The organism is Clostridioides sp. ZZV14-6153 (genome assembly GCF_020657855.1).
Taxonomy (GTDB): domain Bacteria; phylum Bacillota; class Clostridia; order Peptostreptococcales; family Peptostreptococcaceae; genus Clostridioides.
Window position 1 is genome coordinate 173014 of record NZ_JAGWCZ010000002.1, and the last position, 57671, is coordinate 230684.

45 protein-coding genes, 1 pseudogene and 1 other annotated feature (2 of these 47 only partly in view) are annotated in these 57671 nt (G+C 28.0%); of the genes and pseudogenes, 34 read left to right on the plus strand and 12 right to left on the minus strand.

What is annotated here, in order from left to right; translation table 11 throughout:
• From KGF46_RS03600 to KGF46_RS03640, 9 genes are all read left to right on the plus strand, one after another.
• Positions 1-1108 carry the 3' portion of an ABC transporter substrate-binding protein gene (locus KGF46_RS03600; protein ID WP_227828135.1) on the plus strand. The gene continues 209 nt to the left of window position 1, outside the view, so 1108 of the gene's 1317 nt are visible here — the last part of the coding sequence; the start codon falls outside the window, past its left edge; it ends in the stop codon at positions 1106-1108.
• A 98-nt stretch (positions 1109-1206) separates the two neighbouring features.
• Positions 1207-2124 carry a carbohydrate ABC transporter permease gene (locus KGF46_RS03605; RefSeq protein ID WP_227828136.1) on the plus strand — a complete coding sequence of 306 codons (918 nt, stop codon included), beginning with the start codon at positions 1207-1209 and terminating at the stop codon, positions 2122-2124.
• Positions 2125-2139: 15 nt separating this feature from the next.
• Positions 2140-2949 (plus strand): carbohydrate ABC transporter permease, encoded by an 810-nt coding sequence (locus KGF46_RS03610; RefSeq protein WP_227828137.1) that lies wholly within the window; start codon positions 2140-2142, stop codon positions 2947-2949.
• 55 nt (positions 2950-3004) lie between these two features.
• Complete coding sequence (locus tag KGF46_RS03615; RefSeq protein WP_227828138.1) at positions 3005-4753, plus strand: DUF4091 domain-containing protein; 1749 nt, start codon at positions 3005-3007, stop codon at positions 4751-4753.
• Between the two features lie 387 nt (positions 4754-5140).
• Positions 5141-5986, plus strand: a complete 846-nt coding sequence (locus tag KGF46_RS03620; protein WP_227854506.1) for a glycoside hydrolase family 5 protein — start codon at positions 5141-5143, stop codon at positions 5984-5986.
• Between the two features lie 4 nt (positions 5987-5990).
• Positions 5991-8294: a glycosyltransferase gene (locus KGF46_RS03625; RefSeq protein ID WP_227828140.1), complete on the plus strand. Its 2304-nt coding sequence runs from the start codon at positions 5991-5993 to the stop codon at positions 8292-8294.
• 10 nt (positions 8295-8304) lie between these two features.
• Positions 8305-9381, plus strand: a complete 1077-nt coding sequence (locus tag KGF46_RS03630; protein WP_227828141.1) for a hypothetical protein — start codon at positions 8305-8307, stop codon at positions 9379-9381.
• A 16-nt stretch (positions 9382-9397) separates the two neighbouring features.
• Positions 9398-10816 (plus strand): MBOAT family O-acyltransferase, encoded by a 1419-nt coding sequence (locus KGF46_RS03635; protein ID WP_227828142.1) that lies wholly within the window; start codon positions 9398-9400, stop codon positions 10814-10816.
• A 15-nt stretch (positions 10817-10831) separates the two neighbouring features.
• Positions 10832-12040 (plus strand): alginate O-acetyltransferase AlgX-related protein, encoded by a 1209-nt coding sequence (locus tag KGF46_RS03640; protein ID WP_227828143.1) that lies wholly within the window; start codon positions 10832-10834, stop codon positions 12038-12040.
• A gap of 59 nt (positions 12041-12099) precedes the next feature.
• On the opposite strand, the gene KGF46_RS03645 is transcribed toward KGF46_RS03640, so the two are convergent.
• Positions 12100-13488: a cation:dicarboxylate symporter family transporter gene (locus KGF46_RS03645; RefSeq protein ID WP_227828144.1), complete on the minus strand. Its 1389-nt coding sequence runs from the start codon at positions 13486-13488 to the stop codon at positions 12100-12102.
• A 339-nt stretch (positions 13489-13827) separates the two neighbouring features.
• Here KGF46_RS03645 and KGF46_RS03650 point away from each other — a divergent pair, with 339 nt between their 5' ends.
• Positions 13828-15162 carry a CoA-disulfide reductase gene (locus tag KGF46_RS03650; protein WP_227842098.1) on the plus strand — a complete coding sequence of 445 codons (1335 nt, stop codon included), beginning with the start codon at positions 13828-13830 and terminating at the stop codon, positions 15160-15162.
• 140 nt (positions 15163-15302) lie between these two features.
• Here the strand turns inward: KGF46_RS03650 and KGF46_RS03655 are convergent, their stop codons facing one another.
• Positions 15303-16220 carry a ribonuclease Z gene (locus KGF46_RS03655; RefSeq protein ID WP_227828146.1) on the minus strand — a complete coding sequence of 306 codons (918 nt, stop codon included), beginning with the start codon at positions 16218-16220 and terminating at the stop codon, positions 15303-15305.
• Positions 16221-16426: 206 nt separating this feature from the next.
• Here KGF46_RS03655 and KGF46_RS03660 point away from each other — a divergent pair, with 206 nt between their 5' ends.
• From KGF46_RS03660 to KGF46_RS03705, 10 genes are all read left to right on the plus strand, one after another.
• Positions 16427-17311 (plus strand): DUF4846 domain-containing protein, encoded by an 885-nt coding sequence (locus KGF46_RS03660; protein WP_227842099.1) that lies wholly within the window; start codon positions 16427-16429, stop codon positions 17309-17311.
• Between the two features lie 210 nt (positions 17312-17521).
• Positions 17522-19366, plus strand: coding sequence for a bifunctional metallophosphatase/5'-nucleotidase (locus KGF46_RS03665; RefSeq protein WP_227850115.1), 1845 nt, complete (start codon positions 17522-17524; stop codon positions 19364-19366).
• A gap of 327 nt (positions 19367-19693) precedes the next feature.
• Positions 19694-20401: a response regulator transcription factor gene (locus KGF46_RS03670; RefSeq protein WP_227828149.1), complete on the plus strand. Its 708-nt coding sequence runs from the start codon at positions 19694-19696 to the stop codon at positions 20399-20401.
• On the plus strand, positions 20395-21705 hold the full coding sequence (locus tag KGF46_RS03675) for a sensor histidine kinase (protein WP_227828150.1): 1311 nt from the start codon (positions 20395-20397) through the stop codon (positions 21703-21705). The genes KGF46_RS03670 and KGF46_RS03675 overlap by 7 nt, the downstream gene beginning before the upstream one ends.
• Positions 21706-21820: 115 nt before the next feature.
• Complete coding sequence (locus tag KGF46_RS03680; protein WP_227828151.1) at positions 21821-22504, plus strand: ABC transporter ATP-binding protein; 684 nt, start codon at positions 21821-21823, stop codon at positions 22502-22504.
• Complete coding sequence (locus KGF46_RS03685) at positions 22497-24881, plus strand: FtsX-like permease family protein (RefSeq protein WP_227861801.1); 2385 nt, start codon at positions 22497-22499, stop codon at positions 24879-24881. The genes KGF46_RS03680 and KGF46_RS03685 overlap by 8 nt, the downstream gene beginning before the upstream one ends.
• 386 nt (positions 24882-25267) lie before the next feature.
• Positions 25268-26410 (plus strand): pyridoxal-phosphate-dependent aminotransferase family protein, encoded by a 1143-nt coding sequence (locus tag KGF46_RS03690; RefSeq protein ID WP_227854511.1) that lies wholly within the window; start codon positions 25268-25270, stop codon positions 26408-26410.
• A 25-nt stretch (positions 26411-26435) separates the two neighbouring features.
• Complete coding sequence (locus KGF46_RS03695) at positions 26436-26960, plus strand: ECF transporter S component (protein ID WP_227828154.1); 525 nt, start codon at positions 26436-26438, stop codon at positions 26958-26960.
• Between the two features lie 99 nt (positions 26961-27059).
• Positions 27060-27878, plus strand: coding sequence for a helix-turn-helix domain-containing protein (locus tag KGF46_RS03700; protein ID WP_227861802.1), 819 nt, complete (start codon positions 27060-27062; stop codon positions 27876-27878).
• A gap of 78 nt (positions 27879-27956) precedes the next feature.
• Entirely contained in the window at positions 27957-28268 is a 312-nt protein-coding gene (locus KGF46_RS03705; RefSeq protein WP_227828156.1) for an antibiotic biosynthesis monooxygenase, read from the plus strand.
• Between the two features lie 101 nt (positions 28269-28369).
• Here KGF46_RS03705 and KGF46_RS03710 read toward each other — a convergent pair whose 3' ends face one another.
• The 4 genes and pseudogenes from KGF46_RS03710 to KGF46_RS03725 form a co-directional block, all read right to left on the minus strand.
• A complete protein-coding gene (locus tag KGF46_RS03710; protein ID WP_227828157.1) occupies positions 28370-30373 on the minus strand; it encodes an alpha-amylase family glycosyl hydrolase in 2004 nt (667 codons plus the stop codon).
• Between the two features lie 162 nt (positions 30374-30535).
• Positions 30536-31174 carry a recombination regulator RecX gene (gene recX / locus KGF46_RS03715; RefSeq protein WP_227432519.1) on the minus strand — a complete coding sequence of 213 codons (639 nt, stop codon included), beginning with the start codon at positions 31172-31174 and terminating at the stop codon, positions 30536-30538.
• A 182-nt stretch (positions 31175-31356) separates the two neighbouring features.
• Positions 31357-32520, minus strand: coding sequence for a transposase (locus KGF46_RS03720; RefSeq protein ID WP_227861838.1), 1164 nt, complete (start codon positions 32518-32520; stop codon positions 31357-31359).
• Positions 32492-33121: pseudogene (locus tag KGF46_RS03725) on the minus strand (IS607 family transposase). The gene KGF46_RS03720 and the pseudogene KGF46_RS03725 overlap by 29 nt, the downstream one beginning before the upstream one ends.
• A gap of 341 nt (positions 33122-33462) precedes the next feature.
• Between KGF46_RS03725 and nadD the strand changes: the two are divergent.
• The 4 genes from nadD to leuS all read left to right on the plus strand — a co-directional run bounded on the left by nadD (position 33463) and on the right by leuS (position 37963).
• Positions 33463-34152 (plus strand): nicotinate-nucleotide adenylyltransferase, encoded by a 690-nt coding sequence (gene nadD / locus KGF46_RS03730; protein WP_227828158.1) that lies wholly within the window; start codon positions 33463-33465, stop codon positions 34150-34152.
• Positions 34153-34725 (plus strand): bis(5'-nucleosyl)-tetraphosphatase (symmetrical) YqeK, encoded by a 573-nt coding sequence (gene yqeK, locus KGF46_RS03735; RefSeq protein ID WP_227432521.1) that lies wholly within the window; start codon positions 34153-34155, stop codon positions 34723-34725.
• Between the two features lie 116 nt (positions 34726-34841).
• The gene (gene rsfS, locus KGF46_RS03740; protein ID WP_227828159.1) at positions 34842-35192 is read left to right on the plus strand and encodes a ribosome silencing factor; all 351 of its coding nucleotides are present in this window, start codon (positions 34842-34844) and stop codon (positions 35190-35192) included.
• Positions 35193-35542: 350 nt separating this feature from the next.
• Positions 35543-37963, plus strand: coding sequence for a leucine--tRNA ligase (gene leuS / locus KGF46_RS03745; protein WP_227842120.1), 2421 nt, complete (start codon positions 35543-35545; stop codon positions 37961-37963).
• 146 nt (positions 37964-38109) lie between these two features.
• Here the strand turns inward: leuS and KGF46_RS03750 are convergent, their stop codons facing one another.
• A complete protein-coding gene (locus KGF46_RS03750) occupies positions 38110-39105 on the minus strand; it encodes an asparaginase (RefSeq protein WP_227828161.1) in 996 nt (331 codons plus the stop codon).
• A 120-nt stretch (positions 39106-39225) separates the two neighbouring features.
• A complete protein-coding gene (gene aspD / locus KGF46_RS03755; protein WP_227828162.1) occupies positions 39226-40854 on the minus strand; it encodes an aspartate 4-decarboxylase in 1629 nt (542 codons plus the stop codon).
• A 656-nt stretch (positions 40855-41510) separates the two neighbouring features.
• Between aspD and ilvA the strand changes: the two genes are divergently transcribed.
• Together ilvA and KGF46_RS03765 are read left to right on the plus strand one after the other, a co-directional pair.
• A complete protein-coding gene (gene ilvA / locus KGF46_RS03760; RefSeq protein WP_227828163.1) occupies positions 41511-42728 on the plus strand; it encodes a threonine ammonia-lyase in 1218 nt (405 codons plus the stop codon).
• Positions 42729-42822: 94 nt separating this feature from the next.
• On the plus strand, positions 42823-43203 hold the full coding sequence (locus KGF46_RS03765; protein WP_227432527.1) for a RidA family protein: 381 nt from the start codon (positions 42823-42825) through the stop codon (positions 43201-43203).
• A 158-nt stretch (positions 43204-43361) separates the two neighbouring features.
• On the opposite strand, the gene KGF46_RS03770 is transcribed toward KGF46_RS03765, so the two are convergent.
• Complete coding sequence (locus KGF46_RS03770) at positions 43362-44771, minus strand: MDR family MFS transporter (protein ID WP_227828164.1); 1410 nt, start codon at positions 44769-44771, stop codon at positions 43362-43364.
• Positions 44772-44774: 3 nt separating this feature from the next.
• Positions 44775-45665, minus strand: coding sequence for a TetR/AcrR family transcriptional regulator (locus KGF46_RS03775; RefSeq protein WP_227841078.1), 891 nt, complete (start codon positions 45663-45665; stop codon positions 44775-44777).
• 279 nt (positions 45666-45944) lie between these two features.
• On the opposite strand from KGF46_RS03775, the gene KGF46_RS03780 reads away from it, so the two are divergent.
• Both KGF46_RS03780 and KGF46_RS03785 read left to right on the plus strand, forming a co-directional pair.
• A complete protein-coding gene (locus tag KGF46_RS03780; protein ID WP_227828166.1) occupies positions 45945-46592 on the plus strand; it encodes a D-alanyl-D-alanine carboxypeptidase family protein in 648 nt (215 codons plus the stop codon).
• Positions 46593-46917: 325 nt separating this feature from the next.
• A complete protein-coding gene (locus KGF46_RS03785; RefSeq protein ID WP_227828167.1) occupies positions 46918-49557 on the plus strand; it encodes a cation-translocating P-type ATPase in 2640 nt (879 codons plus the stop codon).
• Between the two features lie 62 nt (positions 49558-49619).
• On the opposite strand, the gene KGF46_RS03790 is transcribed toward KGF46_RS03785, so the two are convergent.
• Positions 49620-50723 (minus strand): pyridoxal phosphate-dependent aminotransferase, encoded by a 1104-nt coding sequence (locus KGF46_RS03790; RefSeq protein ID WP_227828168.1) that lies wholly within the window; start codon positions 50721-50723, stop codon positions 49620-49622.
• 360 nt (positions 50724-51083) lie between these two features.
• Between KGF46_RS03790 and KGF46_RS03795 the strand changes: the two genes are divergently transcribed.
• The 6 genes from KGF46_RS03795 to panC all read left to right on the plus strand — a co-directional run bounded on the left by KGF46_RS03795 (position 51084) and on the right by panC (position 57257).
• Positions 51084-51905: a Cof-type HAD-IIB family hydrolase gene (locus tag KGF46_RS03795; protein ID WP_227828169.1), complete on the plus strand. Its 822-nt coding sequence runs from the start codon at positions 51084-51086 to the stop codon at positions 51903-51905.
• A gap of 78 nt (positions 51906-51983) precedes the next feature.
• Positions 51984-52194 (plus strand) — a binding site (T-box leader).
• Between the two features lie 87 nt (positions 52195-52281).
• Positions 52282-53598: an argininosuccinate lyase gene (argH, locus tag KGF46_RS03800; protein WP_227828170.1), complete on the plus strand. Its 1317-nt coding sequence runs from the start codon at positions 52282-52284 to the stop codon at positions 53596-53598.
• A 283-nt stretch (positions 53599-53881) separates the two neighbouring features.
• A complete protein-coding gene (locus KGF46_RS03805; RefSeq protein ID WP_021385441.1) occupies positions 53882-54220 on the plus strand; it encodes a DUF2325 domain-containing protein in 339 nt (112 codons plus the stop codon).
• A 429-nt stretch (positions 54221-54649) separates the two neighbouring features.
• Positions 54650-55588, plus strand: coding sequence for a DUF2520 domain-containing protein (locus KGF46_RS03810; protein ID WP_227850128.1), 939 nt, complete (start codon positions 54650-54652; stop codon positions 55586-55588).
• Positions 55563-56390, plus strand: a complete 828-nt coding sequence (panB, locus tag KGF46_RS03815; RefSeq protein ID WP_227828171.1) for a 3-methyl-2-oxobutanoate hydroxymethyltransferase — start codon at positions 55563-55565, stop codon at positions 56388-56390. The genes KGF46_RS03810 and panB overlap by 26 nt, the downstream gene beginning before the upstream one ends.
• Before the next feature lie 18 nt (positions 56391-56408).
• The gene (gene panC, locus KGF46_RS03820; RefSeq protein WP_227850111.1) at positions 56409-57257 is read left to right on the plus strand and encodes a pantoate--beta-alanine ligase; all 849 of its coding nucleotides are present in this window, start codon (positions 56409-56411) and stop codon (positions 57255-57257) included.
• Between the two features lie 306 nt (positions 57258-57563).
• Here the strand turns inward: panC and KGF46_RS03825 are convergent, their stop codons facing one another.
• Positions 57564-57671, minus strand: partial view of a D-alanyl-D-alanine carboxypeptidase family protein gene (locus KGF46_RS03825; RefSeq protein ID WP_227828173.1) — the end only. It continues 1182 nt past the right edge of the window; only the last 108 of its 1290 coding nucleotides appear in the window; its start codon lies beyond the right edge, outside the window — the gene reads right to left on this strand; its stop codon occupies positions 57564-57566.

Consider the following 57671-nt stretch of genomic DNA (forward strand, 5'->3'; position numbering starts at 1 on the left):
CCCTATTTTAGATAAATTTGAGGAAAAAAATAACTGTGAAGTAGATTTACAGATAATTCCTTGGGAAAATTATTCAGAAAAATTTGCAACAGCCATAAGTGCTGATGAAGGCCCTGATGTTGGGTATATGTATGCAGAAATGTATCCTCAGTTTATACAAAGTGGAGCAGTAGAAGATTTAACTAACTATGCAACTAAAGAAGATAAAGAACAATCTATTTACATAAAAACATCTGAAATGATGGGTGGAATGTATGGAATGCCATTCCAAGCAGCAAATCCAGGTGTATTATACTATAACAAAGATATTCTAGATAAGATAGGAGAAAAACCTCCTAAAACATGGGAAGATTTTAAAAGAATCTGCCAAAAAGCAACAAAGGATACTGATGGCGATGGAAAAGTAGACCAATGGGGATTAGCTCAAGGATGGGGAGCTAAAACTTTTGGTAACATGAACTGGAACTGGTATCCATATTTATGGCAAGCTGGTGGAGACATATTTAATGACGATTTAAAATCAGTTAAATTTAATGATAAGAGTGGTTTAGACGCGGCTAATTTCTTAAAAGAATTACAAGCATATGTACCTGAAGATTCTTTATCTAAAGATAGTAATGAAATGATAGAAAGTGTATTTGGACCAGGAAAAGCAGCATTTACTATAATGTTGTCTTCTGCTGCAACAAGTGTATTTGATAAGTCATTTCCAGATTTAAATTGGGGATTTGTAACTGGTTTAGAAGATAAGAAAGCTGCAACTTTTGGAGCAGTAGACCATTTATCTTTAATGTCATCAGCAAAAGATAAAAAACTTGCATATAAATTAATACAACATATGTTAAGTGTTGAATCAATGACAGAATTCCATAAAGCAATACCAAGAGCACCAATAACAAAAGGTGAACCATATCAAGGTGATGAAAGATTTAAAGAAATGGTTGAAAATGATAAGGATGTATATAGACCATTAGTAGTAGGACCACATGGTGTTGAAATATATGAATATTTATGGAAAGAACTTCAAACTATGATTTCAGGAGATAAAACTCCAAAACAAGCATTAGATGATGCTGCAAAATATTCAAATGATTTATTAGCACAATAAAAGTTTAAGGCTGTAAGATGTTATAAAATACTTTACAGATTAAAATTAGCATTGTATTTATAAGTACAATGCTAATATTTATATTGGAGAGGATAAAAATGAATAACTTAGTTAGAGAGTTTGAAGAAAATTCAACAAGAAAAAAATTAAAACTAAATATTAAACCATATATATACATATTACCATTGGGCATAATTTTAGTGACATTTTATGTATTACCAATAATAATGTCAATATACTTTAGTTTTACAAAGTACAATATTATTAGTCCAGCAACATTTATAGGTTTAGAAAATTATAAAAAATTATTCACAGATGAAACATTAAAAGTATCTATTATAAATACAATTAAATTTGCTGTTGTAGTAGTACCTTGCCAGACTATTTTATCATTGATTTTGGCAGTTTGGATTACAGGAAAAGGAAATAGTAAAATAGCTTCATTTGCTAAAGGAGCTATATTTATACCTGTATTATCATCTATGGTTTTGATTGGTATGGTATGGAGAGCTTTATTAAATGGAGAAGGTTCAATTATATATCAATTATTAGGTGCTTTTGGAATAGAATCATCTAAACTTTTGGGTGATAGTAAGACAGCACTTCCTACACTTATGTTTATATCTATGTGGAAAAACATAGGATATTTTATGGTAATTTATATTTCAGCTATAATGAATTTACCAAAACATTGTTATGAGGTGGCAAAGGTTGATGGAGCTACAAAACTTCAAGAATTTATGAAAATAACAGTTCCATTACTAAAGCCAACTACAATAATGGTTGTGTTTTTAGGAACAATATGGTCGTTACAAGTGTTTGACTTGGTTTATACTGTGACAGGTGGAGGTCCAGGTATATCTACTATGAGTATAGTTATGCACGCATTTAACTTAAACTTTAAAAATTTCAATTCTGGATATGCAATGACTGTAGCAAATGTATTATTTTTGTTGATAGCAGTAGTTTCAATTTTACAAAATAAGCTTGTAAAACGAGACAGTTCAGATTTTTAGAAAGGTAGGTATAATATGAAAACAACAAAGAGATTATTGAGTGATGGGTTGCTGTTATTTATAGCATGTGCAAGCTTAGTACCATTTATATATATGTTGATAATATCATTAAAGGTAACATATAATTCGTACAATTTGGATATATCTTTTTCAACAGTAACACTTCAAAACTATATAGATATATTTACCAAAAAAGGATTTATGCAATATTTTTTAAACACAACTATAGTATCTTTTTCAGGAGTACTGTTAAATTTAGTATTTAGTACATTAGCAGGGTATTCTTTTGCGAAGATGGATTTTAAAGGTAGTGATAAGTTATTTTTATTTATGATAATGACTTTAATTATACCATCTCAAGTTACAATGATACCACTTTATATAATAATGAAACACTTAGGATGGATAAATAGTTATTTGGCTCTTATTATGCCAATACCAACTGCATTTGGTGTATTTATAATGAGACAAGCTATTTTAGGAGTACCAAAAGAACTCTTAGAATCAGCAAAAATAGATGGTTGTTCAGACCTTAGAATTTTAGTACAAATAGTGTTACCTCTAATCAAACCAGCATTAATTACACTAGCTATATTTACTTTTATGGGAGCATGGAATGAGTTTATGTGGCCTCTTATAGCAACAACTAAAGATGCAATGAGGACATTAACAGTAGGGCTATCCACTCTTAAGACATTCCAGATAACGAATTATGGACAAATGATGGCAGGAGCAACAATAACATTTTTACCTCCATTTATTTTCTATTTAATTTTACAAAGTAAATTTGTTGAAGGTGTATCTTTATCTGGTATAAAAGGTTAAATAGTCTATTTTAAAAATACAAAATAAAATTTATAGATGCGGAGGAAATTAAAACATGGAAATTTCATATGTATTGAAAGATTGCACATTTAAACACAATAAATACTCAGTTATAGAAGCTGAAACTTGGGAACATAAGGATTTAAATATTGTAGTAGCTAGAGGTGAAAAATTTGCCTTTCAAATTATGTTGAAAGCTACAGAAGAATTTAATTGCACAATTGATGGTAGTAGTGCTATATCATGGAAAGGCTTGGGAAATAGAGTAAGATTAGGACTAAATGTGTCTGATGGATTAGAAAACAATTTTAGTATAAATATATTAGGGTATGTTCAAGATGATACAAAAGCATTTGTAAATGATGCTATTTTGAGAGATAAAGATGTGCTAGTGGAGCAATATTTGCCTCAAACGTTTTGGATTGAAGGGCAAGTACCTGAGGCTTTTTTAGGAAATAACTTTAATATAAGTATTGATATATTTAAAAGCTTTGGATATGAAGATGAAGAAAAAGTTTGTACAGTTGATGTGCCAATAGAAGTAAAAAATGTTGTGTTAAAGCCTTTAGACGAAAGTAAATTCTTTTTAGATTTATGGCAACATCCAAGTTGTCTAGCTAGAATGTATAAAGTTGAATTGTGGTCTGATATACATTTTGAGATAATAGATAATTATCTCAAAGAACTAGCATCTTTAGGAGAAAAAGTTGCAACAGTTATAGTTTCAGATTATCCATGGGCAGGTCAAAGTTGTTATAAAGTTTATAAAAATCCATCAAACTTATACGAATACAATATGGTGGGTGTATCAAAAGATTTAGATGGAAATATCAAGTGTAATTTTGAAAGCATGGATAAATATATAAGTATAGCTAGTAAGTACAAAATGGCTCAGGAGATAGATTTATTTGGTCTGTTGGGTAATTGGTGTGCTGGAGAGTTTGGAAACCCGATAGAGGGCTACAAAGACCCTATAAGAGTAAGATACTTTGATGAAAAAGACAAAGTGTTTAAATTTATAAATAATACAGATGATTTAAAAGCGTATATAGGGTTAGTATTAAATCATTTAATAGAATGTGATCTATGGGATAGCGTCAGAATTATAGCTGATGAACCAAATAATCCAGAGGTCGTAAAAGAGTGTATCGAATTTATAAACTCTACTGTAAGTACTCATCAAGTTAAATATAAATCAGCAACTCATGACCAAAATTTTTTAGATAGAGCCAAAGATGAAGTTGATGATATGTCAATAAATTTAAAACTTACTATTCAAAATTATAAAGATATAGAAAATCTAAAGAAAAAAATGCATGATAAAGGCGGAATATTGACTTGGTTTGTTTGTTGTTTCCCAGAAAAACCAAATAGTTTTATAAGTTCTCCTTTTGTAGAAAATAGAATAATAGGGTGGTATACTTATTATTTTGGTCTTGATGGATTTTTAAGATGGGATTATAATTTATGGACAGAAGACCCTTGGAAAGACGCAAGTTATAAATTCCCTATTTGGAAAGCTGGAGATATGTTCTTTGCTTATCCTGGAAAAGACTTAAAGCCTGTTAGAAGTGTTAGAATGGAAAACTTAAGATTTGGCATACAAGATTTTGAGTTATTCACCATGTTAGAAAAAGAAAAGGGAAGAGAATATATAGAAGTTGAGCTTATGCAAACTTTGTTAAATAAAAAAGAAAATGCTGAGATTAAAGGTTTTGGAAATATAGAGCTTGGATATTCACTAGATAATTGTGGATATGATAAGATAAAAAAACAAGTTTTAGATTTGTTAGATAAATTGTAAAAAAAATAAGGGCAGTATATCTTAAAATAATTTTAATTATTTTAAGATATACTGCCCTTATTTTTTAAAGAATATTTGAGAAAAAATTTATAAAGAAGCATAATTAGACATGACATGATATAATTTAAATTGTTATAATAGGGTATTAATTATATTAAGGCTACTGCGGATAGAATAAACTTATTAAAATGTATCATACAAAAATGAAATTGTTAGGAGGAGAGTAATATAAAAAGAATAGGTATTAGTATAACAGCTTTTTTAAGTATAGTTTTTGTTGGCGTTTGTTTTGTAATAAGGGGAAATAGTGATACAGTTACAATGCAACGAGGAATAAATATAGGAAATTCATTGGAATCACCAAAAGATTTTCCTTGGGATGTTAAAATGTCAAATAAATATTTTGATGATATAAAAAAGGCAGGTTTTGATACAGTTCGTATACCAGTAAGGTTTTCTGATTACACCTCAGATTCTAATGATTATAAAATTGATGAAGAATTCTTCAAAAAGATTGATGGGCATATAAAGTATGCATTGGATAAGGATTTAGTAGTTGTGCTAGATTTACATCACTTTGAAGAAATTATGCAAGAACCACAAACTAATAAAGAAAAGTTTTTAAAAATATGGCAACAAATAGCTAGTAGGTATAAAAACTATGATAAAAACTTGGTATTTGAATTATTAAATGAACCTAAAGAAAGTTTGTCTTCACAGTTACTAAATGAATACTTTGAAGAAGCTATAAATATAATTAGAAAAACTAACCCTAAAAGGACAATTATAGTAGGTCCATATAATTACTATCAAATTGACTATTTAAAGGATTTGAATATTCCTAAAAATTCTAATATAGTAGTTTCATTTCACTATTATGAACCAAATGATTTTGCATTCCAAGGAAATATTTATCATAAAGGGTTTGAGCACTTAAGTAATATTACTTGGGAAGGAACAAATGAACAACTTGAGTATCTAAAGAAAAGATTTGATACAGTAGAGAAGTGGGCTAATAAAAATAATGTAAAAGTTTTCTTGGGAGAGTTTGGAATAACAAAAGAGGCACCAGAAGCTTCAAGAGTAGCTTGGATAAAAGCAGTAAGAGAAGAGGCTGAAAAACGAAATTTTTCATGGGCTTATTGGGAACTTGCTTCTGGATTTGGAATATATAATCAAGTTGAAGGTACTTGGGATGAAGATATATTGAATGCACTAATAGGAAAGAGGTGATTTGGTGAAGAAAAATTCAAAAAAGGTACTTATAACCTTAACTATTATTACTAATATTATATATATATTGTGGAGAATTTTTTATACAATACCCAAAGAAGAAGGGGCGTTTGCATTAATTTGTGCGATAATACTACTTTCAGTGGAGCTAATAGGAATGATGGAAATGTTTGTACATTATTATGGAATGTCTAATATTGAGTATCCTGAAAAGCCAATTATAAGTGAAGAACTTTATCCACATATAGATGTATTTATTGCAACATATAATGAGTCTGTTGATTTGGTGAGAAAAACAATAAATGGATGTCTTCATATGCAATATCCTGATAAGAAAAAGGTGCATATATACATATGTGATGATGGTAATCGTGAGGAAATGCGTCTTCTGTCAGAAAAAATGGGTGTCAATTATATAACTCGAACAGAAAGAGAAGGAGCTAAAGCTGGAAACCTAAATAATGCAATGCAACAGACAAACTCTCCTTTAATTGCTACGTTTGACGCAGATATGATACCTATGCATGATTTTTTAATTGATACAGTACCATACTTTTTAAAAAATGAGCAAGCTAAAAAAGATGGAGAAAAAGAACAATACGAAAAGATTGGTTTTGTGCAAACACCACAAAGTTTCTATAATCCAGATTTATTTCAATTTAATTTACACTCTGAAGGTAGAATACCAAATGAACAAGATTATTTTTATAGAGATATTCAGTTAGCTAGAAATAAAACCAATTCTGTAATTTATGGTGGTAGTAATACAGTTATTTCAAGAGAAGCTTTAAACGAAGTTGGAGGATTTTATACTTTTTCTATCACAGAAGATTTTGCAACAGGGATTTTAATCCAAAGTAAAGGATATAGATGCTATGCTATTCCAGAGGTACATGCATCAGGATTGTCTCCAACAGATTTAAAAAGTCTTATTAAACAACGTGAAAGATGGGCACGTGGATGTATACAGACGGGCAGACGATTAAATATTTTGTTTAGAAAAGGTTTAGGATTTTGGCAGAAAATAAGTTATATTTCTTCAATTACTTATTGGTATGCAAGTATAAAGCGCTTTACTTATATAATGGCTCCCATTTTATTTTCAGTCTTTAATGTAATTGTTGTAAAATGCACATTACTTCAAGTATTGATATTTTGGTTGCCTATGTATATTTTAAGTAGTCTATCTCTTAAAATATTTTCTCAAAATATAAGAAATACAAGATGGACTAACATATATGAAACTATAATGTTTCAGTCTTTAATGCCAGCAGTAATACTTGAAACATTTGCAATATCTAAGAATAAGTTTTCAGTGACTAATAAAAATAAAGCAGAAGAAAAAATAATATATAAGGTCTTGCAGGGAGCACCATATTTTATCTATATAGTGTTATCTATAATAGGAATCTTAAAGATGTTTATATCAATATTTAAAATGAATTCAATGACATACTCAGTTGTACTGTTTTGGTTAATTGGAAATCTTTTTAACCTTATTATGGCAATGTTGTTTATATCAGGAAGACAGCAATTGAGAAAATCTGAGCGTTATGTTGCTGAAATTGATTTTAAACTAAAGCAAAATTCGTACATTCTTTCTTCAAAAACGATTGATATATCAGAAAATGGATTTGCATTTTTGTTGGAAAATCCAGAGTATATTTCTCCAGAAGAATTTGAGATAGAGTTTAGAGAAAAATCAGGAAATGAAATATATATAGCTAGTATGAAGGCAAAAATAGTTAATGTTGTGGAAATAAACTCGAAATGGAAGTATGCATGTTACATTACACACATTGAAGATAATCAATTTGATAATTGGATGTGTATTGTTCATGATAGGGTACCTACTTTGCCAATGACAATATCTAATCAATTAGGTTTTTTTGATGACTTGCAAATTAATGTAAAAAAACGTATTGAAAAATCCAAAACTTTATCGCGAAGAAGTCCAAGAATTAATACAGATTTTGAACGCACTATAGAAAATATAGGTAAGGTAAAACTGGTAAATTTTAATTATCAGTATGTATTACTAAGTTTTGAAAATAAAAATATTTATCCTCAAAAAATAGAAATAGAACTTAATGAAGATATTATACTTGAATGTGATTTATGTGAAGGTAAAGCTGATGTGAGAGGTGTTCTATACAAGGTAAATAATATTGATAGTATAATGCAAAATTTATTTTTAAGAGAGGAAATGATGGAGTGGATATTACAACATAAAACAATTATAATTTCAAAACCTAATGAAAAGAAAGACGAATGCACAGATGAGTTTGAGCCCATGAAATATATTTAGGAGAGATAAAATGAAAATTTTAAAAGTGTTTTTGTGTTATTTAAAATATTTTATTTTAGTGTTTATTTTTTTTATAAACAGTATTTTTATAAGTTCAGCAATAAGTAATAAAAATTTAGATTTATCTTTTAAAAAGGTGGAAAGTAATTTAAGTGCTAACATTATACATGAAAATACAAGCATAAAAATAGAGACAGAGAGTTCTAAAAATAATAAAGAACGTTATCTATATATTTATAAAAATATAAAAGAGGACTGGAATGGATTCCATAATTTTTATATTGAGATTCAAAATAAAAATAAAAGTTCTCAGCGAATTAATTTAAATATACAAAGTAAGGATATGCTTGACTTTAAGTTAAAAGAAGGTAGCGAAATATTTATTGAAAATCAAAATATAATATATTCAGATAAAATAAAAGATGGATGCATAGATATACCAGGTGAGTTTGAGGGAAAAATTTATGTAAATTTTAGCAGTTTTATAAATGATAAAAATAATGTCGTGTTAGATTCAAATGTGCTATCAGATATTAATGGGTGGGGAATTACATTTATTCCATCTAATGAAGAACATAATGTTATTACAATAGGAAAAGTATCTTTACTTTTAGAGGAGCAACTTGAATCTTTGCATAATATTAAAATAATTGGTGATGAAGAAGTACAAATACCTGTATTGGGTCAAAGTATAAGTCAATATAAAGTGTCAGGACTAGAAAATAGTTCAAAAATTAAGTACTCATTTGTAAAAAAACAAAACAATGTAAATATATCTCAAGAAGGTAAATTAACATTAAATGATGAAGTACAACCTGGAGAAATTATTTTACAAGTTAATGTTGATGACAAATTTAAAGTTGGAAAGAAGATAGCATTGACTCAGTCTTGGAGTATTAATCAAAAAGATAAAGATGGTGTTCCATATACTTTAGTAGCTCCTAAACAATCACCAACAGTACAAAATATGAAAACAGTAAATTTTATAAATAACAGTTTGAATTTTATTCGCATTTTATTTATATCCTTAGTAGTAATATGCTTAGGAATATACTTATATTGGAAAAAATACTCAAAAACTGAGTAAAGAGAGGAGGTATAGCATGTTATTTTCAAGTTTGATTTTTTTATTTTATTTTTTGCCAACAACTTTGGTATTATATTATTTATTTAGATTTAATCGGACAATCCAAAATATGATATTACTTATTGTTAGTTTATTTTTTTATGCATGGGGAGAACCGAAATTTGTTGTTATTATGATAGCTTCGATAATAATGAACTATATATTTGGTTTACTAGTAGATAGATACAGAAAAAGTAAAGGAAAAGTAAGGCTTATTTTGATTTTGATGTGTATATATAATATAGGTGTTCTATTTATATTTAAATATCTAGCTTTTGCATTAAGAAATATTAGTTCACTTATTAATACAGAACTTGCCATTCCAAGTATTGTTTTACCTATAGGTATTTCATTTTTTACCTTTCAAGGAATGTCTTATGTTATAGATGTTTATCGTAGACATGGAGAAGTTCAAAAGAATCCTTTTTATGTAGGATTATATATAGCTTTTTTTCCACAATTAATAGCAGGACCTATAGTTAGATATGAAAGTGTTGCAGAACAAATTCATAACAGAAAAGAAACATGGAATAAATTTTCTATTGGAACCTGTAGGTTTATAACTGGTTTAGGTAAAAAAGTATTAATTTCTAATAATATGGCAATAGTAGCAGATTATATTTACACTATGAATAGTCAAGGTTCAATAGCTGCATCGTTGGCTTGGCTTGGTTCAATAGCTTATACTTTACAAATATTTTTTGACTTTTCTGCGTATTCGGATATGGCTATAGGTTTAGGTCTTATGTTTGGTTTTAAATTTGAAGAAAACTTTAATTATCCATATATTTCAAAATCAATTTCTGAGTTTTGGAGAAGATGGCATATTTCTTTAGGAATGTGGTTTAAGAGTTATATATACTTTCCACTTGGTGGTTCTAGAGTTTTAAATAAAGACATTATGATTAGAAATATGTTTATAGTATGGTTATTTACTGGAATATGGCATGGTGCAGAATGGACATTTGTGATTTGGGGGATTTTGAATTTTGTTTTTTTAATTATAGAGAGATTCATAATGTTTGAAAAGATTGAAAATCATAATCTCATAAAACATATCTATACTTTACTAGTAGTAAACTTTGGATGGGTACTGTTCAGAGCTCCAAATTTAAATGAAGCATATAACTATTTTAAAGCTATGTTTGGTGCAAGTGGAGTTATATGGAGTGATTATACATATATGTTCTTGAAAGAATATTTGATTTTCTTTATATTTGCATTTATTTTTAGTGTACCTATTGCAAAGAAAGTTAATAAATTTGTTGTTGAACAAGCTAAATACAGTACATTATTTAATTTATTTTATCCAATTTGTTCTATTTTATTGTTCTTTATTTCTGTGACATATTTAGTAACTGGAAGTTATAATCCATTTATTTACTTTAATTTTTAGCTGAGGAGGAAAAGTATGAATAGATTTTTTAAAGTAAGGCTAATAACTACAATTATATTCTTAGTTGTTTTATTCACCTTCTCTATCTCTAATATCTGTTATTCTGGAAAAGATATGATACAAGAAATAAAAAATTCAATTAATGATAAGAATAGTTTAAAGGATACTATATCATCCATTGATAATACAGTAAATGACAAAGTGATATATAAAAATACTTTTATTGAAACTTATGGATATTTGCAAAAACTAATGGGTAAAAATGAATTTTCAAAGTTTAGTGTTGTGAAAGATACTTCTGGAAAAATGCATTACACATATTTTGCTAAATCTCCAAATCAAGTTGATGTATTGGTAGATAGAGTAAGTAAGTTCTCTAAGGAAATGGATAAACAAAATACTAAATTGGTTTATTTAATGACTCCAGATAAATATATAAAAGGAGTAACACAGTTTCCTAAAGGCATACCTTATTCCTATAGTAATGAGACAGCAGATACTTTTTTAAATGAACTAAAAAAGGATAATGTTGACTATATAGATTTTAGAGAAAATATTTTAAAAAGTGGTATTTCAAAAGATGATTTATTCTTTAAAACAGACCACCATTGGAAAGTAGAGACTTCTTTTTGGGCATTTGGAGAATTAATTGAACAGCTTAATAAAAAATATAATATGAAATTAGATGAAAATTATTATTATAGAGATAAGGAAAACTATAATTCGATTGTATATCCTAGGTCATTTCTTGGTTCTATGGGAAGAAAGACAGGAGTTTTATATGGTGGGATAGATGATTTTACACTAATTTATCCTAAATTTAAGACGAATTATACATACTATACAGATTCTAAATCTCAAAAATTTGAATTAAAAGGAAGGTTTGAAGAGAGTTTGATATTATCATATCCTTTTAATGCTGACCTTAATTTAATGGATGGACAATCAGATAAATATTTTACATATTTATTGGGGAATCGTCCACTAGTTAAAATTAAAAATATAGAAAATCCAGAAGGATTAAAAGTGTTATTTGTTAAGGACTCATTAATTGTACCAACAGCAGCATTCTTTTCTTCTGTTTGTTCAACTATGGATATGATAGACCCTAGATATTATGATGGAGATATATTAGAATATGCAAAGTCTCAAGATTATGACTTTGTTTTTATATCTGTATATCCTCAAAACCTTACAAAAGAATTTTTTCCATTTTGTAAATAAAATAAAAAATAAATGGCTAACTTTGTACTATGTCAGCCATTTATTTTTTATGATTCTTTTTAAGAAATATTTTTCTTATTGAATACTTCTTTATCAACTTTTCCAATTGATTTACCTACAGTAATTGAAGATACCATAGCTCCATTGACATTTATCATTGTACGTCCCATATCTAGTATAGGGTCTATTGCAAGTATTCCACCAACTAGTGGGAAATAAGAACCAAGACCTACTCCAGAAATAACAACCGAAACAGCTATTGTAGCAGTCCCTGGAAGTCCTGCTATCCCAAGTGAACTAATTGTTATAACAATTAACAGCATAACATAAAAACTGATATCCATATTTACTCCAGCCATATTAGCAAGAGTAACAGCCATTAAAGCAGGATATATGCCAGCACAACCATTCATACCCATATTTGCACCTAAACTTGCTATAAAGCTTGATACACCCTCATCAACTCCGTGATTTTGTACTAAACTTTCTATCGTAACAGGCAATGTTCCCAAACTAGAACGTGAAGTAAATGCTAGAAGTAGAGCTTCAGTTGAATTTTTTATATAAGTAATAGGATTTAGACCATTTAAAGTTATAAAAATTAAATGTATAACAAATAATATTGCAACTGATATATAAAGAGCTAATATAAAATATAAAACAGAAATTATTGAACTAATACCTTGTGAAGTTATTGTATTTGCAAGTAGTGCAACTACAGCATAAGGCATAAATTTGATAACAGTCATAGAGACACTAACAATTATTTTGTAAGATGCTTCTATAAAATCTATAAATGGCTTTATAGTTTCAAAATGTTTTTTACTTAATCTCTTTATTGAGGTACCTATAAATGTAGCAAATATTATTGTAGCTACAATATTTCCATTTGCCATAGCCATTACAGGGTTTGATGGCAATAATCCTCTTAAAGTATCTACAAGAGAGTTTATTTCCTTAAGTTCTTGATTTCCACCTAAACTAGATAAATCAGCTCCTACTCCTAATTTCATTGTGTTTGCAACAACAATTCCAACAATTGCTGCTATAGCCGTAGTAATAAGGAGCATTCCTAGAGATTTAAATGTTAAAGTTCCAAGATTATTATCTTTCATGTTAATAATTACTTTTATAATTGATAAGAAAACCAAAGGTATTACTAACATTTTTAATAAGTCCATAAATCCAGAACCAAATAAACTATACCATTTGCTTACTTCTTGCAACCAAGTAATTTGAGTTGTATCAGTAGGAAAACCAGCAAAAGCTTGAATAATAATTCCTAATATAAGACCAATTATTGTAGCATATATTGTTCTCAATGAAAATTTGATTTTTTTCTTTTCAAATTGTCTAACAATAAAAAATATACCTATAAGTAATACTATGAAAAAAATCGTTTTAAAATCTGTAATCATAAGAAATTGTGATAAGAATGAGCTTTCCAATATTTTTTCTCCTTTGTCTAAAAATAAATTTTTCTAAGTTTAAATGATATCAATATATTAAAAAAATGTCAATATTATATCACAATTTACCGAGATAGAATAAAATGATTTAATTTATCAAAATGTGATTAAATAGATGGAAATGGGGTATAATATATGTTTAAAGACTTTGGATTAGGGTAATAGATGTAAGAATAACTTTTATAAAATTTGATTTCAAATAAAAAAATGTTAAAAAAATAACTAAAAATTACCATGAAAATATATACATAGAATAGATATCAAATGAAAAGTTTAAAATAAGTAGAGAAATTAATTAGACGTCTAAGGAGAGATAAAATGAGAGTAATAATAATTGGTGGTGTTGCAGCTGGTATGAGTGCTGCAGCGAAATTAAAAAGAATTAAACCTGAATATGAGGTTGTAGTTTATGAAAAAACTGAAATAGTGTCTTTTGGAGCTTGTGGATTGCCATATTTTGTAGGTGGTTTTTTTGATGATGCTAATGATTTATTGGCAAGAACACCTGAAAAACTTAGAGAATCTGGTATTGATTTAAATATATTTAGAGAAGTTATTGCAGTTGATACTGAGTCTAAGAAAATAAAAATAAAAAATGTAAAAACAGATGAGATATACGAAGATTACTATGATAAATTGATGATAGCAACTGGGGCAAGAAGCATAATGCCTCCTATAAAAAATATAAATTTAAAAAATGTTTCTACACTAAAAAGCTTATATGATGGAGAATATCTAAAAAAATTATTAAGTGGAAAAGAAATAAAAAAAATAACTATAATAGGTGCTGGATTTATAGGATTAGAAGCAGTTGAAGCATGCAAGAAATTGGGTAAAGATGTACAAGTAGTTCAATTGGAAGAGAGAATATTACCACAAGTATTTGATAAGGAAATTACAGATGTCTTAGAGGATGAAATAAGGAATCACGATGTCAAATTGCATTTGAATGAGATAGTTGTAGAATTGTCTGGAAAAGATAGAGTGGAAAAAGTAATAACAAATAAAGGTGAAATAGATACAGATGTTGTGATAATTGCTACTGGTGTAAAACCAAACACGGAATTTTTACAAAACACAAATATAAAAACATTAAAAAATGGAGCTATAATAGTTGATGAATATGGAAGAACTTCTGTTGAAGATATATATTCTGCTGGCGATTGTGCGACTATAAAGAATATAGTAAGCAATGAAAACGCATATATACCTTTAGCAACTGGAGCAAATAAATTAGGTAGGATAGTAGGAGAAAATCTAGCAGGTAAAGAAGTCTCTTATCAAGGTTCTCTATCTTCAAGTTGTATAAAGGTTATGGATATGGAGGCTGCCTCAACTGGAATTACAGAGAAACAAGCTAATGCTTTGGGATTAAACTTCAAATCCAAATTTATTTCTGATTATAATCAAACTCATTATTATCCTGGAAGAAATAAAATATATGTAAAACTTATTTATGATGCAGATACAAAAGTTATTTTAGGTGGGCAAGTAGCTGGTTTTAAAGATGCTGTTCAAAGAACTAATGTGTTAGCAGCTGCTATCTTTGGAAAAATGACTACAAGTCAACTTGGTATGTTAGATTTATGTTATGCTCCACCATTTGCAAGAACATGGGATGTATTAAATGTAGCTGGAAATGTATCTAAATAATTTTATCTAAGCAACTATTAATAATTAAATAATAGTAATAAATATTAAAGGAATGAGTTTACCCTAAAATAATTTTATCTAAGGTAAGCTCATTCCTAAATTTTTATTACGGATAATTTTTACTAAAGCTATAAAATTAATTATTCATCAAAGTTTAAGTGTAAACTAAGTCTATCTTCACCAATAATCGTATTTTCAAAAACATTAGTAGCATTTTCTAAGTACATGTTAGGCATATCTAATGATGGGCTAAAGTGTGTCAATAAAAGTTGCTTAACATTTCCTAGTTTTGCAAGATTTGCAGCTTCTCTAAAAGTCATATGCTTGTTTTTGACAGCTTTTGAAATATCTAAATCATCACCATACATAGCTTCACATATAAATAAATCACTATCTTTTATAAAGTTAGGTATTGAGTCTATAGGTCTTGTGTCTGTTGTAAGACTTATTTTAACTCCTTTTCTTGATTCTCCTAAAACCATGTCTGGAGTGTATTTTTTTGAATTTAAAACAATACTTTGACCATTTTGAAGCTTTTTCCATATTGTTTTAGGAACTTTATTTTGAGTTGCTTTATTTATATCAAATTTAGGATTTCTTTTAAAATTAAAACTATATCCTATACACTCTATAGAATGTTCTAAAGGAATTGTTGAAATCTCTATGTTTTTTAAATACTCATTATCTAAAGAAAAACTACCTTGAGGATTTTCTATAATTTTTAAAGTATAGGGTATATATTCTACTAAATTTCTCATAGAACGAATACAATCAATTATTCCAATAGGGCCAACTATAGTTAAATCACTTGTACGACCGCTATTTCCAATCGTTGATAGAAGCCCTAAAAGTCCGAATATATGGTCACCATGTAAATGTGTTATACAAATCAAGTCTATATCTTTAAAGCCACATTTTTTCAACTTCATAGATACTTGAGTGCCTTCACCACAGTCAATTAGTATTTTTCTACCTTTATAATTCATAAATACAGAAGATAGAAATCTATGTGGCATGGGTACATTTCCACCACATCCAAGTAAAGTTAAATCTATCATTTTTTCCCCTTTCTAAAATTAACACAAATCTGTTGTTTGTTTTTATTATGATATCCTATTATAATTATTTTAACATTAAATACAACAATAAATGTGTATTTGAGTCAAGAAATATTAGTAAATAGAAATTTTGTATAATAATATACAAAAACTCTATAAGTATAACTTTACATTTATTTTTGAAAAATTTATAGGAGGTAAGTCTAATGAAACTGTCAAAGAGAATTATTATTTTATCATTGATGATACTGACTTTAGTAGGATGTAGTAATGGGGAAAGTAAAAAAACAGTTGAAGGTTCTAACAAAATTCAAGGTTCTAAAAAAGAAGAGCAAGCTATTGTAGTACATAAAGATGAAAATATATTAAAAGATAGGTATGAACCACCAAAAGGATTTAAAAGGGTTGAGGTAGAAAAAGGTAGTTTTGAAAGTTTTTTGAGGAATACTAAGTTGAAAAATTATGGTGAGAAAGTCAAGTATTACGATGGTAGGACTAAGGAATCAAAAGGCATCTATGATAGTGTATTCGATGTCGATATTGGCGATAGAGATTTGCATCAATGTGCAGATGCAATTATGCTTATGAGAGCAGAATACCTGTATCAGAATAAGAGATATGATGAAATAAGTTTTGACTTTGTGGATGGTTTTAAGGCTAAGTATTCAAAATGGGCAGAAGGTTATAGGATTTCAGTAAAAGATAGTGGTTCAAGTTGGTATAAAGCAAGTGAATATTCAACATCATATGAGAGTTTTAGAAAATTTATGGATATAGTATTTGCTTATTCAGGTACTTTATCGCTTGAAAAAGAATTAAAACCTGTACAACTTGATGATATGAAAATAGGGGATGTTTTTATAGTTGGAGGCAGTCCAGGACATGCAAGTATAATTATGGATATGGCAGAAAATGAAAAAACTGGAGAAAAGGTCTTTATGATAGCTCAAAGTTATATGCCTGCTCAACAAACTCAGCTTCTTATTAATCGTAAACAACCAAATTTAAGTCCTTGGTATAACTTGAATTTTGAGGGGGATTTAACAATTCCTCAATGGACTTTTAAAAGAGACCAGCTAAAAAGGTTCTAAAAAAATACATATAAAATAAATGAAAAATATAAGTGTGAAAAAATGTAATTAGATTAAAACCTGTTGGATATGGACAAAATTAAATTGATAGATAAATATTAAAAATCGAAATGATTAACTTTGTATATTTAAATATTTATCTAAAAAGCTTTATCTTAAAATAAGAGTCTTATTTTAAAGCTGAAACTAATTTTAGGAGGATAACTTATATTGAAAATTAGAAGATATTTAATTTTAGTAATTATAATTCTAATTACAACAGGCCAGAGTTTTATTTCTTATGGACTAGAGAGCTTTGAAGAAATAACTATTTTTCACACTAATGACATACATGGAAGATATGCTGAAGGTGATGAGTATATACAAATAGGTAATCTAGCTACATTAAAAAAGGAAACTCCAAATTCAATTTTAGTAGATGCAGGAGATTGCTTACATGGGTTACCAATAGTAAATATGAATAAAGGTGAAGATGCAATTGAATTAATTAAAAGTGTTGGATATGACTATATTACTCCAGGAAATCATGACTTCAATTATGGAAAGGATAGATTATTAGAGCTATCCAAAATTGCTAATTCAGGAGATAAAACTTTAAAATTTTTAGCATCAAATATATTTGAAGATGATAAGAGCATATTTGACAGTAATGATATAAAAGAAATAGATGGTATAAAAATAGGATTTTTTGGGCTTACAACTCAAGAAACAAAAAGTAAGACAGGCTCTAAAAATGTAGAAGGATTAGAGTTTAGAAATCCTATAGAAAGTGCAAAAGAGCAAGTAAATGAATTAAAAAGAAAAGGAGCTGATGTAATAGTTGCAATATCACATATTGGAACTAATAGTTTAAGTAAGCCAAATAGTATAGATATAGCAAATAAAGTTCATGGTATTGATTTAATTATTGATGGTCATAGCCATACTAAGTTTGAAAATGGTAAACAGGTTGGTGATACACTGATTGTAAGTACAGGGCAATACCTAGAACATATTGGTGAAGTAAAGTTAACATTGGATACTAATGATACAGAACATATAAAAATAGAAAATAAATCAGCAAGATTAATTGAAAAAGAAGAAGCATTAGAGTATAAGCTTGATTCTAACGTAAGTGAAAAGATTGGTGAAATAAAGAAACAGCAGGAAAAAGTTTTAGATAAAGTGATAGGAGTAACAAAAAATACTCTAGATGGCTCATATGAAAATGTAAGGACAAAAGAAACGAATCTAGGAAATTTAATAAATGATATCTTATTAGATAAAACTAAAGCAGATATTTCGCTATTTAACGGGGGGAATATAAGAGATACAATTGAAAAAGGGGATATAACAATAGGAAGTATTGCAGATGTATTCCCTTTTAGCAACACTATAGTTACTAAAAAACTTACAGGAGAACAAATTAAAAGTGTTTTAGAACATGGAGTAAAACTTTATCCAGAAAAAAATTCAGCCTTTTTACAAGTGGGTGGAATCTCATACTATTTTGACCCAAAGCAGAAAGAAGGAGAAAAAATAACTGGTATTATGAAAGATGGAAAATCTCTAGACATGAATAAAGGGTATACAGTTGCAACTAATGATTATATAGCACTAGGTGGAGATGAATTTCCTTGTTTATCAAAAGAGCCAATGTTAAAAGATTTTGGAAGTTTAGAAAGCGCAGTAATTGAGTATATAGAGTATAAAAAAGAAATCTGTAAGAGTGTAGATGGAAGAATTAGCATTAAAACCAAGGAAGAATTGATAATTAAAAGTAATGAGAGTAACTTAGTATTAAATGGTGATGAAGACAATTTAAATGATAGTGAAGACAGTATAAATAATGAGGATACTAAAAACTCAAATGAGAATAAACGTAAAAATTTAGACAAAATGAAAGCTAGAGAAAGTTCTAATATAAAAGCATCCAAAGCAGAAATTAAAGAGAAATCTCCTAAAACAGGCGATTTAGGTATAAAAGATAGTATGTTTATATTTGCAGCTTCAAGTGTTTTAATTTACTTATTTAACACTAACCAGATAAATTTAAAAAAGAAAAAATTAAAATGAAATAAATAATAAAATAGACTCAATATCTATTTATTAATAAATAGATATTGAGTCTTAGATAAAATATAAACTTAAGCAAAGGTAATTGGATGTTTAAATACTGGATTATCTTTGTTTTTTTATATTTAGTATAGTAATATCCAATCAATAATTGTACTCTTGATTAAAAATAAATATATTATTAACTTATTATTGGTATGTTTATTTTATTATCTAAGTGTGTAAAATCTTCTTGGTGATTAAAAAATATTTATAAATTGTCAAATAAAATGGCTTAGTTAGTATGATATAATTTAGCTAGTATACATAATAATGGAGGGGAAAAGCATGAATAATATATTACTTTTAGAAGATGATAAATCTTTAAATAGAGGGATTAGCTTTAAATTAAAAAAAGAAGGATACAATGTTTTTAATACATTTAGTATAGAAGAGGCAAGAGGTATTTTTTTTAAGGAGGATATAAATTTAATTATTTCTGATATAGGTCTACCAGATGGAAGTGGGTTTGATTTTTGTGAGGAGATTAGAAAGAAAAGTGATGTTTACATAATAATGCTTACAGCGCTTGATGAAGAAGTGGATATTGTTACAGGTTATGATTTAGGAGCAGATGATTATATTACAAAGCCATTTAGTTTGATGGTGTTAATCTCAAAAGTAAATGCATTTATGAAAAGGGTAAACACAGTAAAGAATTATACTTTATTGGTTTGTGATGATTTGTTTTTTTATTATATAGAAAATAAATTGGTTATAAAAAATGATGACAAAGAAGAAGAAATAATTTTAAGTAAAACGGAAACTAAACTATTAAGATATTTGATGGAAAATTCAATGCAAGCTTTGACTAAAGAACAACTATTAGAATCTTTATGGGATAGTAGTGGTAATTTTGTAGATGATAATACAGTCGCAGTAAATATAAGAAGACTTAGACAAAAAGTAGAAAAAAATCCTTCTGAACCTAAGTATATAAAAACAGTAAGAGGAGTGGGATATATATGGGGAGAAAGGAGTATAAAAAAATGTTAAAAGATATAAATATCAAAGATAATTTGAGCATTAAAGAAGATTATATAATGAAAAAGGTTGTTATATATTCTATTTTATCTATGCTTGTAGTAACACTTGTATTTATATTTTTTGAATACAATAGACTATATGACTTATATGAATATCAAATAAAAAATACTCAAAGTATTGCAGGTATGTTGATTGAAAAATATCCAGATGATGAGGTAGATATAATAAAGTCTATTTATAACTTTGACTATAGCAAGGCAGAGGTTGGAGAAAAAGCACTTGAAAAATTCGGATATGGGCTAGAAAATAAAATGTCAAATGATAAAAACTTTGGCATATATTTAAAATCTTTTTTTAAAGAATCAATTTTTGTTTTTTTAATAATGTTTATAGCTGTTACAGGAATAATATATTATTTTATAAGATATATAAACAAAAGATTAAGCAAGATTTATTTTATAGTGGAGCAAATGTCACAAGAGAATTATTTAAAAGAAGGTACCAAGTTAGATAGTTCTGGATATTTAGTAGAATACAATGAATATTTTAAAGAGGGTACATTTAGTAAGATTAACAACTGTCTGTATGAGTTAAATAGGAGCTTAAAGATAAAGTTTATTAAATTAGAAAAAGAAAAAGAAAGTGTAAAATCATTGGTAACAGATATTTCCCACCAATTAAAAACTCCTTTAGCATCATTAAAATTATACAATACATTACTTATAGAAGAAGATTTAGACGAAGATGAAGCACAGGAATTTTTATTGACTAATAAAAATTCTATAAATAAATTGGAAAATTTAATAAATTCTTTAGTCAACATATCAAGGTTAGAGATTAGTATGATAAGCATAAAAAAAGAAGATAATGACATAAAAAGTACTATTTTAAATGCTATAGAAAGTGTAACTCCTAAAGCAAGAAGTAAAAATATAACATTAAAATTAAGTGAATTTAATAGTAGAATTATACCTCATGATAAAAAATGGACTGAGGAAAGTATTTTTAATGTACTAGATAATGCTGTTAAGTATACAGAAAGAAATGGAGAAGTAAATATATCTATAGAAGAGACTGTAAACTATTTTAAAATCATAATAGAGGATAATGGTAGAGGAATTGTAAAAAACGAATTTAATAATATATTTAAACGTTTTTATAGAGGAATAGATGAAGAAATTGAATCCATAGAAGGTAGTGGTGTAGGATTGTATTTGAGTAGAAAAATTTTAGAAGAACAAGGTGGTAATATTATGGTATCTTCTAACCTAGGAAAAGGAAGTAAATTTTCTTTGTTTCTTACAACTATGTAATGTTTACTGAAAGGAGAATGTAATCCTCTACATATATTATATAAGTATAAACAGCTCCACAAATTAAAAGTAAATGATTAAGGAGCAACATAACTTAGAGTGAGGGGATAATTTTATGAAAATATTATATACTGAAAGTTTATCAAAACATTATGGAAAAGGAGAAAGCCTAGTAAAAGCTTTAGATGATGTAAATTTAGAAATAAATGAAGGTGAATTTGTAGCTATAATAGGTAAATCTGGTTCTGGAAAAAGTACATTATTACATATGATAGGTGGTCTTGATATACCTACATCTGGCAAGGTATACATTGATAATAAAAACATATTTACATTGAAAGAAGAAGAACTTGCCGTATTTAGAAGAAGAAAAATAGGCTTTATATTTCAAAGTTACAATTTGATTCCATCTCTTAATGTGTGGGAAAATGTAGTATTACCAATAGGTCTAGATGGAAGAGCTGTGGATGAAAACTTTATAAGAGACCTTTTAAAATCTTTGGGACTTGAAAATAAACATGATGTTTTACCAAATACATTATCAGGAGGTCAACAACAAAGAGTAGCAATAGCAAGAGCTTTGGCAACAAGACCAGCTATAATACTTGCTGATGAACCGACTGGAAACTTAGATTCTAAAACATCAGATGAAGTTATGAGTATACTAAAGTCCATGTCTAAGAAATATAGTCAAACTTTAGTTATGATAACTCATGATGATAGTATAGCTCAAATGGCTGATAGAGTTATATTTATAGAGGACGGCAAGGTATCAAAGGTTGGTGACAAAAATGATTAATACTACTAAAATAGCAAAAAATAATGTAAAACAAAATAAATCAAAAAGTATATTAATAATAATCACTATAATACTTTCAACATTGATGCTTTCATCTATAGGTATTTATATTGTCGATACAAGAGAATATCAAAAGGAAAATACAATAAAGTATGCAGGAAATTATCAAGGAGTATTAGCAAATGTAAATGAAAAACAAGCTGACATATTAAGTAATCACGCAGATATTGAGCTAACTGGAAAAATGAATGGAGTAGGTGTTGAGAAACTAGAAGATGATACAACTATTTCATTATCATATATGAATGAAGAGGGCTTAAAATTAAATAATTTTGAATTTATAAAAGGAAAATTACCAACAAAAGAAAATGAAATAGTACTAGATAGTGGAGCTTTAAAAGCATTAGGTCATGGTCAAAAATTAGGTGAAAAAATAAAAGTAGCTTATGATGATTATAAAAGCGACAAAAGAATGGAAAAAGAATTTATAATAACTGGAATCTTAGAAACTAGTGAAATATATGAAGCAGGAAAGTATTATTCTGCTATTATATCAGAAACATATATGAAAAATACTAGAGATATGTCACAAGAAGATTTCAATATATATGTTAGATTAAAAGATAAGAGCGATTTATCTATAGAACAGGCAAAAGAAAAATTAAATAAGATTGCTAATGATATAGGATTAGATACTAATAATGTACTTGTAAATGAAAATTATATAAATGCTTTAAAACCAGATATGGAAACAATTATGGGTGGAGTTTTTATAGGCTTAGTAATTGTATTATCTAGTATTTTGGTAATATATAATATATTTTACATCTCAATAGTTACCAAAGTTCAAGAATTTGGAAAACTTAGAGCAATTGGTGCAACTAAAAAACAAGTAAAAACGATAGTGTTTAAGGAAGGCTTTATATTAGCTGGGATAGCAATACCAGTAGGAATAATTTTAGGCTATGCACTTGCAAATATTATAATAAAATCATTTATGGATGTAGATGTAAAATCATCACAATTACCAGTGTTATTATTAATTGTGGTAATAAGTTTTATATCTGTTGTTTTATCACTTTTGAAACCAATGAAAGTAGCTTCAAAAGTATCTATAGTTGATGCAGTAAGATATACTGGAAATGAAATAAGTGGTAAAAAGAATAGAAAAGGGCATAAAAATATAAATTTAAAGAACTTATCAAAAGCGAATTTAGAAAGAAATAAAAAGCGTACTTATATGACATTGACATCTCTTATATTAAGTGGAACTATATTTATAACAGTATCGACTGCTTTAGAAAGTTTTAACGCTGAGAAGATGGCTAGAGAGCATTTCCCTTATGATATAGAAGTTAGATTTACTGGATATGAAATGAATAGCGACAAGAATCCTGAAAATAATTTGAATATTCTACAAATGAATAATCCATTAGGTAAAGATTTTTTAAATCAAATAAAGAGTATAGAGGGAGTCAAAAAAACTGAATTAGGAAACTCTGTAAAAATTGGAATGGAAGATTATAATGTTGAATTTGAACATGACCTTTTACAGAGCATAAACGAAAATGATGTGAATTCATTAAATAAAAATCTAATAGATGGAAAAATAAATTTTGAAAGGTTACAAACAGGAGATGAAATAGTCATTACTCACCTTGATACAGCAAAAGAAATGGGTGTAAAGGCTGGAGATAAAATAAAATTAACTCTATATGATGGAGATAAAGAGATAAAAAAAGAATTTAAAGTTCAAGCAATAGCTATGGGAACTCCAAGTTTTGGGATAGGAAAAGATTTTATAGATAGAACTTTGAAATATGATACAACAAGTACCATTGGAATATATACTGAAGAAGGAAAGTATCAAGAAGTTAAAGACACTATAAAGAAAATTGCTAAATCTAACGGATATTTAGAAACGGATTTTATAGATAGTAGAATCGAATCAAATAAGGCTACAATCTCATTTATAAAAATAATGGGCTATACTTTAACTGGTATAATAGGTGTTATTGGATTTATGAATCTTGTAAATACAATGATAACTAGTATAGTTACTAGAAAAAAAGAACTTGGGATGCTTCAAGCAATTGGACTTACTAATAAGCAATTAGTAAAAATGCTTAATTCAGAAGCTATATATTACACTTCTAGAATGATGATAGGAAGTATCGTCTTTGGAGGTACGTTAGGATACTTTGCAGTTGTATTTTTAAGAAAAACTGGATTATCATATGCAACATACGCTTTACCAATAGTACCAATTTTATTTATGGTTGTATTTATCCTTATAGCTCAATTTATAACAACTTACTTAATAGGAAGAAGTTTTAACAAAGAATCTCTTATTGATAGAGTAAGATATAGTGAATAAAAATGTATAGAAAGCTATATTTAATTTTTAAACAGAATTAGAGAAAATATAAAAATAGAATTAAATTAGGTTGATAATATATACAAATACAGGGCAAGTGGCTTAAATGTTCATATGTCCTGTTTTTTGTCGTTTTTATTGTTATAAAATTCTTATCAATATAACTTATCAATTTAAGTGGTAAGTGATAGTGTGTTTAATGTTCAGAAGATTGTTATCAGAAAAAATGTATAGATTTAAGTAGTAAATAAGAGTATGTTTAATATTCAGAAGATTGTTATTAGAAAAAATGTATCGGTACAATTTTAAAAAAACTTAAAATTGTACCATAAAAAATGAAAATTTTGTATAATAATCGTATAGAAAATAAAAAGGAGCTGATATATATGAATAATAAAATCAATTATGCACCAGGACCAACAGAAACTAGAGAAAATGTAAGATTAATAAGAGCAGAGAAAACAACTAACCCAGATATAGATGTTGATTTTGTTGAATTTTATAAGAAGACATGTGAAAAATTTGGAAATATAGTTGGTACAAAGAACGATATTTACATATTAAGTGGTGAAGGAATATTGGGACTTGAAGCAGCTTGTGCATCACTGACTGAGAAGGATGATAGGGTTCTTGTAATTGACAATGGTATATATGGAGAGGGATTTAAAGACTTTGTAAATATGTATGGTGGGGAGTATGTGCTTTTTTCAAGTGAATATACAAAAAGTATAGATGTTGATGAGCTAAGAAAGTTTTTAGAAAAGGATAATGATTTTAAATATGCAACAGTGGTTCATTGTGATACTCCAACAGGTGTATTAAATGATGTAAGTAAGATATGTCCACTATTGAAGGAATATGGAATCTTAACTGTAGTTGATTCTGTAGCAGGTATGGTGGGAGAAAGGTTAAATGTAGATGAATCTAAAATAGATGTAATATTAGGAGGTTCTCAAAAAGCTATTTCTGCACCTGCGGGTCTTACTATAGTTGGTATAAGTCAAGATGCAAAGAATTGTATAAAAAATAGAAAAACAGACATAGTAGGTTTTTATTGTAATTTAAGTATATGGGAAGGATATTATGAAAAAAAATATTTCCCTTATACAATGCCAATAAGTGACATAATGGGTCTTGATAGAGCATTAGACAATATACTAGAAGAGGGTGTAGAAAAGGTATTAAGTAGACATGAGAAAATAGCTTCTAGTGTAAGACAAGCTGTTAAGGAATATGGTTTAGAATTATTTTTAGAAGAAGGATATTCTAATACAGTGACAGCAATAAAAATACCTGAAAGTATAGGAGCATTAAAACTTACTGATTATATGCTTAAAAATTACAATACACTTGTTGCAACATCATTAAATCAATATATGGATACTATTTTGAGAATAGGTCATATGGGGGAAAATGCTAATCTTGATAAAATAGTTCACATATTAAATGTATTAGATAAAAGTTTAAAAGAACTAGAATTTGATGCAAATGGAAGTTTAATAGATTTATTTAATAAATATTATTTTTAGTCACAATATAAAAGGGGGATACGGTATGGAAGCTACAGCTAAACAGAAGTTTACAACAAAAGATTTGGTGGAAACTTCACTATTAATAGCGTTGGTATTTGTTGCAACTAAATTTATAAATATAAGATTGCCAATATCTATAAATGGAGGTCTTGTACATTTAGGAACAGCAATGTTATTTATATCAGCAATAGTATTTGGAAGTAAAAAAGGTGCTTTATCTGGTGCTATTGGGATGGCTCTCTTTGATTTGATATCTGGGTGGACTCTATGGGCTCCATTTACATTTATAGTCAGAGGTGTCATGGGGTATTTACTTGGAAAGATTGTATGGGCAAATGGCAAGAATGGAGAAAATTTTTTGATTAATGTAATAGGAGTAGTAGTTTCATCAATTTGGATGTTGTTTGGATATTATGTAACAGAGGTTATACTTTATGGTAATTTTATAACTCCACTTACTTCAATACCAGGCAATTTAATGCAGGTATTAATAGGTCTTATAATAGCACTTCCTATTTCTAAAGCATTAAAAAAATGTATAAGATAGATATAGAATAGATTAAGTTTTTGATAGGATAAATTATATTGTATAATATTAAGATAGAGTATATAATGATAAAAAAATTTAGGATAGAGGTTAATTACGATGTTATCAGTTACAAGGTATGCAGTTAGAAATGCTCGTTTAAAACCCTGGGTAAAGTTTATTTGGTATCTTGAGACAAAATCAAATATATTGCTAAATAATAAGTTATTGCCTACAGATAGTGTAGATATTATCATTAATCTTTCTGATGTTATGGAATATAAGATTGAAAATAAAAATTATAATACAAGTAATATACATTTTAATGGAATAAGAGATAAACATGGATTTGTTATTCAACGTGGAAATATACGTGTTATGGGTATTTCTTTTTATCCATTTGGGCTTTATCCATTTTTAAAGATACCAATTTCAGAGTTTAAGAGTCAAATTGTTGATTTAAAACAAGTATCAGAAGGTTTTGTTGGGAAATTGGAAAGTACATTAAATCAAATATCATCAATAGAAGATATAGTTTTACATTTAGAAAAAATATTAGTATCTGTACTAGATGAAGATTTAGTTGCAAATAAGATGGTAAATCTTCTGGATTTATTTATATATAATAATCAATATAGCACTATAAAATTGTTTTGTGATGATATGAACATAAATATTAAAACGTTAGAAAGAGCTTGTTTAAAATATACTGGATATACACCTAAAACACTAAGGAAAATATATAGATTTAAAATGGCAAGCAATCAGCTCATTTATAACTCTAAAAATAATGACTTAATTGACCTGATTTATGAAAATGAATATTATGACCAAGCTCATTTTATTAAAGAATTTAAACAGTTTTCAGGAGTATCGCCAATTAAATTTATTAATGAGCATAAAACTATTAAAGAAAATACAAAGTATAACTATTTATAATTATATTGTCGATTTTTTACAATACCTTTAATTTACTTCTTGTTATGATGTAAGAAATATAAATTGGAGGGTTTGTATATGAAAATTATTACAGAAATAGTAGAATTTAATGTGGAAGAGCATTTATCAAAAGATGCATTTGTAGAGATTGTAAATGATTTAGAAATAAATTTTCACTCTGTTCAATCGGGATTTATTGATACTGAGCTTTTATATGACGAAAAAAATCAAAAATGGATTATGATACAACACTGGGATTCTATGGAAAATCTTAAAAGTGCTTCTAGTAAAATGTTTAAAAATATATCTACTGAAAAATTTAGAAATGCTTTAAAGACACAGACTGTTAAGATGAATATAATGCCACAAATTAAAAATTGGAAGTTATAATGTCAGATGTAAAAAATAATTAAGTAGCAAGAAAATAAATTAGCCAAATAACATTTTGTATCAAAATCAAAATTGTTATTTGGCTTTTAGTAGTTATTTATCTAGATAGTATTATTTAAAAGTACTATTGCTGTGCGAGATGCAATAGGTATTTTAGAAGATGGAGGAGTAGAAGTAAAATAGATATCGTAGTCTATTAAGTTTTCTGGTCTTGTTTTTCCTCCAAATTCTATCATATCAGTACTTAATACTGTCTTGTATTTTTTGTCTTGGAACTTTGATATGTCTACTGATTGCATCAGATTAGGATGAAAATTAAATATAAATAAATATTTATCCTTACTGTATACTAAAAGTTTTTTCTCATTATCCATATGTACAAGTTCATAGCTATTCTGTGTAAAAATATCACTGTATTTTGTAAGTTCAAGCATAGATTTATCAAAGTTTAATAGTTGTTTATATTTTAAGTTATCATTTTCTGAAAGACTCCATTGTCTTCTAGCATATTTATAACTCCAATTGTTTCCTTCACGTGGAAAATCAATCCATTCAGGGTGTCCAAATTCATTTCCCATAAAATTTAGGTATCCTTCACCAGCTAGAGAAAATGTTGCTAATTTAATTAGTTTGTTTAGAGCCATAGCTCTATTAATAATATGATTATTTGAGTTTATTTCCATATTCCAGTACATTTCTTTATCTGCTAACCAAAATATAATTGTCTTGTCACCAACTAATGCTTGGTCATGAGATTCACAATATCCAATGTTTTTTTCACCAGGGCGTCTAGTAGTAAGCTCGTGCCACATTTTGCCTAAATCCCAATTTTCATCATAAGAATTTGAAATAGTCTTTATCCAAAAATCAGGTACTCCCATTGCTAATCTATAGTCAAAGCCAATTCCACCATCTCTTATAGGTATACACATTCCAGGCATTCCACTCATATCTTCTGCAATGCTTATTGAATTAGGTTTGATTTCTTTTATTAGTTCATTTGCAAATTGAAGGTATGTTATAGCTTCCATATCTGTGTTTGTACTGAAATACTTTTTATAGCTGTCAAATGAAACTCCAAGACCATGGTTATGATATAGCATTGAGGTTACACCATCAAATCTAAAACCATCAAAATGATACTCATTTAGCCAAAATTTTATATTTGAAAGTAAAAAATGAATTACCTCAGGTTTACCGTAGTTAAAGAGCTTTGTTCCCCAAGCAGGGTGATTACCTTTTGAACCTGAATGGAAAAATTGATGCTCACTTCCATCAAATTCATTTATTCCCTCTAAAGTATTTTTTACAGCATGAGAGTGAACTAAATCTAACAAAACAGCAATTCCCATTGAATGAGCCGTATTTATAAGATTTTTTAAGTCTTCAGGTGTACCAAACCTAGATGAAATTGCATAAAAGTTTGAAACTTGGTATCCAAAAGAAGCATAATATGGATGTTCCATGATAGCCATAAGTTGAATAGTATTGTATCCAGCTTTCTTTATCCTAGGAAGTATGTTTTCAGTAAATTCATTATAAGTTCCAATAGATTCTTTTTCAGTAGCCATACCTATGTGACATTCGTAGATTAAAGGAGAAGTTATGTTTTTTAAGTCAAATTCATTATCAGTCCAACTAAATCGAGTTTTTGGTTGCCATATCTGCCCATTAAAGTTACCAGAATCTTTTTGTATTACCCTCTTTATGTATAATGGTATACGGTCAAATATTTCACCATTTGCAGTGACCTGTACCTTCACCTCGGATTTATGAGGTAAGCTGTTTTTATCAGGTATGAAAATTTCCCAATTACCAGAATCTATTTTTTTTAGAGGATGGGATTTTCTACTCCAATTATTAAAGTCACCAATTAATGATAAACTATCTGCATTTGGAGCCCACTCTCTATAAAACCATCCATCATTTGTTTGATGGAATCCATAATAAAGATGACCATTTGCAAAAGAACTAAAATTTTCACAGTTAGTTAATATTTTTGCTTTTACATCTTCATAGTGTTTCATTCTTTTTTTTATGTCAGACTCGAATGGTTGTAGGTAAATATCAACATCTAAAATTTTAAATCTTTTTTGACTTTTCATTTGATTTCCCCTCCATAATAAATATTATATTTTAATAAAATAATACTTATCTCATACTATCTTCTCTATATAATTGATATATATTATATAATCCTAATAAAAAGCTTAAACCACCAATAATTAGTTTCATAATTTACCTCCTTAGTATATTTAAAAATATACTTATATATCAGATTCATCAAAATTTAAAAGTTTATTTAAAACTCTTTTAATAATATCATAATCAAAGCCTTTATAGGAAAGATGTTGAGAAATTTTTTGATATATTTTCTTTTTATCTTCTTTTTTTACTCTCTCATATCTTTTTTTTGCTAGATACATGGCATTTTCAAATTCAGTATCTTTGTCTAATTCTGATACTGCTTCATCAATTGCACTTCTCTCAATACCTTTATTGTATAAATTTTGTTTAATTCTGTTTTTACCACATTTGTTTAAATTAACGTTGGTATTAACTATTTTCTGAGCTAATATATTGTCATTTACAAGATTATAATTTTTAAGAAAATCTATAACTCTATCAATTGTATCTTCCTCAAAATCTGCTGATAGTTTTTCTTTCATTTTTTTTTCAGACTGGTCAGCACGAGATAAAATATTTAATGCTTTATTTTTAGCTTTTATATACATCTCATCATCTAAAATAGATTTTAATTCCTCTTCATTTACTTCATTTCCTTTTTTTAAATTAAATGTATAAACAAGTTCTTTAAATATAGCAATAAAAAATTTATCATCAACATAAATATTTACTCTATCATCATTTCTTTTTTGTTGTTCTATTTTTGTAATTATACTCATAATTCCTGCTACTCAAAATATGGTCAAATATATCCATATCGAGATTTTTCCTTCTTCACTGAACCTCGCCTTGCCTAAGCTACTACGATTTGGTATAGTTCTCCAAAGGCTTAAATTCCGAAGTTAGCCCTCCGTACATATATAAGTACTTTTAAGCCACGTGTGGGCGAATCACTTTGATTTTAAGCTATCTTATATTTTTTAGCATTTTTAAGATTAAGACTTGCATTTAAATCTCTATCAATAGATAATCCACATTCACATTTGTACACTCTATCTTTAAGTTTTAAACCTTTATTAACCTCTCCACATTGGCTACAAGTCTTTGATGATGGATACCATCTATCAGCTACTCTAAGTTCTATATTATTTTGTTTGCACTTAGCAGTTAGTTTAGTTCTAAATTCAAAGAACTTTTGACTTGATATAGCCTTTGATAAATGCTTATTCTTCATCATTCCACTAACATTTAAATCTTCAATAGTTATATAGCTTGGCTTTTGCTCTGTTACCTGAAATACTGTTTTATTAATATAATCAGTTCTTATATTAGCTAATCTTTGATGAATTTTTTGTACTTTGGCTATCTGTTTTTGGATATTTTGACGAGTAGCTACTCCTTCTTTTATATTTTTATTTCTTACTTTTAAACTCTCATATTTTCTTGAAAGTTTTCTTTGCTCTCTTTTTAATTTCTTTTCAACTTTTTTGATAGTTGAAGTCTTATTTATATTTTTAAATTTACTTCCATTTGAACATATTGCAAAATCTTTAATTCCTAAGTCAATACCTATTCCTTCATTAGTACATTTAGATACTTGAATATCATCTTCCTCAACTAATATAGATACATAGTATCTATTAGATTTTTGACTTACTGTACCACTTTTAACTATTGAATTTGTTGGTATATATCCAAATTCTTTTAGTCTTACCCAACCAAGAGTAGGTATTTTGACCCTATGCCTTTCAATAGTCCAATCAGTTTTGTTATTCTTTGGAAAATATGCTTTAACATCTTGATTTTTCTTTTTCTTGAATTTAGGAAAACTTTTAGTTTTTTTAAAGAAATTTTTAAAGGCTTTATCTCCATTCATAATAGCTTGTTTTGTAGCCTTAGAAGATACATCTTTAATCCATTTCATATCTTGATTATTAGGAATATATTCATTATTTAACCATTTAGAAAAATCCATACCGCTTATAAATTTACTTTTACTCTCATAAACTTCTTTATTGTGAGCAATATAGAAGTTATATATAAATCTACTAACACCAGTCGTTTGATGTATTTTAGATTTTTGTTCAGTAGTAGGATTAATTTCTATTTTGTATGCTCTTTTCAACTTCTTCATCCTCTCTAATCTTTTTCTTGTATTTTCTTAATCCATATATGCGACAACTAAAACTATGAAGTATTGATATTATATCTTGAACTAATTCTTCTTGTGGTGAAAGACTTTAATTATTTACAACTATAATATCTACATTGAATTTACCTAAAAATCTCTCAAACCATTCATATCCAAATCGAATGAATCTATCTTTATGAGTTACAATAATCGTATTTACCTCATTAGTCATACAACTATCAATTAGTTTATTCCACTTTTTACGATTATAATTTAGTCCATTTCCACAATCTTCAATAACTTCATCTACTATTATTCCTTTAGCATTTGCATATTGTCTAAGAAACTCCACTTGATTTTTCAAATCATCTTTTTGATTAGAAGTTGAAGTTCTTGTATAAATAACAATTTTTCTATTTACCTGTTCTTTATGTATTCCTTTATATTCTAAATATTGTTCATAAGTATAGTATCTTCTATCTGTTGGAGTTTTAAAAGCCTTTAACTTCCCTTCAACATCCCAACGTTGCAGAGTTCTGACTGAAATATTAATTAACTTTGCAAACTTTTTTGGTTTATAGTTATTGTTTTTCATATAATCACCTCTTGACTATGATTTACTATAAATAACTATATTTGTCTATGTTTTTATTAACTAAAGATAACCTCCTTTTTTATATGTAATTATATTAACAAAAGTAACTAATAAAATTTAATAAAAAACTTATAATTATACGTTATATTTAATCTAAATTAAGACAAAATAATAAAAAGTTATTTTTATTAAAAAGTTAAGTGAAACTATGTTAAATAATTATTTTTTAAAGTGTTTTTTACCATATAAATATGATTATATACCAAAAAAAATAATTTATAAGCTTTAAGAAATAAAAAATAATGGTACAATAGTATTATAACATTAAAAGGAGACAAAATATGAGAAGTAAAAATCTAGTTCAGAAGGCAGAATTGAAAAATACTGAAAAACTAGAGAAATTTAATCGCCATAAAGGCAAAATCAAAATAGGTATATTAGGAGGTACTTTTGACCCTATACACTATGCTCATTTAGCAACAGCAGAGTTTATTAGAGATAAGTATGAAATTGACAAAATTATCTTTATACCATCAGGAAATCCACCACATAAATTAGGTATCACTACAAATAAGTATGATAGATACAATATGACACTTCTAGCAACTGAAAGCAATGAAGATTTTTTAGTTTCAAAAATAGAAATCGAAAGAAATAAAAGGACTTATACAATCGATACATTAAAATATTTAAAGAAAAAATACAAAAATGCTGATATTTACTTTATAACAGGGGCAGATGCTATTTGTAGTGTTGAAGAGTGGAAAGATGTAAAGCAAAACTTTGAGTTAGCTACTTTTATAGCTGCGACTAGACCAGGTATTAGCTTATTAAGGTCACAAGAAACTATAGAGAAACTGACTAAAAAATATAATGCTGACATTATAACAGTTTATGTTCCATCATTGGATATATCATCCACATATATAAGGGAACAGCTAAATGAAGGCAAGTCTATACGTTACTTAGTACCCGAAAATGTAGAAAATTATTTGTATGAAAATAAACTATATCAATATGGAGATGATTAAATGAACTTAGAGAATATTAACCAAAGATTAAATCAAATGCTACCAGTAGGGAGGCTTAGTCACTCAAAAAATGTTGCAGAATGTGCTGTAAAATTGTGTGAAATTTATGGATGTGACAAAGAAAAAGCTTATATAGCGGGGATGATTCATGATTGTGCGAAATACTTAAGTGATAAAGAAGTAGAGGATTATGTTAATAAGTATGAAATATACTTAGACCCAATAGAAGATGGAAACCGCTCTCTATCTCATAGTGTGATAGGGTCATACATATGTGAATATGAGTTTGGTATAGAAGATGAAGATATTATAAATGCAATTAAATACCATACAACAGGAAGAGAAGATATGTCTCTTTTAGAAAAAATAATTTACATAGCAGATTTAATTGAAGAAGGAAGAAAATTTCCAGTTGTAGATACATTGAGAGAATTAGCCTATGAAGGTAAGCTTGACGAAGCACTTTTAACTTCATTTAATAATACTTTAATGTTTGTCATTAATAAAAAAGAAGAAATACATCCAAGAACTGTTATGGCAAGAAACTACCTAATTAAAGAAAAGTTATTATAAAAATCTTATATAAAGGCAAACATATTAATAAAATTAAAGTTGACTATGTTACAAAATCGTATTAATATGTTAGAATAACTAAGTGTATTTAAATTAGGAAAGTGAGGAAATTTTATATGACAGTGGAACAAATGACAAAAATAGCATATGATGCCATAGAAGATAAGCTGGGTCAAGATACAGTTATAATAAATATAGGAAAAGTTTCTAGTTTATGTGATTATTTTGTTATTACTACAGCATCTTCTCAAAGACAAGTAAAAGCTATAGCTGGTAATGTTGAAGATGAATTAGCAAAACTAGGATTAGAGCCAAGAGGAAAAGAAGGACAAGGAACTCAAACTTGGGTACTTCTTGACTATGGGGATATAATGGTTCATGTATTTAATGAGGAAAATAGAGGATTTTATAATTTAGAAAAATTATGGAAAGATGCACCTTATATAGATATTGACACATTAGCATAAACATGATAATATATGTTATTATAGTTAGAAAATTTGAAAAATTGTATTGAATTGAATAGACTAGAGCAGTAAAAGATTATATTTTTTCAGAGAGTTAGTGTAAGGTGAGAACTAATATTATATAACTTTGAACTTACTAGATTAAAACCTATTCTCCATGGCTGGATTAAAAGCTATCTAAGAGAGTCTATAAAAGTAGGCTAATTAGGGTGGTACCGCGAAGATTTATCCTCGTCCCTAAACGTAAGTTTAGTGACGAGGATTTTTTATTTTCAAAGAATTATTTGGAAATTATAAGTAAATAATATTAAACAAAGTAGTTGAACGCAACTAAAAATAGGAGGCAAAATATGAGCGTATATAATTTTAAACAAGTAGAATCGAAATGGCAAAAAATTTGGAAAGATAATAACCAATACAAAATGGATACAGCACAAACTGAAAAACCTAATTATTACACATTAGAAATGTTCCCTTATCCGTCTGGAAAGATACACATGGGACATGTTAGAAACTATTCTATAGGTGATGTTGTCGCAAGATTCAAAAAAATGGAAGGTTATAATGTACTTCATCCAATGGGATGGGATTCTTTTGGTTTGCCAGCTGAAAATGCAGCTATAAAACATGGAATACATCCACATAAATGGACAATGGAAAATATAGAAGAAATGAAAGAACAATTAAATTTATTAGGGCTTAGCTATGATTGGGATAAAGAAGTAGCAACTTCAACTCCAGAATACTATAGATTTACTCAAGAAATATTTTTGAAATTTTTAGAACATGGTCTTGCATATAAGAAAAAATCTTATGTTAACTGGTGTCCTTCTTGTGAGACTGTTCTTGCAAATGAACAAGTTGTTCAAGGAGCATGTGAAAGATGTAAATCAACAGTATTAAAGAAAGACTTAGAACAATGGTATTTTAAAACTACTGAATTTGCAGAAGAATTACTTAATGATTTAGATACATTAGATGGATGGCCAGAAAAAGTTAAAATAATGCAAAGAAACTGGATAGGAAAAAGTACAGGAGCAGATTTAGTATTTGATATAGATGGAACTGACAAATCTATGACAGTATTTACAACTAGACCAGATACAACTTATGGAGTTACTTATATGGTACTTGCTCCAGAACATGAACTAGTTAAAGAATTGGTTGCTGGTACTGAGTATGAAGCAGATGTTGAAGCTTTTGTTCAAAAAATGCATACTATGACAGAAATAGAGAGAACAGCAGCTGATGTAGAAAAAGAAGGTATGTTTATAGGCAGATATGTTATAAATCCTTTAAATGGAAAAAAAGTTCCTCTATGGATAGCAAACTATGTATTAGTTGAATATGGAACAGGTGCTATAATGGCAGTTCCTGCACATGATGAAAGAGATAGAGATTTTGCTGAAAAATATAATCTAGATATAATAGATGTAATAACAGAAGATAATAAAATGATAAATTCAGAAGAATTTGATGGATTAGATGCTTCAGAAGGATTTGAAGGAATAATAAATAAATTAGAAAAAGAAGGTAGAGGAAAGAGAACAATTAATTATAGATTAAGAGACTGGTTAGTTTCAAGACAAAGATATTGGGGTTGTCCTATACCTGTAGTTTATTGTGATGAGTGTGGAATAGTTCCAGTTAAGAAAGAAGATTTACCAGTTCTTTTACCAACAGATGTTGAATTTACTGGAAAAGGAGAGTCTCCACTTACTACTTCAAAACAGTTTATGTCAGCAACTTGTCCTCACTGTGGAAAACCAGCTAGAAGAGAAGTTGACACTATGGATACATTTGTTGATTCTTCTTGGTATTTCTTAAGATATGTAGACAATAAAAATGAAGATGAACCATTTAGTAAAGACTTAGTTAACAGATGGCATCCGGTAGACCAATATATAGGTGGAGTAGAACATGCTATAATGCATTTACTTTATGCTAGATGGTTTGTAAAAGCATTTAAGAGTATGGGCATGGTAGACTTTGATGAACCATTTAAAAACTTACTTACTCAAGGTATGGTTCTTATGGACGGTTCTAAGATGAGTAAGTCTAAAGGCAATACAGTATCTCCTATGGATATAATTGATGAATATGGAGCAGATACTGCAAGACTTTTCGTATTATTTGCAGCACCACCAGAAAGAGATTTAGACTGGTCAGAACAAGGTGTGGATGGATGCTTTAGATTCTTAAATAGAGTATATAGATTAGTTGATGAGTTAGCATATGTCTTCAAAAAAGATGTTGAGTTTGGCGAGTTAAGTTCTCAAGATAAAGATATGAGATATACTATACATTCTACACTTAAAAAAGTTACTGTAGATTTAAGTGAGAAATTTGGATTTAACACTGCTATATCAGCTCTTATGGAATTAATAAATGATATGTACAAATATAAGGAGCTAGATAATATAAATGAAGCAGTTATAAAAGAAGGTGTACAAACAATAGTAACTATAATTTCACCATTTGCACCTCATTTAGGTGAAGAATTATGGACTATGATAGGTCAAGAAGGAAGTGTCTTTGATATAGATTGGCCTAAATATGATGAAACAGCACTAGTAAAAGATGAAATAGAAGTTGTTGTACAAGTTAATGGAAAGGTCAGAGGAAAGTTAACTGTTAGCTCAAATATATCTAAAGAAGATATGGAAAAAGTGGCTTTAGAAGATGAAAAAATTAAAGCTCTAGTTGAAGATAAAACTATAGTTAAAGTTGTTGCAGTTCCTAAGAAATTAGTTAATATAGTTGTGAAATAAATAAAAAAATTGTGAAATAAATAAAAAAATAAAGCTATAAAATAAAATCCCCTTATTGCAATATAATTAAAAAATTGCAGTAGGGGGAAATTTTATTTTAAACTCTATGATATAATTTATTTTAAATTCTAAACGCAATAATATAATTAACAATAGATTCCTTTTTCAAAGAAGTCTTTGATTTCATCAATATTATTAGTCTTTCCAAGAGCTAAAATAAGTTTTATTCTAGCTTTTTGCCCTGGAAGGTCTCCACCAAATATACATCCTATATTTTTTAAATCTCTACCAGAACCAAAGTAACCATAACTATCAAATACTCTACCTGAATGGCATCTAGAAACTATAACAACAGGAAGCCCTTTTTCTCTAGCATATTCAACACCAGAAAGCATCTGAGGAGGAATATTACCTCTACCCATAGCCTCAATAACTATACCTTTATATCCACTATCAACAGCAAATCTTATAAAATCTGCATTTTCTCCAACATATGCTTTAAATAGTGCAACTTTAGATTCTACCTTATCAGTATCTATAATTGTTCTATTTACAATATCTCTTGTAAGGACAAGTTCGTTACAGTCGATTATTCCCAATGGACCACTAGTTAAAGATTTAAAAGTATTTAAAGAAAGTGTATTTGTTTTAGTAGCTTCAGAAGCCAATAGTACTTCATTATTTAAAACTACAAGAACTCCTTTACCCATAGCATCTTTAGATACAGCAGTACAAACTGATGCAGATAAGTTGCTTGAACCATCATAACCAAGTTCAGAGCTACTTCTCATAGCACCTGTAACTATTACAGGCTTAATGTTGTCAATTGTAAGGTCTAGAAAATAAGCAGTTTCCTCTAAACTATCAGTACCATGTGTTATTACAACTCCTGTGATATCTTTTCTTGCTAATAAATCATTTACATAATTTTTTAATTCCATCATTCTATAAGGTGTTATATGAGGTCCTGGAATTTCATCAAAATTAAAAACTTCAACATCTGCAACTTTATCAATGTTAGTGACCATGGATAATATTTGTTCCCCAGATAAAGTTGGTATAGCAGCACCTACTTTATCATCTACTGTCATAGATATAGTTCCACCAGTAAAGACTATGGCAACTTTTTTCTTAATACTCATAATATTCTCTGCCTTTCACAAATAAAATTTATAATTCCGATAGGATTATATCAAAAAAATTTATTTAGGTCTATATAAATTCTTTTATTCGCATAATTTAGATATTTCAGTGTACTAGAATTATTTCTTTGTTTTTTCCCATTCAGCAATATAACTATTCAATATCTCTCTTATGGCTTTCCCTATTTTAGTGTAGGCTTCATCATATAGATTTGCTAGAGATATTCTAATTGACCATTCAGGTCCGTAGAATCCATTTCCACTAAGTAAGACTACTGAATAATCATTAGCCAATCTATAAAGTATATCTACTGGAGATGCATTCTTACTTATAAATCTGAATAAATCTTCTCCATAGTTTATTTTAGCCCATTCTTCAATATCAAACTGAGTATAATATGCAGCATTATTTTTATTTTTATTAACTGGAAGCTCTAAAGCTTCAAACAATAGTTTTTGACGTCTATGACATATACTCATATTAAGTTTTTTGTAGGCATCAACTTTATCAATTAATGCAAATGCAGAGAAAAATGACATTTGAACTTGTTGTGGAGTTGAAAGACCAGCAGTATGATTGAGAGCAACAAGTCTACTATCAGCAACAACTCTTTCCATAAATGAAAGGCTAGAAGGGTTAAGACTCATATCACTGTAACGCTTATCTACTGATTTCTTTAATTCTCCAGTTAAATCATTTATTTTTTTATCAAAAACATTCTTTTTATGAAGAGCGAATGTACCAAGTCTCCATCCTGTAACTCCAAAATATTTTGAATAAGAATAAACTCCAACCGTGTTATAAGGAAGTTTTGACATTAATGATGAAAAATCTTCTACAAAAGTCCCATATACATCATCTGATATTATCATTAAATCCTTATTATAATTTTCAATTACATCTATTAGATTATTACAAGATGTCTCATCCATAGCTATAGATGCAGGGTTGTTAGGATTAACAACAAATAAAGCTTTAATAGAATTGTCACGAAGCTTTTCTAATTCTTTCTTAGTATACTGCCATGTATGAGCACCTTTTTCATCAACCGCATTGGCGTTTATGTTTACAACTTTAAAATCATATCGAGGAAGATTAGGTATCTCAAGGTAAGGTGTAAATATAGGAGTCATTAAAGCTATTGTATCGCCCTTTTTTAGAAGTTCATTTGCCATTAATGAATCAAATATATAACACATAGCAGCTGTAGCACCTTCAACAGCGAATATTTCTACATCGCCATATTTACCTGATATATCATATTTCATTTCTTGAACTAGATAATCATGCACTATTTTTTCCATATGAGGTAACATTCTATCTGGAAGTGGATAATTATCACCAATAATCCCATCAGCTAGTTCATGAACAAATTCATCACCATCAAATCCAAGTTCATTTATACCAAAATTTATAATATCTCTAGCTAAGTACGCTCCAGGCATATCTATATTTTCATTTATATATTTAAAGAATCTTTCCTTAATGCCCTTTTTTTGAGGCATACCAGCTAAATGACCTAAATCCCAATTAGAACGGGTTTCAGTAATCGCAAAATGACCAAAAGTGAAAAAAGCTTCTCTAGCAGTTGAACAAGTCCAATTTGGATTTCCACGACCTGCATCAAGCAATTCTCTATGATTTTCATTTGCAGTATGTTTCGCAATATCTATTAATTTGTCCTTAAATTCAAAAGGACTTATTTTTCCATATATGTTTTTGATTTCTTTATAAGTATTATTTTTCATGTTTAATTCCTCCTTATGTAATAAGTTTCACATTTTTATAATAAAATAAACAAGTTCCTAAAATGATTATACTTTAATTATAATAGGTTTATAGAAAAAGTAAAGTATAAAATTAAAATAATAACTCTATTTAGCTTTATAAAATGTATGTTAAAAGATAAAATACCTTTTAATAAAAAATGATTACTATATAAAATAAAACTCTAATTTAACTTGCATTTTATTTTTTTTATTTTATTTGTTGTAAAAGGTATAGTTTTATTATTATGAAAATGTATAAAATAAAACTTTCTTTTTGTTTAAAGTTGTTTATAAAAATATTTTAGGTTAGATTGGTAATATTAATGTTATTAAAGAAAATTAAAAAAAACAATTTTTAATTAAACAAAATAATATAAATATAAATTTTAGTAAAAATAATAAAGAATAAACTGTTATTTTGATAAAAAAGTAAAAATTATTTTAATATTATCATTTAGTGTAATGTAACTCAATTGAATATATGTGTTTATTGTATTCAATTGTTGTATTTTTAGTTTTTTTGTGATTAATTAAAAAATTATAAAAATCGTTTACATGTTGATTTTTAAAAAAAAAAGATATAGAATTATATAGAAAGTAATAAATAAAAATTGGATTTACGGGAGTGGAATAAAATGATAAATGTTACCTTAACAGATGTGAAAGAAGCTAGAGAGACCATTAAAGACATAGTTAAAAAAACTGATTTACTTGAAAGCGTTAAACTTAGCGAAAAAACAGGCGCAAAGGTTTTTTATAAATGTGAAAACCTTCAAAAAACAGGGTCTTTTAAATTAAGAGGAGCTTGTAATAAAATAGCAAGTTTAACAGACGAAGAAAAAGCAAGTGGAGTAATAGCTTCAAGTGCAGGGAATCATGCACAAGGTGTAGCATTAGGCGCAAAAATGACTGGTATAAAATCTACAATAGTAATGCCAGCAACTGCACCATTAGCAAAAGTTAGTGCAACTAAAGGTTATGGAGCAGAAGTAGTTTTAAATGGCGCAGTTTATGATGATGCATATTCAAAAGCTGTTGAAATACAAAAAGAAACAGGAGCAACTTTCTTACATCCATTCAATGATAAATATGTTATAGCAGGGCAAGGAACTATATCTCTTGAAATTTTCGAACAATTAAATAATAAGGTTGATACTATACTATGCCCAGTTGGTGGTGGAGGAATAATATCTGGTGTTGCTGTTGCAGCAAAGGCATTAAATCCTAATGTAAAAATAGTTGGTGTTCAAACTGCAAATATACCTTCAATGAAAGAGTCAATTAAAAACGGCAAAGTAACAACAGCATTTAATGATAGTACAATAGCTGATGGTATAGCTGTTAAAACTCCTGGAGACTTAACTTTTGAAATAATAAATGAATTAGTTGATGAAATAGTAGTAGTTGAAGAAACAGAAATAGCTGAATCAATATTATTTATGATGGAAAGTCAAAAGATAGTTTCAGAAGGTGCAGGGGCTGTGTGTACAGCTGCAATATTAAGTGGTAAATATGTACCAGCAAAAGACGAAAATGTAGTGTGTATAATATCTGGTGGTAATATAGATATAAATACATTATATAGAATAATAGGTGTTGCTCTAGCTAAAGAAGGAAGAAGATATTCATTTAGCACAATTATGGAAGATAAGCCAGGAAACTTTGCTGAATTAACTAGAATAATAAGTGAGAATGGTGGAAATATTTTAAGTGCTAATCAAGGTAAATTATCAGCAGGTGAAGCTCTAGGAAAACAAAGTGCGGAATTTATATTAGAAACAATAGATTATGACCATATAGCGAAAATAAAGAAAGCAATAGAAGAAAAAGGTTTTAAAATTATAGAATTATAATAAAAAGTGTATATAATATACAAGAAAAATAGTATAATAGTGTATGAAGATACATTTTATGTATAGTAGATTAACCAATTAGGAGGATTTTAATATGAAACATGAAGTATTGCATACTAATGATGCACCAGCAGCTTTAGGACCATATTCTCAAGCTATAAAAGCTGGAAACTTATTATTTGTATCTGGACAAGTTCCACTTGTACCAGAAACTATGGAAGTAGTTGAAGGAGATGTACAAGCTCAAACTGCTCAATCTCTAAAAAATCTTAAAGCAATATTAGCTGAAAGTGGAGCTGATTTTTCAAATGTAGTTAAAACTACAGTATTTATAAAAGATATGAATGAATTTGGTGCTATAAACGAAGTTTATGCTGAGTATTTTGGAGAAAATAAACCAGCAAGAGCTTGTGTAGAAGTTGCTAGATTACCAAAAGACGTTAAAGTTGAAATAGAAGTAATAGCTGTATTATAAGATTACAATATTTTTCAAACTGAAAAAAAGGGGCTGTCTCAAAATAGAGATAAGCCTTTTTTTCATTGTTGAAATGATGAAAATATATTTGATTTCATACAAAAAAAGAGTGCCTCATAAACTAAAAAGTTCATTTTGAGACACCTCCTTTTTTTATATTAACTTCTAATAGTTTGTCGTTCTTTTATAAAACATATTGATATAACTAATCCAATAAATGCAAGTGTGGCTGCTATTGAAAATGCTACATCTATTCCATGGATATTAGACAGGATAGCTGAACTCATGTGAGCTTTTTTAGTAGCAGTTGTCATTATAGTAATAAGTATAGCAGAGCCTATAGCACCAGATATTTGACGAAGTGTACTATTAATTGCTGTAGCATGAGATATAAGTTCTCTATCTAGTGTTTTAATTCCCCATGTAGTTAATGGCATTAGAACCATTGAAATACCAATCATACGAATACAATACATTAATGATACATGAATTAAAGATGTATCCTTGCCTAAAAACGCAAAAGATAAAGTTCCTAAAAATAAACATCCAGTGCCTAATATTGATAGAGCGTGAGGACCATATTTATCTAGATGACGTCCTGCGACTGGATTTAATGCAACCATTAGTATAGCACCAGGCATCATTAAAGAACCTGAAGCAAGTGCAGAGAATCCCCTTACAGATTGAATATATAGAGGTATCATTAATGTAGCAGACATCATTGAAGCATATACAATCATAATTAATAATGTAGAAATAAGAAATGGTTTATTTTTAAAAACTCTTAATTCTAAGAATGGTTCTTTAGATTTTAATTGACGCCATGTAAATAAAATTAATGATACAATTCCTAATATTATTGGTAAATATGTGGCACTATTAGTCCACCCATAATTACCTTGATTAGTAAACCCAATCAATAAACCACCAAAGCCTAAAGAAGATAGTATTATTGAAGGTATATCCAGTTTTAGTTTTTGGGCTTCTCCAACATTCTTTAATAATATAAATGAAAGTATAACATCTAGTATAGCTATAGGTGAAAGTAGTAAAAATAAACTATGCCAACCAAATGAATCTACTAACCATCCAGATAAAGTTGGTCCTATTGCTGGAGCAAATCCTACTGTAATACCGACTAGACTCATAGCTGTACCACGTTTTTCTATAGGGCATAAATATAATATAATAACTTGTAAAAGTGGCATTAAAGAGCCAGAACCTACTGCTTGTAATACACGAGCAATCAACATAGTTGAAAAATCACGAGAGAAAAGCGCAATAATGCATCCTAAAGAAAAGATAGTCATTGATGTAATAAATAATTTTCGAGTACTAAATCTATTTATCAAGTAAGCTGTTGTAGGAATAATGATACCTGCAATAAGTAGATAAATTGTAGTTAACCACTGACCAACATCAGCAGTAATTTTAAAATCTGACATTATATTGGGAAGTGCAGTTGCCAGTAATGTTTGACTAAGAGAGCTTATAAAAGCACCAGTCATTACGATTGCTATTATCAAATTTCCTTTTTTATTGTTTTTGCTATTACTTTGTATTTCCATAGTTTATAACGTCTCCTTTTTTAACTGATTTTTAATACTATTCAATAAAAGTACTTTTGGTCTCAAAATGTCTTCTTTTTCTAGATATGTAATCATTGCATCCATAATTAAAGAATCGTATAGTTGATTTTTTCCTTCTTCATATAATTTTTTTGATGCTTCTAGTAACTTAGGGTTTTCAATAAGAGAAGTGTTTGTTTTGATTAGCTCTTCTATATCCTGTATTGTTTTAAAAAATAATGATTTACTATAAAGAGAAGAGTAAGCTTCATCTTCTTGTTCATATAAAAACATTGATTTTTCAATTAAAGGATTTAGGTTATCAGCATTTTCTACAACTAAATCGAGTATTTGGATAGTAAATTCAGCAATAAAGTATACATTTATTTCTCTTTTTTGTATATGAATAATATATGTAAACTGGTGAATTAGAGCATCTAGTAAGAAAACTAAATCAAATAGAATGTTTTCTATTTTGTTGCCATAATTATCAAATAAACTCAACTTATATTCATTTAATAAATTAGCACGAGATTTTTTTTGTAACTTACTTGTCGTTTTACGTTGCACTTCAGAGAAATTTTCCCTCACATAAGTATTTATAGTAGTTCTAGAAAAAATATTTCCCCATACAGCTATTATTTTTCTTTTTAATTTTTCAGATGGATGGATATCTTTATTTTCATTAATAGAATGTATAATTTCTAAAAATTTTTCATCATAATAATTAATTATTTCACAGATAAAACTTTCTTTAGTTTCAAAATGTTTATAAAAAGTAGCTTTAGACATTTTACATTCTTTTACAATATCTAGTATTGAAGTATTTTGAAAACCTTTTTGGTCAAAGATTCTTTGAGCAATAGTTATAATAAGTTTTTGCTTGTCAGTCAATTGGCTATCTCCTTTCATATAAAAACGATAAGTACTAAATAGTACTTTAAAGTTTCCATAAATACATTATACATCATTTGGAAAAAAAATCAATATCTGGACCTGTGATATAAAAAATTTGAAAAAAATATTGTTAGTTTTAGTAATACAAAGAAGAATTTAAGAGTTTCTTAAGAATTGTTTAAAGAATTTGCAATAAATTAATGATATGATTATACTATGAAGTAAAATGTCTTTAAATTTTTTAGGTATTAAATCTAAATTATGGGGGTGTAGTATATGAAAAAGAAAAGAGGTTTGATTATAGCTTTTGCATTTTTTCTAGTTTTCGCAAAAATGTTTATTAATATCTCTAGTGGAGAAAATAAAATCATGGCATATGAAATAAGTAAGTATAGAAAAGGTGTGAACGTTTTATCAATAAATAATATTGTAGTAGCAAACAAAAAGTATAGCTTGCCTGAAGACTATTCTCCACAAGAAAGTAATGAAGCAAAAGATGCTTTTTATAAAATGAATAAAGAGGCTCAAAAAGCAGGATTAAATCTAAAAGCCTTTAGTACATATAGAAGTTACAAATATCAAGAAAAATTATTTAACTCATATGCAGAAAAAAATGGTGAGAAGGAAGCAAACAGATTTTCAGCTAAGCCAGGAGAAAGTGAACATCAAACTGGACTTGCATTTGATATTGGAGGAGACGACCAATCTTGTTGGGCAAATAAAAAATTTAATAATACAAAAGAAGCTAAGTGGCTGTATGAAAATGCATATAAGTATGGATTTATACTTAGATATCCAGAGGGAAAAGAAAATATAACAGGATACATGTATGAATCATGGCACTATAGATATGTTGGAACTGAACACAGTAAAAACTTTGCAATGAACAATTTAACTCTAGAAGAATATTTGCATATAGATTAAGCCATAATTTGTTAAATTTAGGTTAAAATAAAAAATAAGCTAGACTATTAATTGTGTAAAGTGTTATAATGTAAATACAATTAAAGATAACTACTCGAAGGGGAGTAGCTTACACGAAAGTGGTAATTAATCGTCAGGACAGTAGAAATACTCGGTTAATTAGCAAGGAATTCCTTGATAGCAAGACCTTCAAAATAAGCATTAAGTATGTTTGTTTTGGGGGCTTTTTTTATTCAAGGAATTTTTTATTTGAAAAATTTCAAATTTCAAGTATACATAAGAGTCCCCAAACATAAAATAAATTTATTAAAGAGGAGGGCAACAAATGTCTTACAAAAGTACTTATCAAGAAATAATTAAAAATTTAGACTCAAGCTTAAATGGTTTGAGCAAAGAAAGAGCAGAAGAGCTATTAGAAAAAAATGGAACTAACGAATTAAAGGAAGCAGATAAGGTTCCTACGTATAAGCTTTTCTTAGAAAGTTTTAAAGACCCACTGGTAATAATTCTATTGATAGCTGCTTTAGTACAAATATTTTTAGGTGAAACTGTAGAGTCCATAATAATTTTTGCAGTTATTATTATCAACTCTGTTTTAGGTGTTGTACAAACAAAAAAAGCAGAAAGTTCATTAGAAAGTTTGAAAAATTTATCTGCACCAAATGCAAAGGTAATAAGAGACAATAAGAAAATGACAATTCCAGCAAAAAATTTAGTAGTTGGAGATATCGTATTTTTAGAAGCTGGTGATTACATACCAGCAGACGGAAGACTTATAGAAGCACAATCATTAAAGGTTGTAGAAGGGATGTTAACTGGTGAATCAGAACCAGTTCTAAAACATACAGAAAAAATAAACGAAGATGTAAGTTTAGGTGACCAAAAAAACATGGTATTTAGTGGTGCTGTAGTAGTTTATGGTAGAGGTTCATTTGTAGTAACTGGAACAGGTATGGAGACTGAAATGGGTAAAATAGCTGGTCTTTTAGAAACTGCCGAAAATAAGTTGACACCATTACAACAAAAAATAGAAGCTTTCAGTAAAAAGCTTGGTGTAGGTATTGTAGTACTTGCACTCTTAATATTTATAATTCAGGTAGCAAGAAATTACATGATGGCTGGGAATGGAGAAATGACACAAATTATTCTCGATTCATTCATGTTTTCTGTAGCAGTAGCAGTAGCAGCAATACCAGAAGCTTTATCATCAATAGTTACTATAGTACTGGCTGTTGGAACAAATAGTATGGCAAAGAAACAAGCTATAATAAGGAAATTACCAGCTGTCGAGACTTTAGGTTCAACAAGTGTTATATGTACTGATAAAACAGGTACTCTTACACAAAATAAAATGACAGTTGTGGACTGTTATATGTATGGAACTAACAATGATGAGCTTAATAAAGAAAATATAAATTATTCTTACCATGCTAAATTGTTGACTATGGTTTCTACATTATGTAATGATTCTCATATAACTAGTGATGGAAAAGAAGTTGGTGACCCAACAGAAGTTGCATTAATAAATTATTCAAGCAAAAACGATTTAGATTATGATAAATTAAGAAGTAAATATATTAGAATAAATGAAATACCATTTGATTCAGATAGAAAGCTTATGTCTACAGTAAATAGTATATATGGAGATTATATAATGTTTACAAAAGGTGCTCCAGATATTGTATTTAGTAGATGTAAATATGCTTTAAAAAATGGCTCAAAAGTAGACATAACAGATGAGATAATAGAAGAATACAAGAAGAGAAATGAAGAGTTTTCAAATAGAGCACTTAGAGTATTAGCATTTGCAATAAAAGATGTCCCAGAAGAAGGTTTTACACCTTCAATTGATGATGAACATGATATGACATTGGTTGGTATAATGGCAATGATAGACCCACCAAGAGAAGAAGTAATGGATGCAGTAAAAGAAGCGAAGAGTGCTGGTATAAAAACCGTTATGATAACTGGAGACCACAAAACAACAGCAGCAGCAATTGCAAAAGAAATAGGTATAATGGAAGATGGAGATTTAGCACTTACAGGGAAAGAGTTAGATGCATTAAGTGAAGAAGAATTAAATAAAAAATTAGAAGATATAAGTGTATATGCCAGAGTTTCCCCAGAAAACAAAATTCGTATAGTAAAAGCATGGCAACATAAGAATAACATAACTGCTATGACTGGTGATGGTGTCAATGATGCACCAGCTTTAAAACAAGCAGATATAGGTATAGGTATGGGAAGTGGTACTGATGTAGCAAAAGATGCTTCTGCTATGGTATTAGTTGATGATAACTTTGCAAGTATAGTAAATGCTGTTGAAGTTGGTAGAACAGTATATAGCAATATAATAAAAGCAATAACTTATTTATTTGCAGGAAACTTGGGTGCCATAGTGGCTATCTTATTTGCAGTATTTGCAGGATGGTCAAATCCATTTACAGCTTTACAACTTTTATTTATAAACCTAGTAAATGACTCCTTACCAGCAATAGCATTAGGGTTTGAAAAATCAGAAAAAAATATAATGAATAAACCTCCTAGACATCCAGATGAAAGTATATTGGCAGGAGGAACATTAAAAGCAGTGGCTATAAGAGGTTGTATAATTGGTATAGTTACAATAATTGCACAATATATAGGGCTACAAGTATCACCAGAACTTGGTGTAGCGATGGCATTTTCAACTTTAATATTAGCGAGAATAATGCAAACATTGCCTGCACGTTCTAATAATCAGACAATAGTAAAACTAGGCTTTTTTAGTAATAAATATGTTATAGGAGCAGTTTTAATATGTTTTGGACTTTACTCTTTAACATTAATGCCAGTTTTGAGAGGAATATTCTCTATTCCAACAGTATTTGGTTTATATGAATTAGGAATTTGTTTAGGTTTAGCATTACTTTCATCAATATTGATGGAACTTAATAAATTAATGAATAGAAATACTGTAAAATAATTAAAAATACTAAACTAAAGGGACATATTGATAAAATCAATATGTCCCCTATATAGTTAGATTTATTCTAAGTTATCGATTATTTGGAATGCTTTTATAACTTCAGGAAGTTCTTTTTCTTCAGGCATTCTAAATCTTATAAAGTTTTTATCAAGTCCAGTAAAATCGCTACCAGATATAACTCTTATTTTTAATTTTGCAAATTCTTGTTGTAAATCTATATCTTTGTTTTTATGTTCAACTGTCATTATAGATACAGTATCACTAGTCTCAGCTATGTTAAGGTTTTTCCATGGAATCAATAGTTGATTTTTTATAGCTTTTGTTTTTTCTTTTAATTCTTCTATAAATTGAACATCGTCTAATAAATTAGCTGCAATACTACGAGAGATTTCAGATATTTCGTAAGGAGTAGAAATCTTTTTAATAGGATTAACAAGTTGTTCAGGAAGGACTGCATATCCTGCTCTTAGTCCTGCTAAACCAAAACCTTTTGAGAATGTTTTTAAAACAATTACATTGTCATAATCATTTAAAAGTTTTACAGCTGAATTTTCTTTTGGCATATATTCACCATAAGCCTCATCTACCATAACAGCTATATCATATTTTTCTGCCTCTTTTACTATATTTTCAATTGATGATAGAGGTATAACTTGTCCAGTAGGATTATTTGGGTTATCTATGTAAATTACTTTATATTCTGAGTTTATTTTTTCAATAAATTCTTTTTCATTAAACTTGAAGTTATTTTCTTTCTTTAAAAGAACATAGTCATAAGTAGCACCATGCATTTTTATGTCTGTTTCGTATTCTGAAAATTGAGGTGAACATCCTAAAACTTTATCTCCTTTTTCAATAAATAATCTATTTAAAAGATAAATAACATGTATAGAACCATCCGCTAGACAAATTCTATCAGTAGTTAGTGTTGTAAAGTCTTTCCAATAATCAACTATATTGTCTTTTAGACTAATTGAATGCGGGTATCCTCTTATCATATCAAATTCTAAAGCATTAAAAGCTTCCACAGCTTTATTTGAGAAAGATACTGTGTTTATACCTTCGCCACAATCTATCTCGAATACATTTTCGCAATGACCAGATTCTATGGCATAACTTTTTTTCAACTGCATTTCAATAGCTTTGTTAATTTTTAATTTCATAGTTTATCACTCCTTATTTAGTCAATAATAAATGTTAAAAAAGTTGCTAGATTTAAAATATTGTGAAAATACATGATAGTAAAAAACGAATATAAATATTATAATAGCTCACTTTATTTAATATGATTATATATCATATATTGTAAAATTTCTAGCGTTATAAGACTATAAATTGAAAATATTCAGAAAAATACTACAAGAAACGATTTATTTTGCTTTGATATGGAGGTATAGGAATGTTATTAATTTTATAAATTGGAATAGTTTAAGTGTAAAGTTATGATATAATTTAATAAGGGTAATTCTTTAAATTAGATTAAGGAAATATAAGTATACAATAAAATGTTATGGAGTTGGATGATGGGATATAAATTGATTGTAACAGATATGGATGGAACTTTATTGGGAAATAACCATAAAGTTACTGATGAAAATAAAACTGCACTACAAAAAGTTATTAAAAGTGGTATTAATGTAACTTTAGCAACAGGGAGAGCTTTCGATTCAGCTAAATGCAATGTAGATTTTCTTAAAGAAGATATGCCAATAATAGCTTGTAATGGTTCATTGATAAGGGAACAAAATGGAAATATAATATATTCAAATAAAATTGATACAAAAACATGTCTAGATATTTTAGATGTGCTAGACAAATACAATATTTACTATCAATGTAATAGTATAGATTCTATGCTTTCAAAAAAAATAGAAGGACGTGAAGATAGAATAAGTGTGTTTTTGGGTTCTGAAACAGAAGTCATTGTAAGAGATGATTTAAGAGAAGAGATTTCTAAAAATGACATATTAAAGTTTGTAATAATAGAAGAAAAAAATCCAGCTATTTTAGACGAAATAAGAAAAGAATTAAAAAAAGTTCAAGGCATAAAAATAACTTCTTCTTGGCCAAATAATATTGAAGTTATGAATATTGGTGTTGATAAAGGCAATGCGGTTAAAATTTTAGCTGAAAAAATGAACATAGATAGAGAAGATATAATTGCATTTGGAGATAATTACAATGATATAGAAATGATAAAATTTGCTGGTCTTGGTGTAGCTATGGGAAATGCAGAAGAATTGATTAAACAAGAGGCCGATTATGTGACAGACAGCAACCAAGAGAGTGGAGTTGCAAAAGCAATTTATAAGTTTTTTGAGTTAGAAGAGTCACTTAGTTCTTAAAAAAGGCATTTAAAGGAAAAAATAGGTTGACTATTTTATAGATAGTAATTATAATACAAATAGGTAAAATATAAAAATTTAGATTCAGTGAAGAAGAGAGTAGATATAAAGCAAGTCTCAGCGAGTTAGGGATGGTGTAAGCCTAATGATAATACTTTATATTGAAGAGAGCTTTGGAGAATATTACTTGAAATTCAGTATGGTAATAGGTAATCTCGCCTTAAGAGAATAGAGTGGGTAAACATTGTTTATCAACTAGAGTGGTAACACGGAATATTTCGTCTCTTGGTCTTTTTGACCAAGAGATTTTTTATTTTTAGCTAAAGTAAAAATATTACAATTAAAATATAAAAAATTAAAATATGAGGTGAAAAATATGAAATTATGGGGTGGACGCTTTAGAAAAGCTGAAAATCAACTTATGGAAGAATTTAATAAATCTTTTGGGTATGACTGTGTGCTGTACAAAAAAGATATTGAAGGAAGTATAGCACATGTCTATATGCAAGTAAAATGTGGGCTTTTAACAGATGAAGAGGGAAAAGCTATAACAGAAGGTCTAAATGGAATACTTGAAGATATTGAAAATGGAAAATTGGCATTAGATGGAGATTATGAAGATATACATAGTTTTACTGAGATAAACTTAATTCAAAGAATAGGTGATGTTGGGAAGAAACTTCATACAGCACGTAGTAGAAATGACCAAGTTGCAGTTGATATGAGATTATATGCGAAAGAAAAGGCAAGCGATTTAGTGGAGTTAATATCTGGATTTAAAGAAACTATAAAAGATGTTGCTGATAAAAATTCAGTAATGATGCCAGGATATACTCATCTTCAAAGAGCACAAGTGGTAACTTTTAAACATCACTTGATGGCATATTATAGTATGTTTGATAGAGATGAAAAAAGAATAAAAAATGCTATAGAGATATTGGACGAGTCACCTTTAGGTTGTGGAGCTTTGGCAGGAACTACACATGATATAGATAGAAATATAACTTGTGAGCAATTAGGGTTTAAAAAAGTTGTAGATAATTTTATGGATGGTGTAAGTGATAGGGACTATTTATTAGAACTAATGAGTGATTTTTCAATCATAATGATGCATTTAAGTAGACTTAGTGAAGAATTGATACTTTGGAGTTCACAAGAATTTGGGTTTGTTGAAATAGATGATTTATATACTACTGGAAGTAGTATAATGCCTCAAAAGAAAAATCCTGATGGTGCAGAACTTATAAGAGGTAAGACTGGTAGAGTATATGGAAATTTATTTGGTCTTTTTACAGTTATGAAAGGTATACCACTAGCTTATAATAAAGATATGCAAGAAGATAAGGAAGGATTCTTTGATAGTGTACACACTCTTGAAATGTGTATACAAATAATGGAAAGAATGATAGCTACATTAAAGGTAAATGAAGATAAAATGAAACAAGCAGTTAAAAATGGTTTTTTAAATGCCACAGAAGTTGCTGACTATCTAGTTAAAAATAATGTTGCCTTTAGAGATGCACATGGAATAGTTGGAAGTATTGTGATATATTGTGAAGACAATAAAAAAGCAATAGAAGATTTAACACTAGAAGAATTACATAAGTTTTCAGCTGTATTTAAGGAAGATATTTATGACTTTATCGATTATGAAAGTATATTAAACAAAGGAATAAAAAAGAATTTAAAATAATAGTAATAGATTAAGTTTTTAAAAGCTGTGAATTTGATGAGTGATATCATCAAATTTCACAGCTTTTTATTATATAAAACATTATTTATAATGCAATATCAATAACTTTTTAGTGTCAATAAATTTAAATTTATTAACACTGAAAAGTTACTAAAAATAAAACCTTCTATTATTAAAATGATAATTAATATCAATAAGTGTTGACAAATTTATTTCTAGATATTATTATATATAATATAAATAATAATGAAAATCAATATCAAATAAGGCGGGAGGCAGTCTAATGAACTTATTAGTGATTGGTGGCCATGAAAGAATGGAAAAAGATTATATGGTTATGGCCAAGAAAAAAGGTTATAAAACAAAAGTATACACTACTATGTCATCTAAATTAAATAACTCTATAGGAAAACCTGATGCCGTTGTTATACTTACATCAACAGTTTCACATAAGATGTCTAGAACAGTTGAGTCTCAGGCTAAAAAACAAGATATATTAATCGTAAGACATAAAAATAGTAGTAAAGTAGCATTTAATGAATGTCTAGATATGGTTGATGAATGTCTAGGAAACTGTTCAAAATGTAAACTTAATGATAAGCAAAAGCAGAAAAATACATAAATATATAATTTAATAAGTTTGAGAATACATACTCAATATAAATTGAGTGTGTAAAATAAAGTGTGTATTCTTCCCAAAAGTTGTGATAATTAAAATATCACAATATAGAAGGAAGGAGCACATTTTTAATTTTTAACAAAACTAAAATGTTAAAGAGATTATGGAAGAATATGATAAAAATATTATTTTAATTATTTTTAAGTTAAGTACATTTTTAGTAAAATAAGAAAACATAAATAAAAACACATTTACTTAATTTTTGTAGAATTAATTGTCAATTTTTTATTTAAATGGTAGAATATTCATGGATGGTATCTTGTTATAAGAACTATACTTTAAATGTTTTTAATTATTTTGTCTTATATAACTCATATCTTCATGAATGAGATTGGAAATTAAGATGTTGTATCACAAGTTGGAGGTGATACTATTAAAATAGGATTTATTGGTTCTGGAAAAGTTGGTACATCTTTAGCAAATTATTTTTTGTCAAAAGATTATTGTGTAACAGGCTTTTATGGAAGAAATCAATTATCTTTATTAGAATCAACAGATTTAACAAAAACAAAGATTTATAGTAACTTGAAAGACATTATTTATGAAAATGATATATTATTTATTACAACATCAGATGATTCTATTGAAATCATAGACAAAAAACTTTCCAAATTTAATTTAAAACATAAATACATTTGCCACACAAGTGGTTCTTTAAAATCTAGTATATTGTTCTGTTCAAAAAAAGCAGGTGCATTAATTTATTCTGTCCATCCTATATTTGCATTTTCCAATAAAAATACTGATATTAAAAAAATGAAAGACATTTGTTTTTCCATAGAAGGTGATAATGAAAAAGATGATTTATTTATTCAAAATTTTATAAATAGCTTAGGAAATCAGTTTTTTATAAGAGATAAAAATACTTCATCCACTTATCATGTAGCTAATGTTTTAGTTTCAAATTTAGTGTTATCTTTACTAGATGTAGGAGTAAGTTACTTTATTAAATTGGGTTTATCTGAAGAAGAAGCTTTAAAAGCTATAAATCCTTTGGTCAAAATAAATATAGAAAACATACTTGATAATGGATTTACTAAATCCCTTACTGGACCTGTTGTTCGTGGGGATATAACACCAATAAAAAAACATTTATCAGCATTAGATAAAAAAGATGAAGATATTTACAAAATACTCTCCTTAAATCTACTAAAAATAATTGCCTTGGAAAATGAAGATTCATTAAAATGTACAAAAAATATTTCTATAGAAAATGCAGTCGAAAATTTAATAAGTAAATCTGAAAAATACAAAGAGATTTACAAAATTTTAGGAGGAAAAAACAATGAAAAATACTATACTGACTTTTAAAAATGCTAAAAGTGAAGGAAGGAAGCTGTCTATGCTTACAGCTTATGATTACTCAATGGCAAAAATAATGGATGAATGTAACATAAATGGTATTTTAATAGGAGATTCATTAGGAATGGTAGTAAAAGGTGAAGAAAACACTCTATCTGTTACTATAGATGAAATTATATATCACACAAAAGCTGTAAAAAATGGTGCAAAAAATGCCTTAATCGTAAGTGATATGCCATTTCTATCTTACCATGTTTCTATAGAAGATGCTGTTAAAAATGCTGGCAGACTTGTAAAAGAAGGTGGGGCACATGCTGTGAAATTAGAGGGTGGCTCAAACGTTATAGAACAAATAAAAAACATTGTAAATGCTCAAATACCTGTAATGGGCCATTTAGGACTAACACCTCAATCTGTAAATTCATTTGGTGGATTTAAGGTTCAAGGAAATACTAGTGAAACAGCAAAACAACTCATTGAAGATGCTAAATTAATAGAAAAAGCAGGAGCATTTTCTATTGTCCTTGAAGGAGTTCCTGCTAAAATAGCTGAGATGGTGACTAATTCTATTTCAATTCCTACAATAGGGATAGGAGCAGGAATTAATTGTGATGGTCAAATTTTAGTTTATCAAGATATGTTGGGGATGTTTGGAGATTTTGTACCTAAATTTGTAAAGCAATACGCAAATATAGGAGATATAATGAAAGATTCAATTAAAAATTACATACTAGAAGTTGAAACTGGTGCATTTCCACAAGAAAAACATAGCTTTTCAATAAATGAATCTGAATTAGAAAAATTATACTAAGATTAAGGATGGTACAAAATGCTTATAAAAGAAATAAAATCACTAAGGAATATAATTAAAGATTGGAAAAAAGCTGGCTATTCTATAGGCCTTGTTCCTACTATGGGATTTTTACATGAAGGACATCAAAGCCTTATCAAAAAAGCTGTAAAAGAAAATGATAAGGTAGTAGTAAGTGTATTTGTAAATCCAACTCAATTTGGACCAAACGAAGATTTTAACAGCTATCCGAGAGATATAGAAAAAGATTTTAAATACTGTATAGATAGTGGTGCATCAGTAGTCTTTAATCCATCATCAGAAGAAATGTATTTGAAAGGCCATTGTACTACCATAAATGTGTCTGGACTTACAGATTTTCTTTGTGGTTCTAAAAGACCTGTTCATTTTGGTGGTGTCTGTCTAGTTGTTTCAAAACTTCTGAATATAGTAACTCCTGATAAAGCTTATTTTGGAGAGAAAGATGCTCAACAATTAGCAGTAATTAAAAGGATGGTTAAAGATTTGAATATAGACACAAAAATAATAGGCTGCCCTATAGTTCGTGAAAATGATGGTTTAGCAAAAAGCTCAAGAAATACATATCTTTCAAAAGAAGAAAGAAAAACTGCTTTAGTTTTAAATGAAAGCTTAAGCTTAGCAAAAGAAGAACTGGCAAAAGGAAATCTAGATGTAAAAAAAATAAAAGAATTAATAATATCTAAAATAAATTCTGAAGATTCAACAAAAATAGATTATGTTGAAATTGTAGATAGTGAGACATTACAACCTGTTGAACATATAGAAAATTCTGTACTTGTAGCAAGTGCTGTTTTCATAGGAAAAACTAGATTAATTGATAACTTTACATTTCAATTTGATATATAGGCTGTTATTTTATACAGTATAGATGATTTAAAAAATGATATTTTATAAAAAGGAAAATTTAAAAATTAGATTCGTTTAAGATTATGATTAATTGTAATTATATGGGGATGTCTCAAAATAAAAATTTGGGTATCTCCTTTTTTGTATAAAAAAAGAAAAGAGGCTCCTAAGAACCCCTAATCTATTTCTAATTAAATTTTTTTATTTTAGAATTTATATTTTCAATTTAAAAACTTTAAAAAGCAAATAAATATATCGTCTATTTTTATAATAAGAAATACACTTAAGTTTTATCATTAATAATTGTTATTTTCTCATATTTCTTTTTCCTCTAGACTTTTTTTTATTATTCTTTTTAATATTTGAAGCTATTATAAATATAACTAAGAGTACTAAAATAGCTATAATAATTTT

What these genes read in the sequence shown, in the direction of transcription:
- KGF46_RS03605 (WP_227828136.1), top strand. Translation starts at nt 1,207, where the DNA reads ATGAATAACTTAGTTAGAGAGTTTGAAGAAAATTCAACAAGAAAAAAA.
- KGF46_RS03610 (WP_227828137.1), top strand. Translation starts at nt 2,140, where the DNA reads ATGAAAACAACAAAGAGATTATTGAGTGATGGGTTGCTGTTATTTATA.
- KGF46_RS03615 (WP_227828138.1), top strand. Translation starts at nt 3,005, where the DNA reads ATGGAAATTTCATATGTATTGAAAGATTGCACATTTAAACACAATAAA.
- KGF46_RS03620 (WP_227854506.1), top strand. Translation starts at nt 5,141, where the DNA reads ATGTCAAATAAATATTTTGATGATATAAAAAAGGCAGGTTTTGATACA.
- KGF46_RS03630 (WP_227828141.1), top strand. Translation starts at nt 8,305, where the DNA reads ATGAAAATTTTAAAAGTGTTTTTGTGTTATTTAAAATATTTTATTTTA.
- KGF46_RS03635 (WP_227828142.1), top strand. Translation starts at nt 9,398, where the DNA reads ATGTTATTTTCAAGTTTGATTTTTTTATTTTATTTTTTGCCAACAACT.
- KGF46_RS03640 (WP_227828143.1), top strand. Translation starts at nt 10,832, where the DNA reads ATGAATAGATTTTTTAAAGTAAGGCTAATAACTACAATTATATTCTTA.
- KGF46_RS03650 (WP_227842098.1), top strand. Translation starts at nt 13,828, where the DNA reads ATGAGAGTAATAATAATTGGTGGTGTTGCAGCTGGTATGAGTGCTGCA.
- KGF46_RS03655 (WP_227828146.1), bottom strand. Translation starts at nt 16,220, where the DNA reads ATGATAGATTTAACTTTACTTGGATGTGGTGGAAATGTACCCATGCCA.
- KGF46_RS03660 (WP_227842099.1), top strand. Translation starts at nt 16,427, where the DNA reads ATGAAACTGTCAAAGAGAATTATTATTTTATCATTGATGATACTGACT.
- KGF46_RS03670 (WP_227828149.1), top strand. Translation starts at nt 19,694, where the DNA reads ATGAATAATATATTACTTTTAGAAGATGATAAATCTTTAAATAGAGGG.
- KGF46_RS03675 (WP_227828150.1), top strand. Translation starts at nt 20,395, where the DNA reads ATGTTAAAAGATATAAATATCAAAGATAATTTGAGCATTAAAGAAGAT.
- KGF46_RS03680 (WP_227828151.1), top strand. Translation starts at nt 21,821, where the DNA reads ATGAAAATATTATATACTGAAAGTTTATCAAAACATTATGGAAAAGGA.
- KGF46_RS03685 (WP_227861801.1), top strand. Translation starts at nt 22,497, where the DNA reads ATGATTAATACTACTAAAATAGCAAAAAATAATGTAAAACAAAATAAA.
- KGF46_RS03690 (WP_227854511.1), top strand. Translation starts at nt 25,268, where the DNA reads ATGAATAATAAAATCAATTATGCACCAGGACCAACAGAAACTAGAGAA.
- KGF46_RS03695 (WP_227828154.1), top strand. Translation starts at nt 26,436, where the DNA reads ATGGAAGCTACAGCTAAACAGAAGTTTACAACAAAAGATTTGGTGGAA.
- KGF46_RS03700 (WP_227861802.1), top strand. Translation starts at nt 27,060, where the DNA reads ATGTTATCAGTTACAAGGTATGCAGTTAGAAATGCTCGTTTAAAACCC.
- KGF46_RS03705 (WP_227828156.1), top strand. Translation starts at nt 27,957, where the DNA reads ATGAAAATTATTACAGAAATAGTAGAATTTAATGTGGAAGAGCATTTA.
- KGF46_RS03710 (WP_227828157.1), bottom strand. Translation starts at nt 30,373, where the DNA reads ATGAAAAGTCAAAAAAGATTTAAAATTTTAGATGTTGATATTTACCTA.
- recX (WP_227432519.1), bottom strand. Translation starts at nt 31,174, where the DNA reads ATGAGTATAATTACAAAAATAGAACAACAAAAAAGAAATGATGATAGA.
- nadD (WP_227828158.1), top strand. Translation starts at nt 33,463, where the DNA reads ATGAGAAGTAAAAATCTAGTTCAGAAGGCAGAATTGAAAAATACTGAA.
- yqeK (WP_227432521.1), top strand. Translation starts at nt 34,153, where the DNA reads ATGAACTTAGAGAATATTAACCAAAGATTAAATCAAATGCTACCAGTA.
- rsfS (WP_227828159.1), top strand. Translation starts at nt 34,842, where the DNA reads ATGACAGTGGAACAAATGACAAAAATAGCATATGATGCCATAGAAGAT.
- leuS (WP_227842120.1), top strand. Translation starts at nt 35,543, where the DNA reads ATGAGCGTATATAATTTTAAACAAGTAGAATCGAAATGGCAAAAAATT.
- KGF46_RS03750 (WP_227828161.1), bottom strand. Translation starts at nt 39,105, where the DNA reads ATGAGTATTAAGAAAAAAGTTGCCATAGTCTTTACTGGTGGAACTATA.
- aspD (WP_227828162.1), bottom strand. Translation starts at nt 40,854, where the DNA reads ATGAAAAATAATACTTATAAAGAAATCAAAAACATATATGGAAAAATA.
- ilvA (WP_227828163.1), top strand. Translation starts at nt 41,511, where the DNA reads ATGATAAATGTTACCTTAACAGATGTGAAAGAAGCTAGAGAGACCATT.
- KGF46_RS03765 (WP_227432527.1), top strand. Translation starts at nt 42,823, where the DNA reads ATGAAACATGAAGTATTGCATACTAATGATGCACCAGCAGCTTTAGGA.
- KGF46_RS03770 (WP_227828164.1), bottom strand. Translation starts at nt 44,771, where the DNA reads ATGGAAATACAAAGTAATAGCAAAAACAATAAAAAAGGAAATTTGATA.
- KGF46_RS03780 (WP_227828166.1), top strand. Translation starts at nt 45,945, where the DNA reads ATGAAAAAGAAAAGAGGTTTGATTATAGCTTTTGCATTTTTTCTAGTT.
- KGF46_RS03785 (WP_227828167.1), top strand. Translation starts at nt 46,918, where the DNA reads ATGTCTTACAAAAGTACTTATCAAGAAATAATTAAAAATTTAGACTCA.
- KGF46_RS03790 (WP_227828168.1), bottom strand. Translation starts at nt 50,723, where the DNA reads ATGAAATTAAAAATTAACAAAGCTATTGAAATGCAGTTGAAAAAAAGT.
- KGF46_RS03795 (WP_227828169.1), top strand. Translation starts at nt 51,084, where the DNA reads ATGGGATATAAATTGATTGTAACAGATATGGATGGAACTTTATTGGGA.
- argH (WP_227828170.1), top strand. Translation starts at nt 52,282, where the DNA reads ATGAAATTATGGGGTGGACGCTTTAGAAAAGCTGAAAATCAACTTATG.
- KGF46_RS03805 (WP_021385441.1), top strand. Translation starts at nt 53,882, where the DNA reads ATGAACTTATTAGTGATTGGTGGCCATGAAAGAATGGAAAAAGATTAT.
- panB (WP_227828171.1), top strand. Translation starts at nt 55,563, where the DNA reads ATGAAAAATACTATACTGACTTTTAAAAATGCTAAAAGTGAAGGAAGG.
- panC (WP_227850111.1), top strand. Translation starts at nt 56,409, where the DNA reads ATGCTTATAAAAGAAATAAAATCACTAAGGAATATAATTAAAGATTGG.